The sequence below is a fragment of the Streptomyces microflavus genome, assembly GCF_014650075.1.
In the GTDB taxonomy this organism is placed as follows: Bacteria; Actinomycetota; Actinomycetes; order Streptomycetales; family Streptomycetaceae; genus Streptomyces; species Streptomyces microflavus.
This window is the reverse complement of sequence record NZ_BMUG01000015.1, coordinates 1-57263: the sequence shown is the minus strand read 5'-3', so window position 1 is coordinate 57263 and position 57263 is coordinate 1. Positions and strand designations below refer to the sequence as shown.

Sequence of the window (57263 nt, the reverse complement as noted above, 5' to 3'; positions counted from 1 at the left end):
GGTACGGCCGGAGGCTTTCGGGAATGTCTGGTCCACGGTCCTGAATGAGGCCGATCGCGTCCTGGTCGCCCGCCAGGAGGAGGAAGCCGACGGCGAGGACAAAGTGCTCCACGGCATGTTGGCGATGATGGACCTGGCCTGTCGGGCTGCTGCCGAGGACAACCTTACGCAGGCCGCCACGTCCCTCGTCCTGTGCGGGTCCCTCGCTCAGAGCCTGACCTGGAGGGTCTGCAGAAGTTTGCGGACAGCACGGCGGACGGCGCTGCACCCGCCGACCCGGGCCTCCGAGCCGGATACCGACGGCAGGCGGCACTCCGAGCACAACCCCGGCTCGCTGGGTAAGGACCCGGTGGACTGCGCGCCGTGCGAGGCCCCCGACGGGCACCCGCTCCTCAAGGGCCTGCCGCGTTTCCACGTGCGGGGCCCGGCGGAGAAGCTGTTCGAGGAGGCGTACGACTGGGCGCGGCCGATGACGGATGCCGAGTGCACCCTGCGCCATCTGGTCGGCATCGACGTGAACATGGCCTTCGCCGCCGGAGCCAACGGCCTGAACGTCGGCCTCGGCGAGCCGACCCGGGTCACGAACCCGGTGTTCGACCCGAAGCTGCCCGGCTCGTGGCTGGTCGACCTCTCCCACGTCGACCTGTCCCGCGTGAAGGCCGGCAAGGAATGGGTGGACCTGGACGGCAGCCTGCTGCCCTCCCCGTTCACACCGAAGGGCGACCGCCCGAAAGGCCCGGCCTGGTACGCGACGCCGACCGTGGCGTACGCGGTCGAGCTCGGCTACGACGTCACGCCGACCGAGGCGTACGTCCGGTACGAGAACGGCCGCTACCTGGACGGCTGGTACCAGCGGCTGCGCGACGCCTACCTTGCCACGATGGCCGGCCTCGGTGTCGGCGCAGACCTCGCCCCGGCCGACTTCCTCACCGCGATGGACGGCTACCGCAGCCGGGACCCGGAGCTGGCGATCGTCGTCTCGGCCATCAAGGCGACGGTGAAGGGCGGCCTGGGCAAGCTGCGCGAGCGGCCCCGGGGAGAGGGATGGCGGCCGGGCGAGCCGTGGCGGGCCCTGTCCCGGCCGACGTGGCGGCCCGACATCCGCGCGGCGGTCATCGCCCGTACGCGGGTCAACCTGCACCGCAAGATCGTGAAGCACGCGGCGTTCACCGGGCAGTACCCCGTCGCGGTCCTGTCCGACTGCGTCGTCTACGCCGCCAACGGAGAGAGCCCGCTGGACTTCCTGCCCTACCGGGAGGGCAAGCCGCTGCCCGGGGGTTTCAAGCTCGGCATCAACCCCGGCCTGGTCAAGCACGAGGGTACCCAGAGCCTCCTGTGGGGTGAGGAGGTCCGCGAGCGGTTCAACGCCCCGGAGCTCAACCTCGCCCGGTACATCAAGGACGGCACCGTCACCGACGTCGACAACGGAGAGTAGGAGAAGGCGACGATGAGCCTGATCGGGGACGGCCTGGACACCGCGGTGCAGAAGGCGTTCACCCGCCCCGCACCGAAAAGCGCGGGCGCGCAGATGCGGTACCTGGTCAAGCAGCTCGGCGGCACCAAGCCGGTCGCCCAGATGCTGCGGATCTCCCAGCGCACCGTCGAGCGGTACGTGAAGGACCAGATCAAGAAACCCCGCCCGGCCCTTGCCGCACGCCTGGAGCGCGAGGTGAAAAGGCGGTGGCAGCCCCTGATCCGGGCCAAGGCCAAGCAGAAGGCGGCGTCCACGGGCGGCATCATCATCGACACCCGCGCCCGCCTCGGGTACACCGCCCCCATCGGCTCCACCGACCAGGACCGCATCCGCCACCTCACCGTTGCCCTGCCGCCGGCCCACGCCGCCCGCCTCTTCGACGCCCAGGACCAGGGCGCCAGTGACGCCCGGCTCCAGGAGATCGCGGCCGAAGCGCTCAAGGAGGTCTACTTCCAGGACGGCGGCCGCCGCGCCGGCAGCCTGGACGAAGTCCGGTTCACCGACATCGAACACCTTGAGTTCGACCTGTAGCAGCCATGCCGTCCGGACAGCCCGCGAGCCCTCTGTGACTGGGCGCTTCAGTTGGCGGGTGAGCGGTCGAGACGGCGAGCTGAGCGCGTAGAGGTCTGGTCGTCGCGTCGCTGAGCTGTGGCCCGGCGTGGGCCACTCCTGGGGCGGCTCTCGGTGGCGACCTCGTCATTCCGCGCCCGGCCACTGCCATGGGAGGCTGACGCCGCGGATTCGAGGAGATATCTGGGGCAGGCAGGCACGGAAGCAGCCGTCCTCCCCTCCCGAGCGGCCTACCTGATTGCGGGCGGTAGCGCGGCCGGTTCCGTACGGCCGTGACGCAGGCCAGCAGCCGGTGGGGCGGCATGACGGAGCCCATACGTCGAGGCTCATGCCTCGGGCTTGTCCCAGCTGCACGAGCAGACCCTCCGCATCGCCCAGGTCGAGGCGCTCGTCAACACCGGCGCCGACCCGTTGGCCGCCGAGGAGATCGCGGAGGGCCTGGGGCTGCCCGTCGTCCCGTTTGCGGACATGTGGAAGTACGGCGTGGTGTTCACCTGTTCCCCGACCGAGGCCCGGGAGTTCAAGGAGCCGTGCGTGATGACGGCCGAGAAGGTCCTGAGCAGGCGCGGGTCCACCGGATCAGCATCACCTGTCGAGGAATCAGAAGCTGTCGTTTGTCCTTTCGGCAGGGCCGCTGGATGATTCCGGCGTGCCCACCACCGTCGCACCACGCCCCCCGGCCGACCCGGACCTCTCGCGCACCCGGCCCGCCCGGATCGCGCTCGTCGGCGAGCGGTCGGCGGGCGTGCCCGCGCACACCCGCCACGCGCCGATGCCGGAGGCGCTGTGGCACCGCGAACGGCTGCTGGTGGACGCCTACTGGTTGTCGACCGCGCAGCTCGACGGCCCTCGGGACCTGGCCGGCTTCGACGGCATCTGGCTGGTGCCGGACAGCCCGTACCGGGGCGAGGCCGGAGCGGTGAGCGCTGTGCGCACGGCGCGAGCGGGACATCCCCTTGCCGGCGACCTGCGGCGGCTTCCTGCACGTCCTCCTGGAATTCGCTCGCCACGTCTGCGCGCCGGACGGCGCCGCCCACGCCGAGAACTCCCCCGGCAGCCCGCTTCCGCTGTCACGCGGCCTCGCGGACCACGAGGGGACTGTCCACACCGAGCCCGACTCACTGGCCGAGGAAGCGCTCGGCGCGCGCACGACCGTGGAGCGCTACCAGTGCACGCACGCTCTGGACCCCCGGTACGCCGGCACCCTGCGCGACCACGGGTTGCGCTTCACCGCCCACGACGACGGCCACCCCCGCATCGCCGAACTGCCGGGGCACCGGTTCTTCCTGTCCACCTTGTTCCAGCCCGAACTGGCCGACGACACCTCCCGGCCCCACCCCCTGGTGCGCGCTTTCGCCTCGGCGGCGGTCGGGCGCAGCACGGAGACGTGATCGAGCGGCACAGCTCCGCCCCCGTGAAACGCACGACAAGAAACGCATGACGAAGAGCGCACGACAAGAAACGCACGGCAAATCGAAAGGACTCGAAGTGGCAAGCTCCGTAAACGCCTTATCCGCTGTACCGGCCAAGTCGTGGGTACCTCAGTTCGTCATCTGCTCGATGATCTGGGGGTCCGGGTTCGCGCTCATCAAGATCGGTGTCGAAGCCGGTATCGAACCGGGTTGGGTCGCCTTCTGGCGGTGCTTCTTCGGAGCACTGGTGCTGTGGGGCCTGGTACTGGTGCGGCGGCTGGGAATGCCGCGTGACCTGCGGGTGTGGGGGCACGCCCTGGTGGTGGGGACGGTGCTCAACGCCTTCCCCTTCACCCTGTTCGCCTGGGGCGAGCAGTACATCGACTCCGTCACGGCCGGGGTGTGGAACTCCACCATTCCCCTGTTCACCCTGGTCTGGGTATTGGTCATGCTGCCGGACGAGAAACCGAACCTGCGACGGCTGCTCGGCATCGCCACCGGCCTGTGCGGCGCCCTGGTGGTGCTCGGCGTGTGGTCGGGCGGGCAGTCCTCGCTGATGAAAGGGAGTGTGATCTGCCTGGTCGCCACCGCCTCGTACGGGCTGGGCTACACCTACACCCGCCGTTACCTGTCCGGCGGAGACATCCCCGCGATCACCCTGACCGCCATTCAGGTCAGCTGGGCAACCCTCGAACTCGCGCTGGTCGCACCACTGTTGAGTGGCGCACCACATTGGGGCGGGAAGGGGCCGATGGCCGCCATGGTGGTGCTCGGCGCCGTGGGCACCGGGCTCGCGTACATGTGGAACCTGTCGGTGATCCGCGCCGTCGGCTCGACGGTCGCCTCCACGGTTGCGTATCTGACCCCGTTGTGGGCGGCGATCGTCGGAGTGTTCTTCCTGAACGAGTCGCTGGGCTGGAACACCGTGGTGGGCGCGCTACTGATCGTCAGCGGCGTACTGCTGACCCGCACCGCGCCGTCACGTCCGGTGGCTGGGAACAAGCCCGGCGCCGGCGCCGGGGCCGGAACCGAGGCTGGGACCGGAGCCGAAGCCGTACCCCCGCCGGCCGAAGAGGGGAAGGAAGAGGGGGCCGTGCAACCGGCGCGACCCTGAGCAAGGCCGGCAAGCCCTCAATCGCCGGACGGCCCGCCCCCGCCGGGCGGCCCGTCCGGCAGCAGTACGGGGCCCAGCCGCCGCAGGCCCCCGGTCACCGTGTCGACGTCGCGGGTGAAGCCGAGCCGGAAGCCTGCGTCCGAACCCATGGTCTCCCCGGGGGCCGGCAACAGACAGGCCTCCAGCGTCCGGCGGCACAGCGCCAAGGAGGACTCACCGGTTCGCGTTGTATTCAGGCGAAGGGCGTGCCCTGTGGCGGCACCAGCCGGACAGCATCCGGGTGGCGGGCCGCCCACCTCTCGACGAGCCCCAAGCCCGTCGCCGTCGAAGAGCACGTTGGGTGTGATGTAGGGGAGGGTTGCGCATGCGGGTGAATTCCTGCCAGATGAAGATCTTGGAGGCCAGCCTCGGTCCACGGCGCAGGACTTTGTAGCAGCCGTCACCTCCGGCGCAGATCACCGCGATGTTGGTGCGCTTGTCGTCCCACCGGCTGCGCCGGAACTCGAAGCCGGTCTTCTTCATCCTCTGCGCCTCGTCGCAGACCAGCACCCGGGACTCCTCGGCCGGCGCCTCCTTGAGGAGGGTGTCGAACTCGATCGGCCGGGCGGCCGGCTCACCGGGCAGGCCAGAGCCTGGAAGAGACCGTGGCGGATGTCCCGGGGAGCCGGCCCGGGGCGCAGCTCCAGGCGGTGGGTGATGTTCGGGGCCAGTGGCACAGTGCGGATTTCACGGACATGGTCTTGCCGGACCCGGCAGGCCCGTAGACGCCCTTCATCACCTTGGCCTTGATGGCGGCCTCGATGGTGTCCCGCGTGGTCAACAGCGGCTCGGTCCCCACCAGTTGTGCCTGCTCCAGGCCCAGGAAGTGGTCTTCGCTCTCGTCGGGCAGCAGTCCGTAGTCCAGTTCGCCAGCCGGGGCGTCGTCGCGGCCCGCCCCGTCCCCGGGTAGGAACACGGCCGCCGGGCCTTTTGCCGGCGTCTTCGGCAAGCGGTCGTACCCTACGTATGCCCCTTCTCCTCTGACCGCCTGCACAGGCGGCCTGCTTCGTCACCGAGGTCTCAGGTGTCCCTGGTATCCGGCACCCAGCTGACCGGTATCGGCATACGGCTGACCCCAGTTGTCACCACCCGCTACAAGACCGCCGGCTCTGGCCGCCGCCTCGTCTGGCTCCCTGGCCGGGGATCGGGGTTGGGCGGCGGCCTGGCCCCGGTCTCGGCTACGCTCGGTGGGCGGCTGGTACCCGCCGTGCAATCGGATTGAAAGCAGCTCACTGCCGTGGCAACCGTCCCGCGTGTCACCGCCACCCCGGTCGAAGTCACCCTCAACGACGAGGCATTCGGCGCCCTGCCGGGTGTCGTGGACCTGGCCCGGCTTGGGGAGCTGGCTGCCTGTGCCGCCGTTTTCCTGCCTGCTGACCCGCCCCGGCTTGGTCGGGTGGCCTTCTGGCGTAGCGACGGTCACGCTCCGCCTGTGGTGACCGGTCGGCTGACCGTGGTGAGGCCGCATGGCGTTTCTGTGCGGCGCCGTGATGTCGACGCCATGATGGTGCCGGTCTCCCAGGCCCTGCCTGCACTTGGCCGGATGCGAGGTGTGCCGGGTGCGGATCGGGCCGCCGTGTTCTGGGGCGCGGCGAGCGTGCTTGCTTTGCAGTTGGTCGCTCGTGGCAGGCTCTTGCCCGGTGTCAGCCCCTCAGGTTTCGATGCCTGGCGTATCGGGCCGTTCGACCAGCAGGACGTGGTGCGGGTGCGGGAGTTGGCTGGTGCGATGCCGCCCGAGGCCCGGGCGGTGCCGCTGGCCGGTCCTGCGCCGGTTCGCCTGCCCGAGGCCGAGCAACTGCTGCGGGCCTTCCTCGATGCGGTGGCCGACACGTTGCCGCGTACGCCCGCCGCGCCGGCGGCCGCCGGCGCCACGGCCTGGACCGCTCAGGTGCCGCAGCCGGTGCCCCACCAGCGCGGCTGGGCGGCGGAGGTCGCCGCCGGGCTCGACGCCGGGGTGCGAGTCTCGCTGCGGCTGGAACTCCCCGGCCTGCCGGCCCGCGACCGCCACGACACCGGCGATCCCGACGCCCGGGCTGACGCATGGGAGGACGAAGACGAGGGCAGCCCCTTCCGCGCTGTCGTCCAGCTGCACAGCCTCGGCGATGCCACCGTGGTGGCCGACGCCGCGGACATCTGGTCGGGCCGGTCAGCGGCTGGCGGCGTTTTCGGTCCGCGTACGAAGATCGACACCTTGCTGACGCTGCGCCGGGGCACCAGGGCCTGGCCGCCGCTGGGCCGGCTGCTCACCGCGGTGGCTCCCGCCGAGCTGGAACTCTCCGACACCGAGGTGTCCGAGCTCCTCGGGGAAGCCGCCGCGCCTCTGGCCGCCGCGGGGATCCAGTTGCACTGGCCGAAGGAGCTGGCCCGCGAACTCCTCGCCCGCGCTGTGGTCGAGCCTGCAGACAAGGCCGGTTCCGACCTGCCGTCCATGTTCGGCGCAGACACTCTGCTCACCTTCCGCTGGCAGCTCACACTCGGCGGCCGCGAGCTGGAAGCCGCCGAGCTCGACCGGCTCGCCGAGGCGCAGCGGCCCGTGGTGCGACTGCGCGACCAGTGGGTGCTGATCGACCCCGAAGTGCTGGCCCGGGCCAGGGACCGCAAGGACCGCCAGCTCACCCCCGTCCAGGCGCTGGGCGCGGTCCTGAGCGGCAGCGTGGAGGTCGGCGGGGAGCGGGTGGAGGTCACGGCCGGCGGCTGGCTGGCCGAACTGAAAGAACGGCTCGCGGACCCCGAGGCCACCGCCCGCCGGGCACCGCTCGCGCAGCCCGCCGCGCTGAATGCGACCCTGCGCGACTACCAGCTGCGCGGTCTGGCCTGGCTGCACCAGATGACCTCGCTCGGGCTCGGCGGCTGCCTCGCCGACGACATGGGCCTCGGCAAGACCATCACGTTGATCGCCCTGCACCTGCATCGGCAGAGCCTCCCGGGCCTGTCCGGGCCGACCCTGGTGGTCTGCCCGACCTCGCTGCTCGGAAACTGGAGCCGCGAGATCGAACGGTTCGCCCCGGGTACGCCCGTGCGCCGCTTCCACGGCCCGGCCCGCAGCCTGGACGACCTAACGGCAGGCGAATTCGTCCTCACCACCTACGCCACGATGCGGCTGCACGCCGAGCAGCTGACCGCGGCGGGCGCCTGGGGCCTGGTGGTCGCGGACGAGGCCCAGCACGTGAAGAACCCCTTCTCCGCCACCGCCAAGGCTCTGCGCACCATCGGCACCCAGGCCAAGGTCGCCCTCACCGGCACACCGGTGGAGAACAATCTCTCCGAACTGTGGGCACTGCTGGACTGGACCACCCCCGGCCTGCTGGGCCCGCTCAAGGTGTTCCGCGACCGCTACGCCCGAGATGTGGAGAGCGGACAGGACCCGCAGGCGGCCGAGCGGCTCGCCGCGTTGGTGCGGCCGTTCCTGCTGCGCCGCAAGAAGTCCGACCCGGGGATCGCTCCCGAGCTGCCGCCGAAGACCGAGACGGATCGGGCGGTCGCCCTGACGAAGGAACAGATCGCACTCTACGAGGCGGTGGTCCGCGAGACCCTGGCCGAAATCGGGCGAAGCGCGGGCATCGCCCGGCGCGGCCTGGTGGTCAAGCTGCTGACCGCCCTGAAGCAGATCTGCAACCACCCCGCCCAGTACCTGAAGGAACAGGGCGGCACGATCGCGGGCCGGTCCGGAAAGATCGAACTCCTCGACGAACTCCTCGACACGATCCTCTCGGAGGACGGCGCGGTGCTGGTCTTCACCCAGTACACCGCGATGGCCCGGCTGATCGAGGCGCACCTGACAGCACGCTCGGTGCCCGCCCAGTTCCTGCACGGCGGCACCCCGGTCAGCCGGCGCGAGGAGATGGTGCGGCGCTTCCAGGACGGCGAGGCCCCCGTCTTCCTCCTCTCGCTCAAGGCCGCGGGTACCGGCCTCAACCTGACCAGGGCCGGGCACGTCATCCACTTCGACCGTTGGTGGAACCCCGCCGTGGAGGACCAGGCCACCGACCGCGCCTACCGCATCGGACAGACCCAGCCGGTACAGGTGCACCGCATGATCGCGGAGGGAACAGTAGAGGACCGTATCGCCGAGATGCTCAAACGGAAGAAGGATCTCGCCGAGTCCGTACTCAGCGGCGGTGAAGCGGCCTTCACCGAGCTGACCGACGCCGAACTGGCCGACCTGGTCCGACTTCAGGTGAGCCCCCGATGAGCCGCAGCGTCGTGAAGAAGGCCGACGACGGCCGTACCCGGACCTTCCCGCCGCTGTCCCCGGCGCGGGGGCGGCGGTCCTTCGCCGAGTCCTGGTGGGGCAACGCGTGGGTGGAAGCTCTGGAAGGCAAGCAGCGCCTGGCGACGGGGCGCCTCGCGAGGGGGCGGACCTACGCGCGCGGCGGCAACGTCGGTGAGATCACCGTCACCCCCGGCCAGGTGGCCGCCCGGGTCCAGGGCAGCCGACCCACGCCGTACCGAACCTCCATGGACATCCCCCAACTCAGCCCCCGCGAATGGGAGCTGCTGCTGGACACCGCCGCCGCCCAGGCCGGGCATATCGCGGCCCTGCTCGACCGGGACATCCCCACCACGCTGGTCGACGACGCCGCCCGGGCCGATGTCCGACTGCTGCCCCGGCAAGGCGAACTGACCCCCAGCTGCTCCTGCCCTGACTGGGGCTACCCCTGCAAGCACGCCGCCGCAGTCTTCTACCAGGTGGCCCGCCTCCTCGACGAGGACCCGTTCGTTCTGCTTCTGCTGCGCGGACGCGGCGAGCGCGAACTCATGGACGAGCTCCAGCGGCGCAACGCCGTCCGGGCGGCGGCTGATGACGCCGCGCCGCAGACACCCGCCCCGGCCGGACTGCTCGGTGTGCCCGCCCGCGACGTGTACGCCGCCGCCCGCGCAGGGATAGCGGCCCTCCCTGCCCCGCCGCCCGAGGCTGACCACCCAGGGCAGGTGGCATCGTTCGCGACCGCAGGCGACCCCACACCCGGACTGGACCCGTCGGCCCTGGAGTTCCTGGCCGCCGACACGGCCGCCCGCGCGGCACGACTGCTTCGCCAGGCCGCCCTGCCCTGCGACGTCCCGCACCGGCCCACCGGCCAGGCCAGCCTCACCGCGGCCGAGGACCTCGTACGCCTCGCGGCGGCCGCACCCCCATCGGAAGTCTTCGCCCGGCTCTGCAGGCACGCAGGCCGCACCCCACAGGCGCTCACACGAACGGTACGGGCCTGGAAGCAGGGCGGCGCCGCAGCCCTGCCGGTCCTGGACGACGCGTGGGACCCGGACCCATCGCAACTCAACCTGGTCCGCGAGGCGATCAAGCAGGCGTGGGAGGGCGAACGGCCCCCAGGACTGCGAATCACGCGAAACCGGCTGACAGTGATCGGACACGAGGTCCAGCTACGGCTGGGCACCGACGGACGTTGGTACCCGTACCGCAAGGAACAGGGCGGCTGGTGGCCGGCCGGTCCCGCAGACCGGGACGTGACAGCAGTACTGGCCGGGCTGCTCGCCAGCCTGGATGTCACGCCCCCTCCACGCCCAGCTCCGTGAGGGCGCCGCGTTGGTCGGCGGTGAGTTTGACACGGCGGCTTTTGGTGTTGGAGATCCAGACGCCCAGCTTCACGACCACCCGCGTGGTCTCGCCCTCCACCGCGATCGCTTCTGCGTGGGTTCTGGGGACGCGCTGGTGGCCTTCGAGGGCGGATGTACTGCGTGAGGGCCGCCCACGCCCCGCTCGAAGGCTGCTGACGTCTTCCCGGCGCCCTTGGCCCGCCGCTGCCGCGGCGACCCGCTGAGCGGGCTTCACGCCCAGCACGGAAAGCCGCTCCTGCTGCTCGGCGGACAGCTGCGCCCAGAAGTTCGTCTGCCGCTGCAGCCGCTTGCCCAGGTTGTCGCGCTCGAACAGCACGCCGGGCTGGATCGCGGGCAGCACGCCGTGGGCCTCGGTGTCGGCGAAGTCGCCGCGGAAGCGATAGTGGCGCTACCGATGGCGCGAGCTGCACCGCCAGGGCCGCCCCGTAGCCCGGTGCACCGTCGAGCGCCTGATGCGGGAACTCGGCATCACAGGCGCCGTCCGCGGGAGAAAGATCATCACCACGATCCCGGACAGCGCCGTCGAGCGGGCACCGGACCTACTGGACCGCAACTTCGTCGCGGCCGCCCCCAACCGCTGCTGGGTCGCCGACTTCACCCACGTCAAGACCTGGTCGGCAGTCGTCTACGTCGCCTTCGTCGTCGACACGTTCTCCCGCCGGATCGTCGGCTGGTCCGCCGCTACGTCGAAGGAGACCAGACTAGTCCTGGACGCCCTGGACATGGCCCTGTGGCAGCGCGACCGCGACGAACAGCCCCATCAGCGGGGCGAGTTGCTACATCATTCCGATGCCGGGTCGCAATATACGAGTTTCCGGCTCGCCGAGCACTTGGACGCCGCCGGCATCGCGGCCTCGATCGGCTCCGTCGGTGACGCCTACGACAATGCCCTCATGGAGTCTGCGATCGGCCTGTTCAAGACTGAGCTGATCAAACCGGGGCGGCCCTGGAGGACGCTCTCCCACGTCGAACTCGCCACCGCCGAGTGGATCGACTGGTACTGCCACCGCCGCCTCCACGGTGAAATAGGGCACATCCCACCCGCCGAACACGAGACCAACTACTACCGTGCAATCCAGAAACACCAGGTCACAACCACAATCTGAAGTCTCTACCGAACCCGGGGCGGTTCAGTCGGCCGCCGCTCTGGGCATCGGCTTGGGCGCGGCCCTGTGCCCCACCGACCTGGTGCTCGCCTCCAGCGTGGTCTCCGGCGAGCCGGCCGAGAAGAGTGTCTCCCCCCGTACCCGGAAAGCGCCGTCAGCGCGTCACGATCCCTCGTCGCCGCCTGGTCTTCAGTTGCCCGGCCGGGAACCGCAAGGTGCGGCTGGATTGTCCGAGGACGAGTAGCCGAGCACACGAGGCTTCTGGCGGACAAGGCCGTCCCATCATCGCGAAGCTGGGGAACGCTCGGTGTCGGCGCCAGTCTCTTGTGTTCAGGGCAGGTGCTGTCCGATGGCTGCTTCGAGGCGAACGAAGGGTATGCGCTGGCCGGCCTGCCGGTAGGAGTGTGGACTGCCGTCGGGTACCCGCACACCCATGAACGCGCACAGTCGGCGGGCTGCACGGGGGTGAGAGCGGGCGTATCGGGCCATGAGTTCACTGCCCTCGTCGGCGCTGGGGAAGTGTGCGGTGACGGCGTAGTGGCGGTTGCCGACCTGGATGGTGGTCTTCGGTGCTGCTTGCAGGTTCCGGTACCAGGCTGCGGCGGGGCCGAAACCGGAGGCCAGAATCCAGGTTCCCCGCGCGGGGTCGTGCGCGACGACCTCCAGAACCGCGTACCGGTCGAGACCGCTGTGCCGGCCGGTGTGGCGCAGGAGCAGCAGCCTTCGGCCGAGAGCCGGGCCGAGGCCGGCCCGGTAGAACGCTATGGGCAGCCGGGCAATGCGCCGCTTCCAGCCGCGGGGCAGGCGAGGACGGTGGGGCTCACCATGTTCCTGCGTCACGACCATGCCTCCTGCGAGTGAGGAAGGGAACCGATCGGATAACAGAGGTATGGCCCGGCCCTTAGCCTAGGGAATCTTTGCATAGTCTAAAGCTTAGGGGCAGCCCGGCTGAGCCGGGCAGAAGCCATCGCACTGCTAGGAGCGTCATGATCAGTACAAAGCGTCGGGGCGAACCGGTGGTGCTGTCCTGGCTTCCGATCGTGGTGATGGCGGTGGTGGCTGCCATGGACATCACTGCTGGCCCGCAGGCTGGATTCCTTCCCCTCGTCTCCCTCGGTCCCGCTTTCGCCGGTCTGATCGGCACCTGGCGGCGCACCGTGCTCATCGGCTGCGCCGCGCTGCTGCTGTGCGCCGGCCTGGGAATGTATGACGGCCTCTTCGACACCCGGCGGGGCTACACGGCCATGGCTTCGGTCGCCGGAGTGACACTGGCCGGCGCCCTGGCGGCGGGCACACGCATGCGGCGCGAGGCGGAGCTTGCCAGCGTCCGTTCCATCGCAGAGGTGGCCCAGCGCGTGCTGCAGCGTCCCGTACCGCGCCAGGTCGGCCCTCTGCAGGTGGCGGCCTCCTACACCTCGGCGGTCGCCGAGTCACGTATCGGCGGTGACTTGTACGAGGTCGTGGTTTCGCCGTACGGAGTTCGCGTCATCGTCGGGGATGTCCAGGGCAAAGGGCTCGCTGCCGTGGAGACGGCCGCCCTGGTCCTGGGTGTCTTCCGTGAAGCGGCGCACGACGAGCCCGACCTGACAGCCATCGCCACGCGGCTGGAGCGCACGGTGGCCCGCGAGGCGAACGGAGAAAAGTTCGTGACCGCCATCCTCGCCGAGATACACACCGACGAAGAGTCCATTGCGTTCCTGAACTGCGGCCATCCGCCCCCGATGATCATCCGCCCCGACCGCTCCGTCGACTTCCCCCTCCCACTCGCCTACGCACTGCCCATCGGAATAGGGACACTCGGAGGAGACCCGCCCCACCCCTACCGCGCCGACTTCGGCCCCGGCGAACAACTTCTCCTCTACACCGACGGCGTCACCGAAGCACGGAACGCAGAGGGAACCTTCTACCCCCTGGAGGAGCGAGCCGGGCTCCTCGACCTTTTCGACGCCGACGCCGCACTCGAAGTGCTGCGCACGGACATCGTCCTGCACGCCAGCGGCCCGCACGACGACGCGGCCATGCTCCTGCTGCGCCACCGAAGCGGGTGAACGTGAGCGGAGAAGAGAAGGATGCGCATAACCCGGAGCAAGGTAGAAAGGGTGCCATGGCCAGGGAGATAGCTCCGTCGGAGCGCACGAATGATGTGGATGCGGTAACCCAAGCAGTGCTGACCGCCTCTCGGCTGCTGGTCGCGGTATCGGCGCGCTCGCTGGCACACGTCGAAGACCGCGTCACCCTGCCGCAGTTCCGGATGCTGGTGGTGCTCTCCACACGCGGAACCACCAAACTCGTCACGCTGGCAGAACTACTGCACGTGGCACCCTCGACGGCGATGCGCATGCTCGACCGGCTGATCGCAGCAGGGCTCGCTGACCGGAAGACCAACCCCAACAACCGCCGCGAGACACTCCTGCGACTCACCGACGAAGGACACCGCACAGTCGAAAACGTCACCGCCCGCCGACGCGAGGAAATCACCTCGATCGTCCAACGGCTCGCTCCGCAGCAGCGAACGGCGCTCATCAACGCCCTCACCGACTTCAACGAAGCAGGTGGCGAGCCACTGGCACCGCTGCTGGAAGAAAGCACCGGACTGCACCCATTGGGCTGGGGTGGCTGAGTGGCGACAAAGGCGAAACTTTATACGGCCCGTGATCGCCGAGGAAACTTTCCGTCGACCATGACGAGACCTGCTACACCTGCACCGGAGCGGCCCTGGCCTATATGCGGGACCCCGTCCGGCGAGCTAGGGCCTGTGTGATGTCGTGATCACGCGGTGGTCTTGAGCAGGTCGTCGATCCAGATCATGGAGGCTCTGAGGTGGAGGCCGGCGAGGTAGCTTTCGGGGGACTTGTCGTAGCGGGTGGCGATGCCTCGCCAGGCTTTCAGCTTGTTGATCAGGCGTTCGACGGTGTTCCGTTCCTTATAGAGGTCGGCGTCGTGGCTGATGGACCGGCCGCCTTGTGAGCCCTTCTTCTTGCGGTTCGCGGCCTGGTCCTTCTTCTCCGGGATGACTGCTTTGATGTTGCGTTTTCGCAGGTAGCGGCGATTTCCGCGCGATGAGTAGGCCTTATCGCCGGCGACTGCGCCGGGCCTGGTGCGGGGACGGCCCACCGGCAGACGGACTCGCACCTTCTCCAGCACGGGGATGAACTGCGGACTGTCCGCGGCCTGCCCGGCGGTCAGGACGAACGCGAGCGAACGGCATCTGCGGTCCGCCGCGAGATGAATCTTGCTGGTGAGGCCGCCCCGGGACCGGCCGAGCCGGGCCTGCTTCAGACGGAGCTTGCGTCGGCGCCGGATACGCCGGCGCTCGTCCTGTCCGTTCTGTTCCTCCGTGCCACCCCTTTTTGCCGGGCTGTCTCCTGCTCCAGCGCGGCTTCCTCCAGGGCCGACATGAGGTGCTTGCTGACGCGGAGCCCGGCGGCGTCGTGGTGGGCGCGGACCGTAGTGGAGTCCACGCTGACCAGCGACAGGTCTGTTTGCTCCGCGCGGGCTGCCTGAGCGATCAGACCTTCCAGCAGAGCGGTGAACACACCAGCGTCCCGCCAGACGCGGAAACGTCCGTAGACGGTCGCCCACGGCCCGAACTCAGCAGGCATCTCCCGCCACTGACCGCTGGAGCGGAACCGCCAGACCACCCCCTCGAACTGTTCCCGCAAACGCTCCGGATACGGGCCGTACCTACCGATCGGCAGGAACGGCTCGATGAACTTCCACTGGGCATGAGTGAGTTGCCTACGCGTCACGACCACAGTCCTACCGGGTTCCACCCCACGAAAAGCACAGAACCCGGCAATTGATCACGACATCACACAGGCCCTAATGCTGGTCGTGGGTGGTTTCAGGGGTACGGGGTCGCTGTCCTGGAGGTGAGAAACCCACGGGGGCATCCCTGCCGTGGAGCGTTATCGCGTGAGGGGTGACGCTGTGTCAGTTTCGCGAGTCCTCAGTTGTCGCAGAGACATGCTGTTGTCACCGGGTGCGTTGTGGGCGGTCGATGAGCGCAACGTTTGTCCGGCCGTCGACGGCTTCTCAGTCCAGGCCGCCAGGACTCTCCTGTCAGCCGCGGAGTGATGAGAGGAAGGCTCTCTCGGTGAGCCTCAGTTGTTGATGTCGCGGCGGTTGAAGCGCACGAGACCGGCCGTGAGGAAGACCGCCGAGGCGATGACGAGTACAGCGGCATCACCCCACTGAAAGCCGTTCCGCAGCGGCTCTCCTTCGATGTAGTAGTGGAAGGGCGACAGGTAGGCGATCCAGTCGGCGCCGATCTGCGTGGCGAAGGTGCTGGCGGTGTACGAGAGCACCCCCACGACGGCGACGACGACCAGGACCACAGCGCGCCGGCCCACAGCGGCTCCGACTCCGACGGCAAGAGCGCCGAAAGTGATCGCCAGAAGAGCCAGGTTGAAGCACTGGGCCAGGAACTGGAGGGGGCTGACACTGGTCAGCTCGGCACTGCTGCGCACGGCGAGGACCGCGAGCCAGACCACGGTGGAGATACCGAACGCTCCGGCCACCAGAGCGCCGAACCGCTGCAGGGCCAGCTGGGTCCGTGTGATGGGGTGCGCGAGCAGCAGATCAAGCTGTCCGGACTCCTCGTCACCCGCGATGGCCCTCGCCCCCATGGTCACGCCGTAGATCATCGCAAGAAGGGGAACGATGATGCCGAAAACGGAGGCCTGCAGATAACCGGCGGCCGTGCCGTCGACGTTGAGGCTCTGGCGAAGGGCCTCGGGAATGCTGTCCACGTTCTCGCGCTGGGAGGGGTAGGTGCTGGCATACACCATTCCCACCAGTGCGGTGCCGACAGCCCAGCCGATCAGACCTCGACGGCTGTCCGACAGCGTCTTGGTGAGGATTGCGGCGGCGCTCATGGGGGTGGATCCTTTCCGTGCCGGTGTGCAGTGGAAGTGCGGGGTCAGGCGAGAGTGGTCGAGTCGGTGCGCGGTGCCGCTTCGGCCCCGTCGTAGTAGGCGTGGAAGACCTCTTCGAGGGCGGGCTCGGTGGCGCGCAGGCCGGTGACGGAGAAGTGGGCCAGGGCCTTGATGAAGGCGTCCGGCGGCCCCGAGATCTGGCAGGTGAGGCGCGTGCCCGTCTCGTCGAGGCGGAGTCGGCCGACGCCGGGCAGCCCCTCGAAGGCGCTCACCGGGACGCTCGCCTCGAAGGTGACCTCGACATCGCAGATCGCTCCGGTGCGGAGGTTCGCCACAGTGTCCAGGGCGACCAGACTGCCGTCGCGGATGATGCCGACGCGGTCGGCGATGGCCTCCACCTCGCTCATGATGTGACTGGACATGAACACCGTCTGGCCGTCGGCGGCGGCCTCCGCCACCATGTCGAGGAACGTCTGCTGGACCAGCGGGTCGAGTCCGGAGCTGGGCTCGTCGAGGACGAGCAGTTCAGGGGTGTGCATGAACGCCTGCACGAGTCCGACCTTCTGCCGGTTGCCCTTCGACAGCTTCTTGATCTTCGTCGACTGATCCAGGCCGAGCCGGTCGGCCAGGGCGTCGATACGGGTCTGCGGGACGCCTCCCCGCAGGTCCGCCAGGAACCGCAGGTGGGCCCGGACGTTCTGGCGTCCGTCACACACGAAGTCACCGGCCAGGTACCCGACACGACGGCGCAGCTGGACGCCGTCGCCCCGCGGGTCGAGGCCGAGGACGGTGGCCCGGCCGGCGGTGGGCCGGATGAGGTCCAGGAGCAGCCGGATCGTGGTGGACTTCCCCGCGCCGTTGGGGCCGAGGAAGCCGAACACCTCGCCCCGGACCACGTCGAGGTTGAGGCCGGTGAGACCGCGGCGCGTGCCGTACGCCTTGGTGAGCTCGCGGAGCTCAATCACGTTTTCCATACCCGGAACATAACTTAGTTTCAGATATCTTTGAATGTTCAGAGCGTTAAGGCCTATATGTATCCTTGGGGTCTGGCTCAGGAGGAGGCCCTGCATGCATGACGCGGAAGACGACGTGGACCATGAGTTGCGCGAACAGGCGGAGAAGCTGGCGCTGACCCTCTCCCAGGGCGGCATGCAGAAGACCACTGCACGGGTGATGACGGCACTGCTGTTCAGCCGGCGCGAGACCATGACCGCAGGCGAACTCGGCGAGTCGCTGCGCATCAGTTCGGGCGCGGTCTCCGGAGCGGTGAACCAACTGATCCCGACCGGCATGATCGAGCGCGTACCTGCTCCTGGAAGCCGCCGCGACCATTACCGCTTCCGCAAGCACGCCTGGGCCACCCTGATGGGCAACCAGAACACGCTGCTTGCCAGCATGTGGGACGCCGCCGCAGGCGGCGTCAAGATTGCAGGCAGGGAGAGCCTCGTGGGTCAGCGACTGGACGAGATGCAGGACTTTTACGGTTTCATGCAGCGGGAGATGGCGGCGCTGATCGACCGTTGGCGCGAGCAGTACGACGCCGGCCAGGCCTGAGCCCCCCCACCACACCATCGGCGGCTGCGGCAGGGTCCGCTGAACCGACCGGGAAGGCGCGCGTCGACACCGCCGGTGCCTACACCCGTGTCTTCCTGGACCTCGCGCGCGAGGTCGAATGGGCGGCCAACGGCTGCTCTCCCAGGGAGGTGCCGCGCCGGTTGTGCCGGGTGCTGACCTGCCCTGGACTGAACTTGGCTTTGATTGTTCCCCCACCCGTCCGAACGCTTGACGAGGGGCACAGTAGACGACGCAGGCGACAGACAACGAGGAGCGATATCGGTAGACGATATGTGAGGATCGGAATCCGGTTCCGTCGCAGGTTGCACGCGGGGGAACACCTTCGGATGCCTCCTATTCGGGACCAGGCGCCCCATCGGGCGGAACTCGCGGTCTGTGCCGTGGTGACAGTCCTCGCCGCGACCCTGGACGTTCGCGAGGCGATCGGCTTCTCCTCCTTCGGAGTGCTGGCCTACTACGCCGTCGCGAACGCCTCAGCCTGGACACTCATCGCCTCCGAGGGCTGCCCCGCACGGATCATTCCCGTCATCGGCCTGGCAGGGTGTCTGGTCCTGGCTTGCGCCTTGCCCGCTTCCTCGGTGGTCTCCGGTGCCGCAGTTCTAGCCGCCTACGGCGTCCGCCGCATGCTCGGTGCCCGTCGCATGTCATAGGACCGGACGGCGGGCGCTCAACGGGCGGCGAAGCGGCTCCGGCGTACCTGTGCCCGGTTTCTCCGGGGCATACATGCCCCGGAGAAACCGGGCACGCGACCTCAGACGGTTGCCTTCGTCGGCTCGTCGTCCTTGTCCCCGTCCGTTCCACCGGCTTTCCTGGTGCGGACGTATTCGAGGAAGGTGTCGAGCTCGCGCTTGACGACGGGGGCGAGGAGGTAGAGGCCGATGATGTTGACGACGGCGAGGGTGAAGAGGACCGCGTCGGCCAGGTCGATGAGGGTCTGCAGGGTGAGCAGGGATCCGGCGACGGCGAAGAGTGTGTAGAGGCTCTTGTAGACGGTTTCGCTGGTGCGGCTGCGGCCGAAGAGGTAGGTCCAGGACTTGAGGCCGTAGTAGCCCCAGGTCAGGACGGTGGAGATTGCGAAGAGCAGCACTGCGACGGTGAGGACGTACGGGAACCAGGGCAGCACGGTCTCGAAGGCGTCCGAGGTGATCGTCACGCCACCGATGGACTCTCCGTCGCGGGCTTCGCCCCAGCTGGCCGGGTTGGCGATGACGATGGTCAGCGCGGTCATGGTGCAGATGATGACGGTGTCGATGAACGGCTCCAGCAGCGCGACCAGGCCCTCACTCGCGGGGTGCTTGGTCTTGACCGCGGAGTGGGCGATCGGCGCGGAGCCGATCCCGGCCTCGTTGGAGAACGCGGCGCGCTGGAAGCCGATGATCAGTGCGCCGAGGATGCCGCCCGCGACGCCCTCGGGGTTGAACGCGCCCTCGATGATCGTGCCGATCGCGGCGGGCACGGCGGTGACGTTGACGAGGATGACGACGAGGCAGGCGGCGATGTAGATGCCGGCCATCGCGGGGATGAGCCGGCTGGTGACCGAGGCGATGGAACGGATGCCGCCGAGCAGGACGATGCCGACGAGGGCGGCGACGAGGATGCCGAAGATGAGTGCTCCGCCGGAGGAGCCCATCGCGCCGTCCTCGCCGCCGGTGACGGAGACGAGCTGGGCGTAGGACTGGTTGACCTGGAAGAGGTTGCCGCCGAAGAGCCCGAAGAACAGGATCATGATCGAGGCGAGGACGGCGAGGATCTTGCCGAGGGTCTTGCCGTTCTTGCCGAAGCGTTCGGCCAGGCCCTTGGGCAGGTAGTGCATCGGCCCGCCGGAGACGGTTCCGTCGGCGTGGACCTCGCGGTACTTCACGCCGAGGGTGACCTCGACGAACTTGGTGGCCATGCCGAGCAGACCGCACAGGATCATCCAGAACGTGGCCCCGGCCCCGCCGATCGAGACGGCGACAGCCACACCCGCGATGTTCCCGAGCCCGACCGTGCCGGAGACGGCGGCGGTCAGCGCCTGGAAGTGGTTGACCTCGCCCGCCGAGTCCTTGTCGTCGTACTTCCCGCGCACCACGTCGAGGGCGAGCCGGAACTTACGCACCTGGACGAAGCCGAACCAGCCGGTGAAGACGAGACCGGCCACTACCAGCCAGGTGACGATGAGCGGCACGTCCGCCCCGCCGATATTGACGGAGTAGAAGACGATCTCGCCCAGCCACTTGGCTATGGGCTCGAAGAACCCGCTGACGGATTCGTCGATGTTCTGCGTGATGGAGTCGAGTGACACGTTGGCTACCTCGAAGACGCGGGAGCGGCGGGTTGAGTGGGGGGCTTCGCCGGTCGATGTGCGATGGGGGGATGAGCGAACGTCGCCGTCCGGTCGGACCCGGCATGTCCCATTCGGCGGAGGACGACGCTGATGGCTCTGACCTGCTGCCGGGTGGGCCCCGGCACTCCGGTGGGACGGTGGACCCGCCTGCGAAGTTGAGCATTTGTACCACGCTCTTCACCAAGCATTTAGTGATGCAGGTCACAGCTGTAGTTATCGGGGGCATGCTTGCTGGACGTGTGACGTGATCGTTATCCGGATAGCCCGCTACGTTTATCGGGCATCTTGTTGCCGGTTCAGGTTCCATGGGCAATGCGGTGGGCCCGACTTGGGAACCGCGGTCCCACACGCCTCAGTGCTGTCTCAGACCGGCGCAGAACTCCTCCACCAAGGTGCAGACCTCATCCGGCTTCTCTTCCAACAGAAGATGCCCCGCCCCATCCATCACCCTGAGTTCCGTGCCCAGGCGACGACTCAGAGCGGGCGCGAGAGTCTCCGGAGGCAGGAAGGGGTCACCCCCTCCCACGACAGCCAGGATCGGCTGGCGACGGCGCTGGTCGAGCACAGCCGAAGGCAACGGGCTCGGGGCGAGGCTGGTACGGCAGGAGCGTGCCACCAGATCCATCCAGACGCACAAGTCGCTGGACGGCACGTGCCCTGGGTCGGACATGTGGCGCAGCAGTCTCGCCGCGCGAGGAACGGATGGGCGCAGAAGCCACGGGAGAGTAGCGGCCATGACCGGGGTGGTGACCTTCAGCCGGGTGACGCCCGCGCTGGAAAGGATCACACGGCCGATCACACGAGGGGAGTCACCGGCGAGGGCGACCGCCCCGCCCAGGGAATGCCCCACCAGCACCACCGGACCCTTCCCGATCTGAGCGAGCACCTCGCCCAGCCACCGCCCGTACCAGTCCATGCGCCGGCTGCGAGGGCGCTGCTGTGTGCTGAGTCCGGGTTGGCCCGGCAGATCGACGACCGTCACCCGGCGCACGCGGGCCAGTACCTCTGCCGCGGCCAGGCATTGCGCGGCGCCCATGTTCGTTCCCGGCAGCAGGACGACGCACGGTGACCTGCTGTCAGTTTCCGGGCCGGCGGTGAGCGTGCTGGTGCGCCCCGCGGAGGTCGCTATCTCCCTCCTGGTACAGGGAATATCCCAGCGAGCGATCCGCTCCAAGCACCCACGGCGCACATCCTGCTGAGCCTGCGGACTTTTGTAGATCGACGTCACTTGTTTCGTCCTTCGGCCGGTCAGTGAAAGAAGGCCCGTCTACCGACTCTGCGCAGGCCAGTCCAGGAGACGTGCTCCGATGACGGCGGTCTGCAGCCTGTACCGCTGCTCGGGGTCGGTCGGGTCGGATCCGGTGAGCTGGTGAATGCGTCTGAGCCGGTAGGTCAGCGCGCGGACGCTCAAAGCAAGACGACGTGCAGCCTGCGCTCCGACACAGCCCGCGTCGAAATAGGCGTTGAAGGTTTCCAGATAGGGCTGCGGGCCGCCACGTGCCTCTAGCAGCGCACCGAAGGTGGTACGGACGAGATCTGCCAAGGCCTGGCGGTCCCGGGCAAGCACCGGGTAGACCAGCAGATCCGCCCCATGCAGGACCGGCTCCGCGAAGCCGAGACGATCGGCCAGGTCCAGAACCTGCAGGGCTTCCTGGTAGGAGTGGACGATGCCGCCCGCCCCAGCGTGGGGGCGCCCGATCGCTGTTCGCCCGCCCTCGGCCGCGGCATGGGCCTGTTCGGCAAAAGACAGCAGAACCTCGTGCTGATCCCCTGGAGCGATACAGACCATCCGCCCGTTCTTAGTGGTGAGGAGGACGCTGCGCTCACCGAAACGCCCCGTCACCGCCCGCTCCACCCGGCGAGAAACAACATCACCCTCGACATACGCTCCGGTGCCTTCAGCGACAGCGACAGCGACCGCGTGAGCATAGGAGAGACGCAGCCCGAACCGCTCCGCCCGCTCCACCAGAGAACCCAGCTCACTACGGCCGTACAGAAGATCGTCGATGAATTCCCTCCGCACTGCCTCCTGTTGCCGTACCGCGAACTGCTGCGCCCGCTCATGCCCCTCACACAGCGCCTCGACACCCTGTTGCATCGCCGCCAGCACCCGGCCTGCATCCACCGCAACGTCCGGCCACGCGACACGCGCCAGAGCGAGGTGATCCACGACCAGACTCCGCAGGGTCCTCCCATCGGCAGCAGCCTGCTGTCCGAAGAACCGCAGCTCTTCCAGCCGCCTCTCGTCCGGCTCCTCTCCCGACCGCGCGGCCGCAGCGATCAACGCCTCGTACCCGGCGGAGGTCTTCGACGGACGGCATCGTTCATTCATCGCTCTCCCCTTGGCTGAACCGCTCGCCATGCTGCGCCTCCTCCGTGAGGCGATGTCAGGTATGCCTGGGCCCGGCATAGGTCACAAGGTGGTCGAGTTCAGCCTGTCGCAGAGAGCTGCGCACTGAGGGAGAGGCCCCATTGATGACTGTCAGGACGCCCTGGTGCCGCGCGGTGCGAATGAAGCTGCCCAGTTCCCGGGCGCCGTCCTCGCTCAGGCCGGTGACCGTATGGAAGTCGATACAGATCTGCTGGGTTTCCGGACCGAGCAGATCGGCCACCCGGTGGGCTGTCCTCGCCATACTGGCCCCGTTGATCTCACCTTGTACCAGGACCCTGACAACGGACTGCCCGGCAGTAACCCGCTGAGACGGCCCGCCGTACAACCGGGGATGGACGCCCGGCCAGATGTTTACCAGAGCCACCCGCAGTCCGACGGCAGCTGCGCACAGACACAGGATGCGCAGCACCTCTTCCCGCAAAAGCGTCCCGGCCCACAACGCGGCAACCACCAAAGCCAGCCCCAGTGCGACTGCCGACCGACGATCACGGAACGGCTTCACCCGCTCGCCCCTGCCCGCCACTGACACAAAGGCGATGCGGACACGTGAACGGAACGCCGATGCAGCGGATCGTCGTGCATGACCAAACTCCCCGGGGTGCGCCCAGACCGAGAGACGGCTGTCCCCCGACGCCGACCAGGCTTCCCGGCACACCAGCGCCCACCGCAGCGCGTTTCTCCATCCTAGGGGCGAGACCGCCTGAAAGACTCCGCCGGATCCAACCCCCCACATGGAGCGCGACTGTTCAGCCCCGCGAACACCGCACAAGCAGCCTCCCCAACCAGTGACCGCATGTTGTTAGGCTTGCCTAAGGAAACAGGACAGCGAGAGGGAGAGGGCACGATGCGCGACCATTCCGCCATAGAGCCTCTCTCACCACTCGATGCGCGCCTCTGTCGCGCCGAGTCGTTGGAGCGCCGACCCATCGGTACGAACGGCTATGTCAGTACCTGGGGCGCGATGATGAGCGTCTGCCCGCCGCAGACTTCCGGCTGAGCCCACCGCATCCTCTCGGCAGCACCCACCGGCAAACGCCGGCGTACTGCCATGCGCCCCTTCGCACGGTTGGAGATTCTCCCTTCATGTCTGCCGCTTCGCGCATCACCGCTGCCCTACGTCTGGACGCGGTCAGCGGATCACTCCTGATCGGCGCGGCCGTTCTGGCACTGGCCTGGGCGAACTCGCCCCTCGCCGACTCCTACGAGTCCCTGCGCTCCTTCACCTTCGGCCCCGCAGCCCTGCATCTGAACCTCTCCGTTGAAACCTGGGCCGCGGACGGGTTGTTGGCCGTCTTCTTCTTCATCGTTGGCAACGAACTCAAACAAGAGATCATCCACGGGGAGCTGCGCGACCCGCGCCGAGCCGCCCTCCCGATTGCGGCCGCGATCGGCGGCGTCGTGGTCCCCGCCTTGATCTTCCTCGCTATCACCGCCCCCTCCGGCGGGGAGGCAGCCGGCGGGTGGGGCATCCCGATGGCCACCGACATCGCCTTCGCCCTTGCCGTCCTGGCCGTCGTCGGCCGGCACTTGCCCACCCCGCTGCGCACTTTCCTCCTCACCCTGGCCACCGTCGACGACATGGTCGCCGTCTTGGTCATCGCCGTCGCCTACACCACCGGCCTCAACCTCGCCACCCTCGCCCTGGCCGCCCTGGGCCTGGCGGTGTTCGGCTACCTTCAGAACGGCTCCGGCCGGACTGTCAGAAGGGTGCGCGCCAGGGTGCCGGGATGGCTGCTGTTCGCCCCGCTCGCCGCCGTGATCTGGACGTTGGTGCATGCCTCCGGCGTCCATGCCACGATCGCCGGCGTCGCCATGGGCCTGCTGATGCGCACCCGGGCCCAAGGAGAAGAGTCCACCTCGCCATCGCACCGGGCGGAAGAGGTACTTCGCCCGTTCTCCGCCGGAATCGCACTGCCCGTCTTCGCGCTGATGGCAGCCGGAGTCTCCCTCTCCGGCGCACACGGGTTCTTCTCCTCCACCGTCACCTGGGGTGTCCTCGCCGGTCTCCTCGTCGGCAAGTTCCTCGGAATATTCGGTGCCACCTGGCTGGCCAGCCGGTTCACCAGCGCCCAACTCAACCCCCGTCTCGCCTGGCCGGACATCGCAGGGATCGGCATCCTCGCCGGCATCGGCTTCACCGTCTCCCTGCTGATCGCCGAACTCTCCTACACCAGCGACGCCCACCTCACGGACGCCAAGGGGGCAATTTTCCTCGCTTCCTTCGCCGCGTCGCTGCTGGCAGCCCTCGTCCTGGGCCGCCGCAGCCGGCACTACGGCCGTCTCACCAAGCAGCAGCCTGCCTCCGGAGAAACGGCACCCGAGAAAACCTGACGGCGCCAGTGCGCCGGGCGGCCGATCGACGGTAAGCAGGTGAATCCACCTGTCGCCATCGGGCGCACCCTTGCCCGGCGCCCGGGTTCTCCCCACAACGCGCGACGGACACGAGAGCAGCGTCTACCTAATCCCGCAGTGAGCCCTTCTCGGGTTGTAAGAAGTTTCGTGGAGCTGCGTATAGAGGAACCGACGGGTTCAGGGGCGAGTGGCGGAAGCGTTCTGCTTCAGGCGGGCGGCCAGGGTGGTGGCGGAGTCCTCTGCGCGTTCCAGCTGGATGCGCAGTTTCTCCACCTGCTCGGCGGCGGCTTGCTGGTAGGTCCGCACGCGCTCGAGCAGGGTCTCGCGCTCGCCGGTGTCGAGGGCGTCGTCGCTGTCGAGGCGGTCGGTGGCGTCCAGGAGGTCGCGCATCTGGTCCAGGGTGAAGCCGAGCGGCTTCATCCGGCGGATGACCATCAGGCGGGCGATGTCGGTCTCGGTGTAGAGGCGGAAGCCGCCCTGGGAGCGGGCGGAGGGGATGACCAGGCCGGTCTCCTCGTAGTGGCGGATGGTGCGCAGGGACAGCTCCGTCCGCGCGGCGACCTCGCCGATCTGCATGTGCTTGTCGTCCACGCCCGTGTCCCTGGCCCTTCTCCTCATGGCGGACCGCGTCCCGTGCGGCCCCACCAACCTCTACTCTAACGTTAAGGTAGAGTTGATGATGGCGAGGGCGGCCCGGCCGCCCCGTTACTGCCGTTTCCGGGGCCGATGGTGCCCCCGGCGAAGATCCGATTCTTGCAGGAGAGAGCGTGCGCGAGCCCATGACGCCGATCGCCGCCGCCTGCCCGCCGTGACCCTTCGCCCTAGGACGTGAGCTGCCCGGCCGGGCACCGCCCAGGCCCCCGGTTCGCGCCCTCCACGACTTCCCGGCCCGCCTCGGGCCGCCCGCGGGATGCCGGCCGGTCTCCCGCGCCTCCTCCCGCACGCCCCGGCCCGTCCGGCGGTGTGCCCGAGCACGACAGGTACGCATCTCCTTGTCTTCTGCTGCTGTGACTCCCCCCGCGCGGCTGCGCGGCCTCAAGCCCGACTGGCTGAACAATCCCAAGGTCTGGCGTACCGAGGTCCTCGCGGGTCTGGTCGTCGCCCTGGCGCTGATCCCTGAGGCGATCTCCTTCTCGATCATCGCCGGGGTCGACCCGGCGGTCGGCCTGTTCGCCTCGTTCACCATGGCCGTGGTCATCTCGATCGTCGGCGGCCGCCGCGCGATGATCTCCGCCGCGACCGGCGCCATCGCCCTGGTCATCGCGCCGCTCAACCGTGAGCACGGCCTGGGTTACCTGATCGCCGCCGTCATCCTGGCCGGTGTCATCCAGGTGGTCCTGGGTGCGCTCGGGGTGGCGAAGCTGATGCGGTTCGTGCCGCGTTCGGTGATGGTCGGTTTCGTCAATGCGCTCGCGATCCTGATCTTCATGGCGCAGGTGCCCGAGATGCACGACGTGCCGTGGGCGGTGTACCCGCTGATCATCGGCGGCCTGGCTCTGATGGTGTTCTTCCCGAAGGTCACCAAGGTGATCCCGGCCCCGCTCGTGGCGATCGTCATCCTGACCGTCATCACGGTCGCGGCCGGGATCGCGGTGCCGACCGTCGGCGACAAGGGCGAACTGCCCTCCTCGCTGCCGGTGCCGGGCCTGCCGGACGTGCCTTTCACCCTGGACACCCTGACCACCATCGCTCCGTACGCCTTCGCCATGGCGCTGGTCGGGCTGATGGAGTCGCTGATGACGGCGAAGCTGGTCGACGACATCACCGACACCCACTCCTCCAAGACCCGGGAGTCCATCGGTCAGGGCATCGCCAACATCGTCACCGGCTTCTTCGGCGGTATGGGCGGCTGCGCCATGATCGGCCAGACGATGATCAACGTGAAGGTCTCCGGCGCCCGCACCCGCCTCTCCACGTTCCTGGCGGGCGTGTTCCTGATGGTGCTGTGCATCGTCTTCGGGCCGGTCGTCTCCGACATCCCCATGGCTGCCTTGGTCGCTGTGATGGTGATGGTGGCCTTCGCCACGTTCGACTGGCACTCCATCGCACCAAAGACGCTGAAGCGGATGCCGGCCGGTGAGATCGCCGTCATGGGCATCACCGTGATCTGCGTGGTCGCCACCGACAACCTCGCCATCGGCGTCGTCGTCGGCTCGATCACCGCCATGGTCATCTTCGCCAAGCGCGTCGCCCACCTCGCCCGCGTGCACAGCGTCCTCGACCCCGACGGCACCACGGTCGTCTACCGGGTCACCGGCGAGCTGTTCTTCGCCTCCTCCAACGACCTCGTCGGACAGTTCGACTACGCCGGCGACCCGGACAAGATTGTCATCGACCTGTCCGCGGCCCATGTCTGGGACGCCTCCTCCGTGGCGGCCCTGGACGCGATCGAGACCAAGTACAAGCAGCGCGGCAAGACCGTGGAGATCACCGGGCTGAACGACCTGAGCGCCGATCTTCACGGCAAGCTCACCGGCGAACTCACCAGCCACTGAGATCAGCACGGTAAAACCCGAAGGACCCCGGCCCGGCCGGGGTCCTTCGCGCTTTCCCGCACCCAGCACTCCAGGGGGCCGGCCCACCCACCAGGGGGCTCACGGAACCGATCTACGGGCCGGGCGAGCGGACCTGATGAAGAGGTGCCCGGTCAGCGCTCCGGCCAGCAGGCCCCAGGCCAGGACCGCCCGGCTCCCGCGCACCAGGACAGCCGCGACTGGCACGGCGGCTGCCGCCGCCTCTAGCAGCCGTGTCGCGGACAAAGGCCCACGTCAAACGGGCAGCGCCGGGGGTGCGTAGTTCGCCGACACTCTCGCGCGCGGGATCGTTTGAATGCTGGCTGGCCGGGACCTGGACGGTATTCCGCCGTACGGACGCCACGTTCTGGCGTGCGGGCACCCGGGCCCTGCCGACGGTGGAGGGCAAGATCCGCCGCCGCCCCCGGCTTGTCTCGTTCGCACCTCCACACGCGGCTGGCCCGCTGCGCTACCTCCATCCGGCACACCACCGGCAAGCCCCGCACGCTCGACTGGGCCCACGACTAACGACGACCGCGAGGGCTTGGTCGGCATGATCATCTACGCCCGGACGGTCCGCGACTGCTCCCGACCTCCGTTGCCCACGCTGGTGCGGGCCAGGGATGGAGCCCGCCCCTCACTTCTGCACAGCGCCGTCTCTGTCCTCGTCCAGCTCGACCGCGTCCGGAGCGCGGGCCGGACACAGGGCACGAATCCGCTCGCGACACCGCGCCCCATGTTGACCGCAGGGCGGGTTCGTCGTTCCGGCTTACGGGCACTTGCTGTAGCCCAGTATTGTGCTGTGTTCGCAGGTCATGTTGGCGTTGGAAGGGGTCGGGGTGAGATCGGCGCGGGCTTTGGCGACGTTGGACGAGGTCGAGCTCGGTGACCACGTCTGCTGGCGCGTGGATCCGGGTGACGCGTTCGCTGGTGCGCGTTCCTATGTGGCCGATGGAGCTCTGTACGGGGACAAGGTCGTGGTCATCGGGTCGCTCGGCACCGTTGCAGTACGGCGAGACCGCCTCCCCACGACCTCGGTGATCCTTGATCTTCCGGACCGGGCCGATACCGATGTGATGCTGGCCGCCGTACGGCGGGAGACCCGTGCCGCGGTGCGTGAGGGCTTCCGGTCGGTGCGCGTCCTTGCCGAGCGGATACCGGTCACGGCGCCCGGTGACGCCGAGGAACTGCTGGCACGGGAGCTGAAGCTCGATGAGTTCGCTGCGGAAAGCGGCGCGATCGTGGTGTGCGTGTTCAGGACGGCCCAGTGGGAGGCGTCTACGCTGGAACACGTGGCGTGTGTGCATCCGCAGGAGACGGGCAAACGTGCGGCGCGTCCGGCTTTCCGGATGTTCAGCACAGGCACGGACAGCTGGGGTGTGGACGGAGTGGTCGACTCGGAGTGCGCGACGGCGTTCAACGCCGCAGTCCGCGCCGCCACGCGGCGCACACCCACCGTGAAGCTGAGGTTCGACGCCGTGGAGATGATCGATGCCGCCGGCATGCACGCTCTCGTCGACGCGGCCCGCCACCTGCCGGAGCGTCGAATCGTCGTGGAAGGTGCCAACGAGATTGTGCGCCTGTGCTGGGACCTCGCGGGCTATGCCACCGCGGACGTGCCGGTGGTGATGGCGGCATGACCGAGACTATGCCCCCGACACCGTCTCGTCCCCACGGCGCCCCGTTCCGCCACGAGCTGTACCCGTACCGCGGGCAGGACCAGTTCCTGTCCGGGACCCTGGACTACATCCACGAGGCACTGGAGGCCGATGAGGCTGTGGTCGTCGCGGTTCCCGAGGACAAGACCTCACTCCTGCGCGGTGAACTCGCCGACGAATCAGCCGTCACCTTCGTCGACGCCACGACGGCCGGCCCGAACCCCGGCCGGCACATCGCCGCCTGGTCCGCCTGGATGCACCAGCGCGGAGAAGGCGGCCGACCCGTACGGGGCATCGGCGAAACCGCCTGGCGCCAAGCACGCAGTGCCGCACACCTCTCCGAGCTCCGCTACCACGAGTGGCTGATGAACCGGGCCTTCGCGCGCAGCAGCACATGGTCGATGCTGTGCCCCTACGATGCTGCCGACGAGGACCAGGACGCTCTGCGTTCCCTGTCCCGCTGCCACCCGCAGATCCACCGCGACGGCCAGTACACGCTCAACGAGGTCTACCTCACCGGTGAGGAGTACGCCTTCGACGACCTGGACGCCCCGTGCGATCCGTTCCAGGAGCTGAGCTACACGCACGGCGACCTGGGCGCGATCCGCTCGAAGGTCTCCCAATGCGCCACCGACGCCGGCGTGACCGAGGACCGGCTGGCGAAGCTCGCCGTCGCCGTCACCGAGATCGCGACGAACAGCATCCGCCACGGCGGGGGCCACGGCACCCTGCGCACCTGGGCCCAGGACGAGACTTTCCTGTGCGAGCTCCGCGACTCCGGCTACATCCCCGACGCGATGACTGGCCGCACCCGCCCCGAAGCGAACCAGGTCGGCGGTCGGGGCCTGTGGCTCGCACACCAGCTCTGCGACCTCGTCGAAATCCGCTCCACCCCCGACCAGGGCACCACCATCCGCCTGCACATGGATGCCCCACAGCGGTAGAAGCCGCCTTTGGCCTGCACCGTCGGCTGACGGCGGGCGATGAGAGAGGGTACCGGGCCCGAAAGACCCCGCACAGGTCACTGGCGGCCGCTGGGGGTACCGAGGGGCCGGGCGTCTTCTACGCGGGCTTCCGTGACCAGCTCAAGGCCGCCCGGGCGACGGGCGCGGTCGACACCAGCGCCGACAACGTCGGGGGCCCACCGTTACGAGGTGACGCCCGCCGGGACGGCCGGGCGAGGGCGCCAGCCCACCGCGACCAGCCGAACGCCGCGACGGGACGGACATCTGTGCCGCCCGGCGCCGGCGTATCCGCTGGGATGCTTGGCTCTTCCCGTGTGCTGCCTGGGTTCGAAGTAGAACTCTCCGGGGACCGCCGACGCCGGGAGGGCCTGCATCCGACCGGAGGCGGACCCAGTCGGCGTCGCAACGAACGCCGACGGGGCCCGCCTGCCCCCTCCGCGAGGTTGGGGCTCGGTCACGTGACCAGCCCACCCCCCACGCCCGGGTCAACGACACCATGTACTGGGCGGTTCCCTCACTCGTCCTGGCCGTCGTCATCGTCGTCGAGGTCGACGGCTTCCGGGTCGCGCAGCGGGCGCAGGCCCTCGACCGGCTGGGAGGCGGTAAAGCTGTAGCGGCCCAGGACATTCAAATTCTTGCGCTTATAGGGCCCGTACCTGATCCGTCAGGCAGCTGTGCGTGCCGATGGGGTGAACCGCTCCAGCGCGGTGCGCGGGGCGGTTGCGCGCTGGGCGGTACGCAGGATCGTGTATCCAAGAAGGCCGCCGAGGGTGTTGGCGATGAGGTCGTTGATGTCGACGGCGCGGCCGTTGGCGAAGGCGATGTACTGGAGCATCTGGAGGGCCTCGATGCTCAGGCTGGCCATCGCTGAGACCAGGACGGTGCGGCGGAGGGTGATGCGTGGGCGCAGCAGCGGCAGCAGGAAGCCGAGGGGGAGGAACATGGCCACGTTGGGGATCATGGTGATGTCCGCCATGAGCAGGGGGATCGGCTGGATCTGTGTGTACCACTCGGCCTGGTTGCGGTACATGCCACCGTAGATCCATAGCGGGAAGACGGTCAGCGAGGCGACGGCTGCCGCGTAGAGCGCGGTGACGGCGCGCACCACGAGCGGACCGCCGCTCCAACCGGAGGCGTCGCGGCGGTAACGCGCCAGGGCGACCAAGGCAAAGGCGACAAGCGCCGGTCCGAGGATGGCGATAGTAGGAATCTTGGTCTGGAAGTCCATGAGGGGCGTCCCTGCGGATCAGGCCCCGTCGGGGCACTGGCGGATCGTTGTGGGTCGAACCTTTCCGGACGGGAATCCGCCGTGGATCTACCGAAAGGCGGAGCCAGCCCTTTGGCACTACGACTTTCGGCAGAGGGAACGCCGTATTGGCGCTCCGTAGGCTGTGGACATGCACTCCCCGCACTTCGGCCGAGCCTCATCCCGGACGCGCCGGGCCTTCTTCTGCCTCGGAGTCGCCCTCGTCGTGGCCGCTCTCGCCCTGGCGATCGCCGCCGACTACCGCACCGGTCTCCACCGATCCCCACTCGCGCTCCAGTGCGGCCTCTCGGCGCTAGCCCCCGTGCTGGCGCTGACGGTCCTGACCGCTCGTCGTCGGCACAACCGTCCGCGGACCGTGGCGGCGGCCGGTGCTCTGACGGGGGCGGCGTCACTCGGGTGCAGTGCGTGGATGCGCTTCGCGGCCACCCGGCCCGACTCGTCTGCGGGGCACGCCGACACCTACACCTTGTTCGAAATCGCTGCGCTGATCGTGGTGCTGGTCATCACCGTCCGCTACGGAGCGGCCTGGCTCGCCGTCGGGGCGGCCCTTCTGCTGTGCCTGGCCGTGGTGATGCGCCCAGTGGCCGTGCGGGTGACGGAGATCAGCCTGATTCTCGCCCTGTTCTGCACCCTGGCCGTCTGCGCCGCACTGATCTGCGCCCTGGTGGCCCGGCTTGCGGCCCTGGACCGACGGCGCCACGCGGAGCAGGTGCGGCTGGAGCAGCGGCTTACCTTCGCGCGGGACCTGCACGACTTCGTGGCCCACCATGTGACGGGCATGGTGGTGCAGGCCCAGGGCGCGCAGATCGTCGCGGAGGCCAGGCCGGAACTGACCGTCCCGGCGCTGGACCAGATCGAACGGGCAGGGGCGGAGGCGCTGCGAGCCTTGCGGCATATGATCAGTGGTCTCCGTACGGAGATCACGGCAGCACCGGCGGTGGGAGCGGAAGGGATCCGCTCACTGGTCGAGGCCTTCACACTGCCTGGTGGGGGCGGCGCCCGCCTGATCGAGGAAGGACCCGTCGACCGCTTGCCCCCGGCGGCCGGCGCAGTCCTCCACAGAGTGGCCATGGAGGCGTTGACCAATGTACGGAAGCATGCACCGGACTCCGAGCAGGTGATTATGGACCTCCGGGCCCGGGCGGGAATGGTAGAACTCGACATCGTGAGCGGTCCGCCGACGCCGGGTGAGGAGACACCCGCTCACAGGGGGTACGGTCTCACCGGCCTGGAGGAACGCGTCGTTGCCGAGGGCGGCGTCTTCCGCACTGGCCGCGACAGCACCGGCCACTGGCGGGTGAGCGCCCGTATCCCCTTGGAGAGCGCATGGGAGGCCGGCCTGTGATCCGGGTACTGCTCGCCGACGATCAGGAGATCGTCCGCACCGGCATGGCCATGATCCTCTCCGCCGAGAACGACATCGAGGTGGTCGCCCAGGCGCGCGACGGCCTCCAGGCCCTGGACATGGTGAGGTCCCACCTCCCGGACGTGGTCCTCATGGACATCCGCATGCCCCGCTTGGACGGCTTGGACGCCCTGCGCCACCTCACCCGCCCCCAAGCCGCGCACCGGCCGCAGGTGGTGATGGTGACGACCTTCGACGACGAGGATTACCTCACCCGCGCCGTGGCGTCGGGAGCCGCCGGTTTCATCCTCAAGGACTCCGGGCCCCGACTGCTTGCCGAGGCGGTGCGGGCGGCCGCAGCCGGAGACTCCTTGGTGAGCCCCTCGATCACCGTCCGGCTTCTGAGACAGCTCCGCACCGGCGGCGCCACCTCACAGTCCGCGGCCGGCCTGCTTTCCCCGCGCGAGCACGAGGTTGTCGTGCTGCTGGCCGAGGGCCTGACCAACGCCGAGATCGCCTCGGCGCTCTCCATCACCGTAGGCACGGTCAAAACCCACCTCACCAACGTGCAGGCAAAACTCGGTGCGCGAAACCGCGTGGAGATCGCGGCATGGGCCTGGCGCAACGGCCTGGCGGGGCACAGCGGATGAGGTCCCTCGCCGCACGGCCGCCGAGATCTGGAGCGATTCGAAGCCCTTGAGTCGGGCACCCGGTCGTCAGGGGTGACGATCTCGTACCTGCCGCCGGGCCTCCCGATGATGTTCCGTACGAGCCCAGGAGAGCGAGGAGGAGGCCTTGACGGCAGCCGCCGCTGCCGGTTCCCGGGCTCCGAGCATCCCGGCGCTCATGCTGTGGTCGATGCGGATGCCCCAGTGGATGACGAGCGCTCTTCCGTTGCGAACGAACTGCACCGGCCCCCGAAGGGGGTGTCGAGGTCGCCGGCTGTGAAGTGAACTTCACCACTACCTGGGCTCAGGCAAGCCTGACGATGACGAACAGATCTCGAAGAAGTCCAACTACGTGATCAGCATCGAGTTCGTTGACAAGGCCGCCACCCGCATCGGCGAAGCCGTCACGGCCAGCAACAACCTCGCACCCAGCCAATCCGCAGAAGAAGAGGCCCAGGGTCTGGACCGGGTCACCGGCACCATCACCTGCAAAATCACTGACGTCACCCGCTACGCTCCGACCGCACCGGCGCGCCCTGTACCGGCCACTGATCTCAAAGGTGACCGGGGCAGGGCTTTCTATGCCCGCCGGGCGGCCAGGGGCCGCGTGAGCAGGACGGGCTCGGGTCTGTCAAACGAGCGGCTCTGTCCCGTAGTCGGTGGTGACGGTGGGTGCCTGTCAGGCGAGCAGGATGCGGTGGCGGAGGAGGTCGAATCCTGCGCGTCCGTGCATCTGTCTCATGATCCGTTTGGTGCGGGTGTTGACGCCTTCGGTGCGGCCGTTGTGGTAGGGCAGGGTGAGGCCGGCGTTGACGGCGAGCCGGTCAATTTCGAGGCCGTTGGTGAAGCTGTGCAGGTGGGGCAGTGCTGCGGCGCGGGCAGTCGTGATCCACTCGGTGAGCTTCAGGTCGTTTCCCTCGGTCGGCTTCAGCAGGGTGGCGAAGACGTTTATGAGATCGGCGAGTTGGGTCATCTCCGGGCAGGCCGCGGTGATCTTCTCCAGCAGGGCCGTTTCCTTCGGACGCAGGTTTTCGGGGTCGGTAAGGAGGAGGCGGCCGGCGTGACGCGGCGTGGTGACGGGTCGGTCGCCTTCGGCGCGGCCTTGGCTGAGGTAGCGGACCAACAGATTGGCGCTGCCGGTGTAGCCCAGGTCCCGGATCTCGCGCAGCAGGTGGGTGACGGGGACGGCGGGGTCGGCCCGGCGTCGTTCGCGAAGGTGGTCGCGGTAGGGGTCGACGAGGGTCGGCCGGTAGGCGGGGGTAAGGCGCAGGGCCTGGGGTTCGGGCATGCGGGCGTAGCGTTTGACGGTGTTCAGGGCCAGGCTGAGGCGGCGGGCGCATTCGAGCAGGTCAACGCCCTGGCCGTGGAGATCGTGGATCTTGTTCCAGCGTTCGCGGGTGGTCTGCTCGCGTATGCCGCCGGGGCGGGACGGATTGATGGTGGCCCAGCAGCCGGCGTGTGCGCGGATTTCGAGCTGGACCTTGTCGCGGAGGTTTCGCCATAGGTGCCAGCGGTCGCTGACCTGCACCGCGTCGGGCAGAGCACGGCGGACGGCCTCAGCGTAGGTGGCCGATCCGTCCCGGCATACGGCCTCGGCACCAGGATGTTCGCGCAGCCACTTCTCCAGGGTGTCCGCGGTGCGGTCGGACAGCACGTCGATCCGCTCGCCAGTCTCGGCGTTGGTCATGATGGTGGCGTAGCGGTGACGTCGCTTGAGCGCGAGGTCATCCACTGCGATCACCCGTGGGACCTCCCGCCGGGGCAGCGGCAGGCGCTGCAGATGGCGCAGCGCGGTACTGCGGGAAACGGGCATGGCCAGCAGGCCGGCCAGGCGGGTCGCCGCCCGACCGCATAACTCCCGTGCCACCTGCGATACCTGGCCCGCCAGCCGAACCGTGCGGCGCTGATGGCGCTCCAGCAGTCCGGGAATCTGCTCGCGGAAGGTCTGTCGCCGGCAGCCCAGGATCGGGCAGGCCAGCCGTCGTACGCGCAGGTGAACGACGACCTGGCGGCCGTCGACCGGTACGTCCGCCACCGTCCGGCGGTGATATCCATGGGCCTTCGCCGTCGGCGATCCGCACACCGGACACGGCACCGCCACATCCCGAGTGCGGGCCGTGACCACTATCGCGTCACCGCCATCCGCCACATCCTCGACGACCAGCGCCGAAAGCCCGGAAAACACCGTCCCGACAAGGGAGTTGACATCCATCACAAGATCATGATCATGGACGGCTACTCGACGTCACCACCGACTACGGGACAGAGCCGCTCGTTTGACAGTCGCCTCATCGGCCATCGGTGTGGTCCCTTTTCAGCCAGGAGGAGGCGGGGATGCGGGTGAGGCTGGGTTTCCTTCCAGGCCGGGGTGGGTACCCGGTGCGCCGCATGCCCGCTCCGCACCGTGGCTGTGGGGCCTCTCGTGCGGTGCTCCCGGACCGAAGGAAGGCATCAACGTGCGCGCACAGAGCAACGGCCCGGTCCTGGTGGCCGATGCCGGATCGTCCAGTCTGCGTCTGACCGTGTTCGGTGACGGCGGCGAGATCCTTGCCGAGCACCACAGCGACTCCCCGCCCGGCGAGGACGCTTCGGGGACGCTGCGGACGTTGCTGGACGAAGCACCCCCTCCGGTGGCCGTCGGGCATCGGCTCGTCCACGGCGGGCCGGAGCTGCGCCGCCACACCCTGGTCGACGACGAGGTGCGCGCCCGGCTGGACCAGCTGGCCGATCTCGCGCCGCTGCACGTCCCGCAGGCCCTCACCGTGCTGGACGCCGCCCGAGACCTGCTGCCCGACGTCCCGCACGCCGCCTGCTTCGACACCGTCTTCCACACCGGCCTGCCCGCCGCCGCACGGGAGTACGCGGTGCCCGCCAGGTGGCGCGAGGAGTACGGGCTGCGCCGCTACGGCTTCCACGGGCTCTCCTACGCCTGGGCGCTCGAACGGGCCGCCGAACTCCTCGGCCGCCGCCCCGAACAGCTTCACGTCGTGATCGCGCACCTCGGCGGCGGCTGCTCCGCCTGCGCGGTGCGGGACGGGGACAGCGTCGACACGACGATGGGGTTCACGCCGCTGGAGGGGCTCGTGATGAGCCACCGCAGCGGCAGCGTCGACCCCGGGGCCCTCACCTGGCTGCAGACCCGGCACGGTGTGGCCGCCGACGACATCGAGGAGGCGCTGAACCACGAGTCCGGCCTGCTGGCCCTCTCCGGCACCTCGGACGACACGCGCGACCTCGTCCGCGGCCGGGCCGCGGGGACGAGCGCGCCGCACTCGCCCTGGACGTCTTCACCCACCACTGCCGTCGCGGCATCGCCGAAATGGCCGCCTCCCTCGACCGGCTCGACGCCCTGGTGCTCACCGGGGAGATCGGTGAGGACCAGCCCGAGGTGCGCGAGGAGGTGTGCGCCGGGCTGCCCGTGCTCGGCCTCACGGGCGGCCTGCGGCCGGTCGTCACCGAGCGGCCCGAGATCGTCAGCGAGCCCGGGGCGCGGGTCCCCGTCGTCGTCGTACCCACCGGAGAGGCCCAGCAGGTCGACCGGGAGACCCGGGCCCTCCTGGCAGGCCGGACCGAGGCAGCGGACGGCGGGCGTTCGGGCTGAGAACCGCGACCCGCCCGGACCAGCGGGGGCGACCCTGCGCGCGGGCCGGGCCCGGAGGAGAACGGCCGCGTTCCGCGCTCTTCAGTCCCCGTCGAGCAGGCGGCGTACGGCCTCCTCCACCGGCCCCTGCGTCGCGGGGTGGCCGAACGCTGCGCCCTCTCCCAGGCGGCCCAGCTCGTCGGCGATCGTCCTGCCCTCCTCGTACAGCTCGATGAGGCGCGGGTTGATGTAGGAGGCGCGGCACACCGCCGGGGTGTTGCCCAGGTAGTGGCTGACCTCCTTCACCACCCGGGCGACGGCCAGTTTGCGGGCGGTCGGCGACCCATGGCCCGCCGGAGTGGAGACGCCGAGTCCGACCGCGGCCAGGACGGTGGCGTGCCAGGTGCGGAAGTCCTTCGCGGTGACGTCCATCCCGGCGAACTCCTTCAGCCGCACGTTCAGGTCCGTGCTGGTGAGCCCGTGCCACCGGCGCTCGTGCCAGAACTCGAAGAGCTGCCCCTCGCCCCGCCGCCTGCGGAGCAGCGCCCGAACGGCCTCGTAGGCGGGCGGGTCCACCAGCGCCCGCACCTGCCGCACGGCTGCTTTGCCCGGGTAGGAGAAGGAGATCTCGCCACCGCGGCAGACCACGTGCTCCCGGAGCATCGTGGTGAGCCCGTACGTCTGGTTGTCGCGGGCGTAGGCGCGTGTGCCGATACGGAAGAAGCCGAGGTCGAGCAGCCGTACCGCGCACGCCGACACCCGCTCCCGCGAAAGGCCGCGCATGGCGAGATCCGCCGCCGTGCGCTCCCGCAGCAGCGGCAGGGCGGCGGCGAACTCCCGTACGTGTTCCTGCTTCGCCAGCTCCTGCCGCGCCCGGAACTCCTCGTGGTAGAGGTACTGGCGGCGGCGGGCCGTGTCCGTGCCGAGCGCCTGGACATGGCCGTTGGGCCAGGGGCAGATCCATACGTCGGTCCAGGCGGGCGGGATGGCCAGCGCGCGCACCCGCTCCAGCTGCGCCGGGTCGGTGAGGGGAGCACCGGCCGTGTCCAGGTACCGGAAGCCCCGGCCGCGCCGCTCCCGCCGCAGCCCCGGCGCTTGGAGGTCCACCATGCGCAGTCGCATCGTCGCGCCTTTCCGCCTGGGAGGCACGGTCCACCGGGGCGGGCTACTTCTCCGGGTCGTGGCCCCAGTTCATCAGTGAGTAGCGCCAGCGGGTGTCGCTGACGTCGCCCTCGGGGCGCTGCCCCAGGTGGCGCCGCACATAGCCGGTGACCTTGCGCATGTGCGCGAGGTCGGCGTCGCCGAGTTCCTCCTCGCGGGTCCGCAGCAGCTTCACGATCCGCCGCCCGGAGGCGTGGCCGGTGGACTCCCCGCCGCCGTCCTTCTGCCCCACCTCGCGGGACTGCCCGGTGCCGAGCCACTTCTCCAGCTCGCCCGCGGTCATGTTGACGGCCTCGCCGAAGGCGTCGAGCGTGCCCCGGCGGTCCTCGTCGCTCCCGCCGCTCATGACCCGCCGCTCTTCTTCCGGTCCAGAGATTCCGGCCGGTGGACGGCCCGCTTGCCCGTCCGCTCGCTCTCCACCTCGTACTGCGGCTCGTCCTTGGAGGCGTCCACCGTCCGGCCGGCCGCCTCGGTCCGCTTCTCGATCTTCCGGGTGACGGACCCCTCGACGTCCTGCCCGTGGCTCCGCCAGGTGACGTCGTCGCCCTTGGAGAGCTTCTTCCCCTTCTTGGCCATAGTGAGATTCCTTCCGCTCGCCGGCCGGCGCCGTTGCCGGGCCGCCGGGTGCGTCACTTGTTGTCGTCGGCGCTGTCGTGCTTCCCGGCCCCGGGCCGGTCGGCGCGGTGCCGACTGCCGGGCAGCATCTCCTGCACCTTCGCCTTGAGACCCTGCTTGATCATTGAACCGCGGTCGCTGTCACCTTGCAGAACGGCCGAGGCCGCCGCCGCGATCTGGTCCAGTGAGGCGTGCGGCGGGATCGGCGGAACGGCCGGGTCGGTCCGGAAGTCGATCACGAAGGGACGGTCGGCGGCGAGCGCCCTGTCCCACGCGGCTTCGACGTGCTTGGGCTTCTCCACCCGCACGCCGTCCAGCCCCATGTGCTTGGCGATCTCCGCGTAGGGCAGGTCCGGGAGGTGCTGGGACTCCTCGAACTGCGGGGCTCCGGACATGGCCCGCATCTCCCAGGTGACCTGGTTGAGGTCGCCGTTGTTCAGCACGGCGACGATCAGCCGGGGATCGGACCACTCGTGGTGGTACTTGGCCGCGGTCACCATCTCCATCATCCCGTTCATCTGCATGGCGCCGTCGCCGACCAGGGCGATGGCGGGCCGGTCGGAGTGGGCGAACTTGGCGCCGATGGCGTACGGGACACCGGGTCCCATCGTCGCCAGGGTGCCGGACAGGGAGCCGCGCATCCGGCCGCGCAGACGCAGGTGGCGGGCGTACCAGTTGGCCGCCGAACCGGAGTCCGCGGTGAGGATGACGTCGTCGGGCAGCTTGCCGTCCAGGGCGTGGACCACGTACTCCGGGTTGATCGGGTCGGCGTCCACGGCGGCGCGGCGCTGCATGACCTCCCACCAGCGCGTCACGTTCTCCTCGCCCTCGTTCCGCCAGCCGCGGTTCTCCTTGCGGTGCAGGCGCGGCAGCAGCCGCTGCAAGGTCTCGCGCGCGTCGCCTACGAGGTTCACCTCGAAGGGGTAGCGCAGACCGATCATGTGCGGGTCGATGTCGATCTGGACCGCCCGCGCCTGGTCCAACTCCGGCAGGAACTGCGAGTACGGGAAGCTGGAACCGATCACCAGCAGGGTGTCGCACCGCTGCATCAGGTCGTACGAGGGGCGGGTGCCCAGCAGCCCGATGGAGCCGGTCACATACGGCAGGTCGTCGGGGAGGGAATCCTTGCCCAGCAGGGCCTTCGCCACCCCAGCGCCGAGCACGTCCGCCAAGCGCTCCACCTCGTCCCGGGCGCCGCGGGCCCCCTGCCCGATCAGGACGGCAACCTTCTCCCCGGCGTTCAGCACGTCGGCGGCGCGCTGGAGGTCCTCGTCGCCGGGCACCGGGGCGTAGCGGCTCAGGCCCAGGCTGGAGGGGACCATCTTGAACGCGTGCGTCGGCGGGGTGTAGTCCAGCTCCTGGACGTCGGCGGGCAGGATGACCGCGGTGACGGTGCGCCTGGCGTACGCGGTGCGCATCGCCCGGTCGATCAGGTTCGGCAGCTGCTCCGGCACCGTCGCCGTCTCGCAGAAGTCCGAGGCGACGTCCTTGAAGAGGTTCTGCAGGTCCACTTCCTGCTGGTACGAGCCGCCCATGGCGCTGCGGTTGGTCTGTCCCACCAGCGCCACCACGGGCACGTGGTCCAGCTTGGCGTCGTACAGGCCGTTGAGCAGGTGGATCGCGCCCGGCCCCGACGTGGCCGCGCACACCCCCACCCGGCCGGAGAACTTGGCGTACCCCACGGCCTGGAAGGCGGCCATCTCCTCGTGGCGCGCCTGGATGAACTTCGGCTTGTTCCCGGCCCGTCCCCAGGCCGCCAGGAGGCCGTTGATGCCGTCGCCGGCGTAAGCGAAGACGTGGTCCACGTCCCACTCACGCAGCCGCTGGAGGATGTAGTCGGACACCTTCGTGCTGGCCATGAAATCTCCCACCCTGTCCTGCTCGCTCTTCTTCCGTGCTCCCCAGCTCCCGGCTGGTGTCAGCCCAGGGACGTGAGGAGGTCCTCGCACACCAGCTCGCAGCGTCGGCACACCTCGGCGCAGATCCGGCAGTGGTCGTGCGTGCCGGCGTGGGCCGCGCACTCGTCGGCACAAGCCCGGCAGGCGGCGGCGCAGGCTCGCAGGAGCGCCCGGGTGACGTCGGCGTCGTACGCCGTGCGCCGCGAGAGGACGGCGGCGGTCGTCCGGCAGATGTCGGCGCAGTCCATGTCGGTACGGATGCACCGGGCGAGGCCGGCGACCATCTCCTCCGACAGACAGGCGTCCGCGCACGCTGTACATGTCTGAGCGCAGGCGAGGCATTCCTCGATACAGCGGGCGAGCTTCTCGCGGTCCACACCGCCCAGGCCGGCGGGGTGGGTGTCGAGCATGGCCTTGATCGCGGTCGTCATGAGCATCTCCAGTGGCGTCGGTGGCGTCTACCCCGCCCATGCCACCCCCGCCGCTCAGGCTCAGGTCGCCACGCTGCAGCCGGTGCCGGAGACCTTCACCGGCCCGGCCGCGCCCGAGGCGCCCGCACCGGTGACCACAACGGTGGAGGCACCCCCCGCTGCGGCCCCGGCCGGCCAGGCGCGCGTTCCGCTCGTCCGTCGGCGTCCTCTCGCCGCCCGGCGGCGAAGAAGGCGGCGAAGCCCGCGCTGGATCCGCGCTTCCCGAACGGTCCGCTCGCCGTGCTGGACGGCGATGGCTCCGCGTACGGCGTGGACGGCATCGTGCTGGACTCTGGCCACTTTGAACGGCAACGCTGGAAGGCACTTGCATTTTCACTGACCGGGCGGACCTTGGAGGGCTATGGTGCGTATGCCTCGGGTGACGGCTGGGAATGAAGTCCAGCAGTTGGGAGCGGGGGAAGTGGGGGGACGACATCATGCTGAGCGAGGAACTGCTGGCGCTTGCTTCGGCGACGGGCGCGGCAGTCGCGACCGCCGCTGGAACTGATGCCTGGCAAGGGTTGCGTGCCCGTCTGGGCCGTTGGTTCGGCCGGGGCGACGCTGGTCGTGAGGAGGGTGTGCTGGCGGAACTCGATTCCAGTGCCTCCGAGTTGTTTGCCTCCGGTGCACCAACCGAAGCCGAGGTCGAACGGTATCGGGCAGCCTGGCGGGACCGAGTCGTTGCCACGCTGATGCGGCTCGACGAGGGCGACCTGGAGAACGCAGTACGTGATCTGCGTCGGTTGATGGCGCCGGAGGCGGCGCCCCGGTTTGGCAGTGGTGACGTGAACGCCCAGCGGGACGTGCAGATCCGTGCCGAACACGGGTCGCTCGCATCCGGCACCATCAACGGGAACGTCACCTTCAGCCCCCCTCCGCCGCCGGTTCGGCCCCAGGGCTAGCCGAACCGGCCACGGGCAATGCCCACGCAGGCAACGCCCCCGACGAACCGTCTCCCCTGTCCGCGAACACGCCCGCCCGATCACATGGCGACGTGCGCGCCTCTCATCATGGGATGGCTGTCGGCTTAGCCCACAACCTCATCGTCCACGGCGCAGCTGCTCGAACTGTCAGTCTGAGGACCACGCTGATCTGCCTGTTGACGGTCGTCGGACTTGCTGTCGGCGGCACCCTGTGGTGGCAGAGCCATGACGTCGACAATGGGCCCAAGGTGGCCCAGCCGCCGACGGATACCCGGCCTCGCCCGGCGCCTACCGGTGCACCGCCGGTCCTGGTCACATCCGTCATCGGCCCGGCCAGCGACCTGGCCGGCGGCGACTTCGCTCTGCCGGACGCGCTGCACATGTCCCCGACCGAGCTGGGGAAGTTCGGTTCCGATATGGCAGCGAACTCGGCCGCGTTTAACTCCTGGTATGCCCGCAATGGAGGGACGGCATTGGAGTCCGCCACCATCACCTTGGCGCTGCGAGGCAATGCGGCGGAACAGGTCCAGGTCACCGACGTCAACGTGCACAAGAAGTGCGGGCCACCGCTGGACGGCACCTTCTTCTCGGCATACACACAGGGCAGCGGCGATACGGTCGCGCTCGGTCTTGACCTCGATGCCGCCGATCCCCAGGCGCAGTTGCGGGCCCGTACCGGCGCGGGACTGACGTGGACAGGGCGGGACTACTTCAAGGAACGCACACTGACCCTGGAGCCGGGGGAGCGGGAGACGCTGAGTATCGGTGTTGCCAGCAAACGCTACCGCTGCTCGTTCACCCTGGAACTGGTGGTGGCCACCGCGAAGGGTGTCTTCACTGAGCAGATCGACCGGCAGGGCAAGCCCTTTACCTTGACCGCTGCCGCCATCGCGGGCAGTCAGCCACCGGCCGGATACCGGGCCGCGTACGAGGAGCGGGAGGACGGCTGGCACAGCGTCGATCCGGGGTCCGCGGCTACGAAGGGAGTAGCCCCGTGACCGGGCGGCCTGGAGGACAGGAAATTACTCTGCGCCAGCTGGTGGCCCTGGCCGCACTGGCTCTGGCCCTTGCCGTGGCGGCGACCGTCATAGTGGTCCGCGTGACAGGATCATCGCCGGATGACGATCGGGTCGCGGCCGCGGGCCCAACCGCCTCGAAGAGACAGACTCCGATCGGTGCCGTATACGCCTACACCACTGAGCGGGAATTCGTGCTGGTGCGGGGTGAGAGCCCGCCAGTCCGGGTCTCCCGGGTCTTCGATCTGAGCGACTCGGCGAAGAACGACGTCGTATGGACCCATGACGGCCGGTGGGTCACTCTCCTGTCCGACGCTGCGCTCCTCGATCAGCCCGATAGTGTCCAGCTCATCACTCTGAACGCCCAGACGGGCGAGGTACGGCGACGGCCCTGCCCTAACTGCGACGACCTTGCCCCGGTCGGCGACCACGACGTGATCGCCCTGCGGTGGGACAACGACGCCCGCGAAACCCGGGCAGTCCGCTACGACGCCGGCGACCCCGCGGATCATGGCACCCAAATCCCCCCCGCGTCCGACAGCGACGGCACCTGGCAGAACTTGCTCCTGGGCGGCACCCGCACTCATCTGCTCACCGGCGAATACGTCATGTCCGGCGGCGAGCCAGGAATGGAACTGCGCCTCCACGAGCTGAAAGGGACAGCAGGCACAGGGATCACCGCCTCATACACACGCTTCGACTCCAACGCCTACATGCCCACAGCCCTGGCAACCATCGACGGCCGCGAGCGCATCGCCGTGGGGGTGAGGCAGAATCCCGGCGAGTGCGCCACTTCCTTCCCCATAGTCCTGCTCGATCTCAACGGCGAGGTACACGGCACCGACCAGTCAGCTGCCATGCCACCCGGCTACATTCCTGCTGTCACCGGCGGCATAGAGGTGCACGATTTGTGGTGGGGTCCCGACCAGCACCTGTACGCCACCATTTCCTCTTGGACCTGCGACAACAGCGCGGACTCGGAGGACGTCAAGAGGCGTGTTCACCGCCCCTCGACACTTTGGCGACTGGACGGCGAACGGTGGGCGGCAGCGGGCACCCAACCAGCGACGGTGGCACGCCAGTTGGACCGCAGCACGACAATGATTTTGACGATCCCGGACTGCATCGGGCCCACAGACCGAGCCGATGCCGGCACCTACTGCAACAGCGGCACGCTCTCCCGGGAACATGACGGAAAGCGAACAAAGATCGCGGACGGAGTCCTCGGTCTCTCTGCCCCGCCCTCCGACCGGTGACCGGCGGATGGATCCCACCGGCACTCGACTCTGGGCTCCCCAGCGGCGAGGCCGTAGAAACGATCGGCATGATGTGCGAGCTGGCCCCTTCGGCTCAGAAGTGTCCGCCGAAGCCGCTCGGCCAAGTGGTGGCGCGCTGGGTCGACGTGCGGTCACCCGACGGCGACGGTTGCTTGGGCGGCCAGGGATCTGGGCACGACGCCGTCGCCGTCGGCCCCGGGACGTCTCGCACGCGAGACACCGACCCGGCCGCCGCGGCCGCGCTCGACTACGGCCTGTCCCAACGCACCCTGATCGCCGTCTCCGGCCGTACGGACACCGTCGCGCAGTTGATCACCCGCCGAATCGTCGCGCTCGCCCACAGCGGCCTCCAGGCCCTCGATGAGCCGACCGTGCGTGCCGTGGTCCGCCAGGCCGTCCGCACCGCACCGTCTCCGCCGCCCGCCGGTCCGCCGGCGGATCCCGCGCCGCAGCCCGGGAAGAAGCCAAAAAGAACGGCCTCTTCGGCTTCCTCCGATGATCCTCAGTACCCGCTCTTGAGCGTGTACTGGGAGCAGGGGACGGGCGTCAGCAGTGCGGAGACGCACGTTAGGTGGTCGTAGGGGCTGGATTGTGGCGCGGCAGGTCACGACCCCGCGGCTGCTGCTGTCCGTCCAGCACGGAGTGGTTGGTGGCTTTTTCGCCCCTGGGACAAGCTGCACGCCCCAACCCGCGATACCTCGGTAGTTGGCAGAACTCTCAACTTCAGCTCTGAACAGTCCTGTTCGCCGCATGCCGTGCCCACCAGAGGGACATCATGCCGGGCATGAGCGACGAGCCAGACACGGGTCAGACTGAGCCCGAGCGGAAGCGCGAACCGTGGCGCAAACGCCACCCACGATGGGCCTGGACTGCAGCCATAGCCGGGGCGGCCGCCTTCATCGTGCTGCTCGTATGGGCGCCTTGGTGGTTCGAAGGCCACCACCTGCGCGATAGAAACGGAGAGCTTGTCTCGTCAGCCGGGATCATCGTCACCGGCTTCCGCACCATGCTCGTCGCCATCGCTGCCGGCGGCTTCACTGCGGCCGGGCTCTACTACACCCGCGAGAAACACCGTCTGGAACGCGAGAATTTCCAGCATGCACAAGAGCAGTTCGCCGAAAACCAGAAACAGTTCGAGATCACGATCAAGATGTCGGCCGATCGAGAAGCAGAGCAGGCGCGGATTGCTCGAGAGGGACAAGTCACAGGCCGCTATGTCGAAGCAATTAAGCTGCTGAGTTCTCAAGACGACACACAACGACTGGGAGCCATCTACAGTCTAGAGCGCATTATGCGCGACAGTGAAGACGACCACGACACGGTGGTAACCGTCCTAGCGGCCTTCGTGCGCCAACACGCTGGAATTGGCCTTGGTGTTCCTCGGCCTGACGAACCCGTGCAGGCTGCCATCACGGTGCTCGGACGCCGCCCCATGCGCAGAGAAGCAGCACGAATAGATCTGAGACGTACGGATTTGACTGGACTCGACTTTGAGCGGGCCAACTTTCGCCGTGCCCGCTTTGGAGGCGCTGACCTAAGTGCGATGTGCCGGGTTGGTGTCGGTGTGTGGTGTCAGTGACGGGACGTCAGGACTAGCCGTTTCCGCTGGTTGGGTGTTGAGGGAGGGTGTGGTCACTGACACGGGGCGGTACCTGGTGCCTTCATGGCTGTCATGGGTCGGTACACCCCACTCCACTCCGCTGTCTCGGGAACGGCACTTCTGATCCTTTAGAGGGCTGCGCGGCTGCACGGTGGTGGGGTCGGTGTCTGCGGCGGAGGGTTTTTCGGTGGGCGAGCCGGGCGTGTGGGGTGAGATTACGGCGGGGTTGAGGGTGTCCCGGCCGGTGCTGGTGGCGCGGCTGATGGAGCTCGATGCGGCCGGGGCGTTGACGACGGCGCATGTGCGTGCGGGCGCACAGGTCGGTGGGGTGACCGCACGGACGGTGTGGCGGTGGCTGGAGGCGGCGCGGACCGAGGGGCGTGTGGAGCGCAGGCGTCGGGCCCGGTTGGAGTTGTCCGACCAGGCATGGGAGGTGCTGGCGCAGGCGGGCGGGAACGTGGCGGTGCTGCACCGGTACTTGAAGCGGGTCGGGGGCGAGGTGCCTTCGCCGGCGTCGTTGTACCGGGTGGTGCACCGGGACCTTCAGGCCGGCAGGGTATTGCCGGACCGTGCGGTGGTGCGCAGGGAGCGGGAGGAGCAGCAGACGAGGCAGGCGCTGGCTGACCTCGCTCTGGCCGGGCCGCGGGAGGGCGGCGCGGCGAAGGTGGCTGCGCGCCGGCCGCCGCACCCTGCGCCGGAGGCGGTCTCGGGCGTGCCGTCGGGGGAGAGCGGCACGCTGGAGGGTGTGGCGTTGCCGGCGGGGGCTCGGCTGGTGGAGACGTCGTCGGTGCGGGCGGTGGCCGAGGCGGTCGGGCAGGCAATGGCGGCCGAGGGCGCGGTGTGTGTGTTCGGTGACCCGGGCCGGGGCAAGACCGCGGCTGTGCGGATGGCGCTCCGCGCAGTGCCTGCGGGCTGGAAGGTGACGTGGGTGCCGGTGCCGGTGCGCCCGTCGGTGGCCGGAATGAGGCGGGCGGTGTTCGACGCTCTGGCACTGCCGGGCCGCTTCCCGCACACATCGGCGCTCGCCGACGCCGCAGTTACGGGGGCTCTGGGCGAGGCGCGGGTGATCGTGATCGATGAGGCACAGCGCCTGCCCGTGCCGTGCCTGGAGTACCTACAGAGCCTGTGGGACCACCCGGGCACACGGGTCACGCTGGTGCTGTGCGGGGCGGGCACCGAGCGGGCGCTGGCCCGGCTGCCGCAGCTGGCGTCACGCATCGGCGCGTGGCAGGAGGTTCCACGTCTGGCCGCAACGGAAGTGACAGCCGTGGTGACCGGCTTCCATCCGCTGTGGCGCACTGTCTCGGCCGAGGACCTGACATGGATCGACCAGACGTCGACACACGGCACGCTCCGGACTTGGGCCGCTTTGACCACACACCTGCAGAACGTGTTGCTCACCACCGCTGACGCGGTCGCCGACCGGGCCTTGCTGGGGCGGCTGTGCCAGCGGGTCGCGCCGCCGCTGTGAACCCAGCGCACGCTTCGGCGGCCGGCACACATAGATGTCCCAACCGCGTGAAGGAGCTGACATGGAGGACGGTGACGCGGTCCGCGCAGCCGGCGGACTGCCCGCGGCGTCAAGGACGGCAATGCGTGGCCCTGCGGTGCGGAGGCTGCTCGCCCTGCGGGACGGGGGAAACCTGACAACAGGTCATGTACGAGTGGCTGCGGACGCGCTGGGGGCGTCGGAGCGCACGGTGTGGCGCTGGCTGGCCGCTGCTCAGAGCGATGAGACTGCAGCCGCCTATCCCGGTGCGCGCTCCCGGGCCGATGCGAGGTTCACGGTCACGCCCGAGATCCGTGGACTGCTGGCGTTGTGGAAGGGGAACGTGCGGGCGGTTCATCGCGAGCTGGTCCTGCGCGCTGCCAGGCAGTCCCCGTCTGCAGACGCGCCGTCGCTGACGACGTTGCACCGGGCGATTCGCCGTGATCTGACGCCGGGGGAGCGGGCCGGGCTCGCGGGTGGAGAGCGGGCGGCGCTTAAGCATGATGTGTTCCTGGCCAGGCCGCGGGGCTGGCGGAACCAGGTGTGGGAGACCGACCACATGCAGGCACCTGTTCTGGTCGATGTCGAGGGCAGGGCTCGCAGGCCGTGGATCACGTGGTTCACCGACTGCGCCACCAACGCGATCACCGGTGTCGCGGTGACACCGGTGCATCCGTCGCGGGAGTCGGTGCTGGCCGCGCTGCGCTCCGCTGTCCTGCGCGAGGACCCCTACGGCCTGTTTGGCGGCCTGCCCGAGAAGGTGCGGGTGGACCGTGGCAAGGACTTCCTGTCCCGGACGGTGACCGCAGCGTTCGATCTCCTGGACGTGACGGTGGAGGACCTGCCCGCCTACACCCCGCACCTCAAGGGCACGGTGGAGGGCCTGAACCGGGCGGTAGAAGGCATGTTCCTGGCCGCGCTGCCCGGCTACGCCCGCCAGCCGCGCCCCGGTAAGCGTGCTTCCCGTCCGAAGGACGAGGTGCTGCTTGGCTTCGAGGACTTCACCGCCCGGCTGCTGGATTGGACGCTGTGGTGGAACACCGAGCACCGTCCGGCGCCGTTGCGGGGCAGGACGCCGCTTGATGCGTGGCAGGACGATCCCACCCCGCTGCGGGACGTACCGGCCGCAGATTTGTGGACGTTCACCCTGGAAGACGCCGGCACCCGCATGCTGACAAGCAGCGGTATCCGCTTCAAGAATCGCGACTACGTGGGGCCGTGGATGACCGGTCAGTCCGGGATCCAGGTCCGGGTCCGTTTCATGCCCCATCACGACCACCGCATCGAGGTCTACCACGCCACCACGGGCCGCTACCTCGGTCCCGCGGATCTGGCAGATCAGGCCACTGAGGAACAGGTCAGCGCCGTACGGCGGGCACGGGCCGCCCGCGCCCGCCGCCTGAAGAAGGACCTGGAGGCCTCACAGCGCGAGCGCTATGCAGCCGTGAACCAGCCGGAGGCGCCCCGGCGGCTCGGCGCGCTGACCACCGCGCAGGCCGAGGCCGAGCTCGCCCAGGCCGCTGGCACCGACCTGTCGGGTCTGGCGATGCCGGACCTCATCCCGCCCGCCGCGCCCCCGGCCGACTGGCGCACCCCTGCTTCCCTGGCTGCGCTGACCACGGCGGCCCGGCCCGCCCCGCTCCCGTCCAGCCGTGACTCCGCCCCTGTAGTCCCGGACGGCCCGGCCCCCCGGCGGGGCGCACCTCCCCCCACCGACGAAGATGGAGATGCCTGATGACTGCGGCCACCTACCAGTACGTCGACTTGCCCGACGCTTCCGTGGTCACCACCCGCGCTCTGCTCACCGCGCGGGAGAACATCGGCGATACGGTCGCTGCCCGCGCGATGATGTGTATCCACGGCGGCGCCGGCTTCGGTAAGACGCTCGCGGTCAACACCTGCCTGCGCGAGCTCGAACCGGGCGAGGATGTCCGCCGGGTCACCTTCCGGGCCCGTCCCACCGCCCGTGCGGTGCGCTACGAGCTGTTCACCGCGCTCGACTTGCCCGGCGAGCCGCCGCGCCACCCCAGCGAGTTCGACCGTCTGCTGAAGACCGCTCTGGCCGAGCGCTCCCGTACCTTCCTCGTGGATGAGGCCCAGTGGCTTAACGGGGAGGCGTTCGAGTACTTCCGCTACCTGTGGGACGAACCCTCAACCCAGCTCGCGATCATCTTCGTCGGCGGCGAGGGCTGCCACACCGTGCTGCGCCGCGAACCGATGCTCTCCTCTCGCATCTTCATCTGGCAGCACTTCACCCGCCTCACCCCCAGCGAGGTCCTCGACGTCATCCCGCTGTTCCACCCGATCTGGGCCGACGCCGACCCCGAGGACATCACGTTCGCCGACCAGCACGCCGCGCACGGCAACTTCCGCGCCTGGGCCCAGCTGACCGCGCACACCCGCACCGCCCTGGCACGCTCCGGCCGCCCCCGTGTGGATCAGGAACTGCTGCGCTGGGCCTTCAGCCGCCTTGGCTGACCACCACACCGCCATGCCTCCCGCCACGCGGCCGCCGTCCGTCACCGTGGTCATCGACCGCGATGACGACGTCATCCACACCCACACCGCCCTGGCCGCCCACCATCCGCCGTCCGGCCGGATCACGCTGCACCCCGGACCGGGCACCAGCAGCGAGACCGGCCTCGCCCACGACCTTCTCGCCGCCCTGAACAAACCGCCCCTGCTCACCGGCCGCTTTCAGGCGGTCGTCAGCCCGCCTGGGAAGCCGTCACGGCCTGGATGACCGCCCTGCCCGTCACCCGGCTGACCGTCCTGCGCGCCCACCGCCTCACCACCCACCGCACAATGCGACTCCTTGAGCTGCGTGCCCTCACAGGTATCCACTTGACCCTGGTCTGCCACCGTCCCCGCCTTCCCGCCGCCCTGTACCAGGCCCTGCGGACGGCCGACTACTCCCTCACCACCGACCTCGACGCAGCCCGCCGCCACTACTACGGCATGCCTATCGCCGAACCCCCGCTCGCAGATGAGTCCGCCGGGACGGCCGGCCGGTGGCTCACCCTGCCCGCACTGGAACGCCTCATCTCTTACGACAGCCCCCGCTCCTGCACCGATCCGTGCACCCCGCCTCCGATCATCTGGCGGCACCGCCCACCGCCCGTGCCTCTCACCGCGCTCACCGCCCAGAAAGTCGCCCACCGACTGCACGCGGCGACCGCACATCCTCGCCTGGCTGCGGCCGTTGCCGCCGCGCTTTTCACCGGCGCCTCCCTCCAACAACTCGCCACCGCACGCCCCCGCGACTACGACACCGCCGCGGCCACGCTCGCCCTCCATGACCGCGCCCGCTACACCGACGGCTGCGCCGCCCACCCCGTACCACCCTGGGCCAGCGTCTTCCTGCGAGCGGCGGCCTGCTTCACCCGGCTCGTCTCCGGCGAGGACCAGGAACTGCTCGCCGCGCCAGGTGACCGTGCGCACCTGCTGCGCGTGGCGGAGACGGCCAAGCTGCGCCCGCCTCAGCCGCCCGCAGCCCGCCGCAAAGGCATGGTCGGCCGTGTGGAGTGGGACTGGCGCGAGCGGCAGGAAGCCGAGCGGTACGAAGCGGTGCCGACAAGTCGCGTCAGGCACTCACGACCCTGAACACCCTGACACGGCCGCTCGAAGGGGCAGGCTCAGTCGATCGAGAAGTCGGCGAACTCGACGTCGCTGAAGACGATGTGTAGACCGTGGGCCCGACGGCCCCATTCGCGGAAGTAGCTGTGTCCCAGCGCGCGGGCGAGGATCACCGTCTGCTGCTGCTCGCCCGCACCGGCGTCCCGAGCGGCGAACAGCTCCCGGGCTACCTCTCCCGGCAGATCCTGGGTGATCCACCGCACCCGCGGATCGTCCGAAGAACCTGCCGCAGCAGCAAACCCGAACCGCGCCCTGGTATGGAAGACGAACCCCTCTGCCTCTGCCTGGGCACGCCGACGGGCTCGTATCCGGGGCTGCCAACGAGCCCGGACCGCTTCCTCGATCGATCGGAGATGCGGCGGACCCGGGGGACGACGAGCTCCTGGCTTCTTCGTCACCCACCGCTGCACGGTGCGCTGGGACACCCCTAGCACGGCGGCTACCCTCCGAGTGGAACCACCATGTGATGCCAGCAGAAACCGCAGGCGGGCCTCGTTGCTTGAAGGAACGGGACGGGTGCGCAATGCGCGCTCCAACCCCTGCTCGATCTGTCCCACATCTGCCTCCCGAAGCCGCCAGTCGGCAAGGCCGGCACCTGCAGTCTGTCGTGTCAGTTCTCCCAGGTCGTCTGCCACTGCCTGCCAGGTTTCTGCGTTCTTGGGACAGCGCTGGCTGACGCAAGCTACGAGCCTTGGGCGAGCACCGGCGACAAGTTGGCGGCTCAGGTGACGACGGACGTCGCCGACATCCCGGTGTTGTCGTTCTGGTATCGAGTCCCCAAGAGGGGCTAGGCGGGAGCTCCACCCAGGGCGTGTCCCTTTGAGAGCTCAGCGCGCTTTGGCCCTGCCACGCTCGCGCCGAAGATCTCCGAGACCGGGCAGCCCCAGGCCGCGCCCGGCTGGTCGGACCCGTAGGGCTTGAGCAGCTTTAGCCCGCATGCCCGGAAGAATGCCAGCCGACTGGCTGCATCGTCGCCGTCCTGTGGGACCAGGGCCAGGAAAGTATGTCCGGCTTCGTGGGCTCGGCGGGCTACCTCGGTGAGGAGCGCGCGGCCGACTCCGCTGCGACGGCAGGCATTGGCAACGGCCACGGTCAAGACGAACGCCTGCTCGCCGACATGCGTCTCCCGGCCTTCGTCGTGTCCGAAATCGCAGTGGAGATGGAACTCGGCGACCCCGACAACAGTTCCGCAGACCTCGGCCACGACGACCTCCATGCCCTCGGGGTCGTAGGGCCCGGAGATGGTGAGGCCAGTAGAGTCCAGGAGTTCTTCCACCACCGAGTGGTCGACCTCGGTGATGTCGCGGATCAAGGCCACGGTCTGAGTATCGCAGGGCCGTCGGCGCGGAATATCGCTCGTGCTGACAGTCTTTGCCTCACCGAGCCGACAGCAAAGACTGGGCGGGGTGGGTCCGCCAGGAACAAGGCGACGGTCCTTGGAGGACCGCCTGTCGGATAGGTCTCGGTGGCGTTGTAATCAGCGGCCGCTTCGGGCCTTCGCGCGCTGAGCTATGAGCCGGGCACCCGTCGCATTCATCCGCCAGCGCGCGAACTCGGTGCTGATGCCGAAGCGGTCGGCTACGGATTCGTCGGGTACGCCGTTGTAGGCCAGCCGGCGGGCTGCATCCGAGGGGAGGAGCAGCTCCCCGGAGAGCTCTGCCGCCTCGCTCTCCTGGTCGTGGTCGCTGTTGCGGCACTCACGTCCAGAGGTACGGAGCAGTGTGGTGAACGCGTGCTCAAGGAGGATGTGCGACATCTCGTGCGCGAGAGTGGATGCCCGCCGGGGACGTTCGTGCCCGGAGTTCTCCACGATCACCCGGCGGGGACCCAGGCACAGGACTGCTGCGGAGAAGACATCGGGACGGATCTCGGTGAAGTGGCGAAGAGCGGCCGTCGCTTCGGAGTGGTCTTGAGCGACGTCGTGCAAGGTGAAGACGTCGATGCCGTAGAGCTCCGCGAGTGCGTACGGGTCCATCGCCTCGTGCGCCGTGACGCCGAGCTCTTCTCTGACTTCCAGTGCCAGGCGTTTCGCCTCTGCCTTGAACCCTCTTCGCACTACGCCTCCTTGTCCCGGGGCAAGGTCTTCACACGGCGCACCGTGGCGTTGATGACGGTCTCCAGATACGCGACGTCCTCGGGTTCGAGGTCCTTACGGGCCCGGAGCAATGATCCGATTTGCGTGACCAGTTCCGGCTCCTCTCGCTGCGCGGTCGCGTCACCCCCCACCGCGAACTGCTCGGCCGGGACTCCGAGCCACTGCACCAGGGTGATGAAGGCGTCCGCGTCTGGGCGCAGTCCGTTGGCCATCCGGGAGAGCAAGGACGGGCTGACCTGGAGTTCCTTGGCCAGTTGCCGCCACGAGAGCCCGCGGGCGGTTCGTTGGGCGTCGAGCGCCGAGTAGAGCGCCTCGACGTCGATTTGGTCCTTGGCCACTTCGGTCCTTCCGATCCCAAGGGAGTCACTTTCGAAACACTGTTTGACTATCACAACAGTGCTGATCTAGTCTCGACGTATTGTTTCGACATCGAGACAGTGAGGTTAACTCGAAAGGAAGTAACTCACCATGCCCAAGAAGGCATCCACCTCCAGCAGCGGCCGCGGACGCAGCGCGATCACCGGCAAGTTCGTCAAGCAGTCCACCGTCAAGCGTCACCCCAAGACCACGGTCAACGAGACCCCCAAGAAGAAGTAGGTGTGTGGACGGAGCCCGTCCGCACATCCATCCCGAAGAGAGGGTTCACCGGGCGACGGTGAACCCTCTCTTCCGTTCAGGCAGATGCCTTCGCCCAGTCCATGCCGAGCTTGGCGAGGGCGGCGAGCTGGTCGGTGTCCAGCCGGTCCCTTCTCGATTTTGTGTTCGAGACCCATACACCGAGCTTCACCGGCACCGGCTCGGTCTCGCCGTCGACGGCGACCTCGACGACCGTGCCACGAGGCACCGGCCGGTCGGCGCCTTCCCGCTCGACCCACTGTGTGAGGGCCGCGAGACCTCGCTGGAACGCCGCCTGCGCCCTGCCCGGCCCCTTCGCCTTGACCTTCGTCGTACGGGGTGCTGCCGGGGCGGGAGAGGTGGGCTCAACGACGGGAATGCCCAGCGCGGCCAGCCGCTCGCGCTGCTGCGGCATCAGCTGCGCCTGGACGCCCGCGTTCTGCTGTTTCCACCTCCAGGCGCCGATGTCATCACCGTCCATGAGTACGCCGGGGGCGATGTAGGGGAGGGTTCCGTCGGCGTCGACGAGGTCGGCGAGCACGCGGTAGAGGCGTTGCCAGTTCAGCGACCAGGGGCAGTTCCAGTCCTCGTCGATCGCCGCCAGCTGCGCCGCCCGTTCCGCCGCGCGCTCCGGGTCTTTGCCCAGGCCGCCCTTGCGCCGGAGGTTGGCGAGGTGCTGCCCGATGGGCACCATCGCCTCGCCCTCACCCCACACCGCGTCCTGACGTGGTGCGAGGTGCCCGGTCGCCCGCCGGTAGGAGCGGAGCGCGGCGAGCTTGTTCTCCCAGGCTTCCTCGCCGGGCTCCCAGACCATCCCGGCCTCGGGTGCGTCCAGGAGTTCCTTGCGGTGCGGATCGAGTTCCCCGGCCCGCAGGGATTTCCGCTGCTGATGGACCCATCGGCCCAGCGGGAATGCCTTCGTCGCGCCGACCTCGACCTCGACGCCGTACGGGACGGCGCAGAGGCCGGTGATCTCGTTCTCGGCCCGCCATCGGATCAGGGCCTGGTAGCCCTCCAGCCAGGCCAGCGATTCGGGCCGGTAGACCCGCGTTCGGAGGAACGCGGCGATGGTGGCGGCGTCGCGCGGGGTGGAGAAGTGCAGCAGCGCGGACTCGGCGGCGGCGTCGGTCTCGTCGCCCGGCTCCTGGTCCTCGCCGTCGATTTCGCCGCCGGACCCGACGATCCGCCCGTCCTTGTCGCGTTGGACGTGGATCTTGCGCTTCCCGCTCGTGAGCGCGCGGGAAGCGAGCTGTTCGACCAGGCGTTCGTCATGCGAGCGCAGGCCCTGTAGTACGGCTACCAGGGGGCGGAACGAGGCGCTGGCGACCATGTCGGTGGGGTCCTCGTTCGGCTCCAGGAACACCGGCACGATGATGCGGGCGACCTTCGTGGAGCCGTCCTTGTTGAGGCGGAGCGCGCGGCCGATGTTCTGGACGATCTCGACCTGGGAGCCTCGGGTGTCCGCGAAGCAGATCGAGTCGACTCCCCGTTCGCCGGTGATGTCCACGCCTTCCCCCAGCACGCGAACGGACGCGAGGAAGGCGCGGTGGACCCGGCGCCCGTCCGCGTCGATGCCGTTGGCGAACTGGCGCAGGACCTCGCGGCGTTCGGATACGAGGTGGTCGCCGCACAGCCATGCCGACCACACCCGGTCCGGGGGTACGTGGCGGCCGGCCTCCAGCTCGTAGAACTCCGCGTCGATCGACGACTTCGGCAGCTTGTCCGCGGCCGCCAGGTCCTCGTTCGAGGCGTCGTTCATGTGGAGGGCGGCTGCGGTCTCGGGGAGCTTGTCCGCGAACGCGCGGGCTTCTTCGACCTTCTGGTGGAAGGTCATGACCGTACGCAGGTTGTACGCCGCCGCGTGCTCCAAAAGCGCGGTCTGCAGGAGCGCCAGGCGCCGGCCTCGCCGCGCCTCTTCCGACTCCCCGTTGACGGGGGCGGGGTCGCGGATCTCCAGGACGTCGATCTCGAACCCAGCAAGGATTTCCCGCTCGATCGCCTCTGAGAGCCCGAGCTCCGCGCCGGGGAGCCAGGCGCCGAAGAGGCCGTCTGGGTCGTCGGCCATGCTCGCGATCTCCGTCTCTTGGCCATCGGTGCCCTTCTGGGGGCGGGGTGCGGCGAGGATGCGCGGGGTCGCGGTCAGGTAGAGGCGGAAGTCCGCAGGGATGCGCTGGTTGTCGTGGATCGCCGCCCACGGCCGCCCAAGATCACCAGCGGTTCCGTGCGCCTCGTCCACGATCGCGAGCGAAAAGCCGTCCATGCGCTGTCCGTACAACCGCTCTCCGCCCGTCAGGGCGGCCTCCAGCGGCCCGCGAACCTTCCGCTGGCCCGCTGGTGCGTTGATGTCCTCGCGGTCCACGAGAGAGGCGTACGTGGCGAACACGACGACCGGCCCGGACCCGGCCCACAGGGCGAGCTGGATCGGGTTCGTCGTGGTGCGCACGCCCAGCGAGTTGAGCACCGCGTCGTTCTCCAGCGAGCACACCGCGACCATCGGGGCTCGGTGGCCCACCAGGCGCCACGCCTGTGCGGTCTGCGCGAGGAGGTCCAGGGTGGGGACGGTAACGAGGATCCGGCCGTCCGCGAAGCTCTCCAGCGCGCACGCGGAGGCCGTGATCGTCTTGCCTGAGCCGGTCGCTGACACGAGCGTGCCACGGGCACCCTGCGGGGGCACAGATGATCTTGCAGGGAATCCCACCCACTTACGAAACGCCGACTTTTGTTCCAGCTGGTGTTCCTTGAGCTGAATCACGGATTTTTCCCACCTCTACGATTTCGGCAATGAATACGCTCAAGTTAGGCGTCAGATGTGATCACGGTGCACAATTTCGCGAACAGCAGACTCGAACTCCCGCAATGCCAAACCATGTTCGTCCCTCGCCGCAGCCCAAGCCGAATCGGTACCATATGCATCCCGGAGTTGGCCGTACGCACCAATCAGACGCGACGCACGGGAGCGGAGCTGCTCACTGCCAGGAGTCATATAAAACTGGGTTACCAGCTCAAAGCGAAGAGGATCCGGGATAGCCAGATCCGTAACAGCTACACCGGCTATAGCCGCGTCAAGAATTTCTCCGCAAAGCCGGTTGTACATGGATGAGAGTCGCGAGCTTGCCTCTACAAGCCGAGTTACGTTCGCCTTCCTCCTCTCAACTCTCCGGCGAATCAGGTCACCTAAGAGAACCAAACTTCCACCGAGGACCGCCCCTAGTAACGTCAGTAGACTTTGCATGCTCATCCTCCAGATCCAGCATGTCTCACATTTTCGCCAACGATACATGCCCAATCTCGGATGCACCCGCTATGCTGGAACCCAACACGAACGAGCGGCCCTCACCCTCGTAGCCAGCCCGGCCCGCATCGCGGGCCCTCAAGGTTCTGGAGGCGCAGCCGGAAGAACCGTCAGGCGGGGGAGCGCAGCGGACCCGCCAGGAGCGCCCCGCGCTCCTCCCAACTCTCCTACTGCAGAACCAAATATCCGCACCATCACACACCGCATCCAGGGCCGCGCACCGCGCGGGCCAGCCGGGCGCGCAGCGGCCGGCCCCACTGCCCACTGGAGCGCAGCGAAGGTGGGCGCCCTCGCACCGCGAGGGCAGCGGGAGCGCAGCGACCGCCTCCGCTTGCACATCGCGCAGCGATGTGGTACCCGCTCCGCGGG

51 protein-coding genes and 5 pseudogenes are annotated in these 57263 nt (G+C 68.9%); 31 read left to right on the top strand and 25 right to left on the bottom strand.

What is annotated here, in order from left to right; translation table 11 throughout:
* Positions 1–256: 256 nt before the first annotated feature.
* The 5 genes and pseudogenes from tap to IE264_RS33505 form a co-directional block, all read left to right on the top strand.
* Positions 257–1435: pseudogene (gene tap, locus IE264_RS33525) on the top strand (telomere-associated protein Tap); the annotation flags it as partial.
* A gap of 12 nt (positions 1436–1447) precedes the next feature.
* Positions 1448–2005, top strand: coding sequence for a telomere-protecting terminal protein Tpg (tpg, locus tag IE264_RS33520; RefSeq protein ID WP_032759615.1), 558 nt, complete (start codon positions 1448–1450; stop codon positions 2003–2005).
* A gap of 378 nt (positions 2006–2383) precedes the next feature.
* Complete coding sequence (locus IE264_RS33515; RefSeq protein ID WP_032759614.1) at positions 2384–2686, top strand: type 2 periplasmic-binding domain-containing protein; 303 nt, start codon at positions 2384–2386, stop codon at positions 2684–2686.
* A 7-nt stretch (positions 2687–2693) separates the two neighbouring features.
* Positions 2694–3435, top strand: a pseudogene (locus IE264_RS38815) (CTP synthase).
* A gap of 46 nt (positions 3436–3481) precedes the next feature.
* Positions 3482–4570 (top strand): DMT family transporter, encoded by a 1089-nt coding sequence (locus IE264_RS33505; protein WP_229887894.1) that lies wholly within the window; start codon positions 3482–3484, stop codon positions 4568–4570.
* Positions 4571–4587: 17 nt separating this feature from the next.
* On the opposite strand, the gene IE264_RS38505 is transcribed toward IE264_RS33505, so the two are convergent.
* The 3 genes from IE264_RS38505 to IE264_RS33495 all read right to left on the bottom strand — a co-directional run bounded on the left by IE264_RS38505 (position 4588) and on the right by IE264_RS33495 (position 5525).
* Positions 4588–4719, bottom strand: a complete 132-nt coding sequence (locus IE264_RS38505; protein ID WP_267067000.1) for a hypothetical protein — start codon at positions 4717–4719, stop codon at positions 4588–4590.
* Positions 4720–4783: 64 nt separating this feature from the next.
* Positions 4784–5119, bottom strand: coding sequence for a TniB family NTP-binding protein (locus IE264_RS33500; protein ID WP_158706571.1), 336 nt, complete (start codon positions 5117–5119; stop codon positions 4784–4786).
* A 64-nt stretch (positions 5120–5183) separates the two neighbouring features.
* Positions 5184–5525, bottom strand: coding sequence for a TniB family NTP-binding protein (locus IE264_RS33495; protein ID WP_051821997.1), 342 nt, complete (start codon positions 5523–5525; stop codon positions 5184–5186).
* 390 nt (positions 5526–5915) lie between these two features.
* Here IE264_RS33495 and IE264_RS33490 point away from each other — a divergent pair, with 390 nt between their 5' ends.
* Positions 5916–8801, top strand: coding sequence for an SCO1167/SCO6262 family helicase (locus IE264_RS33490; protein WP_032759678.1), 2886 nt, complete (start codon positions 5916–5918; stop codon positions 8799–8801).
* Entirely contained in the window at positions 8798–10141 is a 1344-nt protein-coding gene (locus IE264_RS33485) for an SWIM zinc finger family protein (RefSeq protein WP_032759612.1), read from the top strand. The genes IE264_RS33490 and IE264_RS33485 overlap by 4 nt, the downstream gene beginning before the upstream one ends.
* On the opposite strand, the gene IE264_RS33480 is transcribed toward IE264_RS33485, so the two are convergent.
* Positions 10113–10523, bottom strand: coding sequence for a helicase associated domain-containing protein (locus IE264_RS33480; protein ID WP_032759611.1), 411 nt, complete (start codon positions 10521–10523; stop codon positions 10113–10115). The genes IE264_RS33485 and IE264_RS33480 overlap by 29 nt on opposite strands.
* 64 nt (positions 10524–10587) lie before the next feature.
* Between IE264_RS33480 and IE264_RS33475 the strand changes: the two genes are divergently transcribed.
* Complete coding sequence (locus tag IE264_RS33475; RefSeq protein ID WP_190167761.1) at positions 10588–11289, top strand: IS3 family transposase; 702 nt, start codon at positions 10588–10590, stop codon at positions 11287–11289.
* A 330-nt stretch (positions 11290–11619) separates the two neighbouring features.
* On the opposite strand, the gene IE264_RS33470 is transcribed toward IE264_RS33475, so the two are convergent.
* Positions 11620–12135, bottom strand: a complete 516-nt coding sequence (locus IE264_RS33470) for a nitroreductase family deazaflavin-dependent oxidoreductase (RefSeq protein WP_032761036.1) — start codon at positions 12133–12135, stop codon at positions 11620–11622.
* A gap of 140 nt (positions 12136–12275) precedes the next feature.
* On the opposite strand from IE264_RS33470, the gene IE264_RS33465 reads away from it, so the two are divergent.
* A complete protein-coding gene (locus tag IE264_RS33465) occupies positions 12276–13337 on the top strand; it encodes a PP2C family protein-serine/threonine phosphatase (RefSeq protein WP_032761038.1) in 1062 nt (353 codons plus the stop codon).
* 56 nt (positions 13338–13393) lie between these two features.
* Positions 13394–13909, top strand: a complete 516-nt coding sequence (locus tag IE264_RS33460; RefSeq protein WP_032761040.1) for a MarR family winged helix-turn-helix transcriptional regulator — start codon at positions 13394–13396, stop codon at positions 13907–13909.
* 149 nt (positions 13910–14058) lie between these two features.
* Here IE264_RS33460 and IE264_RS33455 read toward each other — a convergent pair.
* From IE264_RS33455 to IE264_RS33445, 3 genes and pseudogenes are all read right to left on the bottom strand, one after another.
* Positions 14059–15038 (bottom strand): annotated as a pseudogene (locus IE264_RS33455) (IS5 family transposase).
* Between the two features lie 354 nt (positions 15039–15392).
* Entirely contained in the window at positions 15393–16166 is a 774-nt protein-coding gene (locus IE264_RS33450; protein WP_032761044.1) for an ABC transporter permease subunit, read from the bottom strand.
* 44 nt (positions 16167–16210) lie between these two features.
* Entirely contained in the window at positions 16211–17140 is a 930-nt protein-coding gene (locus IE264_RS33445) for an ABC transporter ATP-binding protein (RefSeq protein ID WP_032761045.1), read from the bottom strand.
* Positions 17141–17234: 94 nt separating this feature from the next.
* Here IE264_RS33445 and IE264_RS33440 point away from each other — a divergent pair, with 94 nt between their 5' ends.
* Positions 17235–17720, top strand: a complete 486-nt coding sequence (locus IE264_RS33440) for a GbsR/MarR family transcriptional regulator (RefSeq protein ID WP_051822100.1) — start codon at positions 17235–17237, stop codon at positions 17718–17720.
* Between the two features lie 359 nt (positions 17721–18079).
* Positions 18080–18391 (top strand): annotated as a pseudogene (locus IE264_RS33435) (amino acid permease); the annotation flags it as partial.
* Positions 18392–18492: 101 nt separating this feature from the next.
* On the opposite strand, the gene IE264_RS33430 reads toward IE264_RS33435, so the two are convergent.
* The 4 genes from IE264_RS33430 to IE264_RS33415 form a co-directional block, all read right to left on the bottom strand.
* The gene (locus IE264_RS33430) at positions 18493–20025 is read right to left on the bottom strand and encodes an alanine/glycine:cation symporter family protein (RefSeq protein WP_190167754.1); all 1533 of its coding nucleotides are present in this window, start codon (positions 20023–20025) and stop codon (positions 18493–18495) included.
* A 394-nt stretch (positions 20026–20419) separates the two neighbouring features.
* On the bottom strand, positions 20420–21295 hold the full coding sequence (locus IE264_RS33425) for an alpha/beta fold hydrolase (protein ID WP_032760994.1): 876 nt from the start codon (positions 21293–21295) through the stop codon (positions 20420–20422).
* A gap of 39 nt (positions 21296–21334) precedes the next feature.
* Positions 21335–22429, bottom strand: a complete 1095-nt coding sequence (locus IE264_RS33420; protein WP_373301945.1) for a PucR family transcriptional regulator — start codon at positions 22427–22429, stop codon at positions 21335–21337.
* A gap of 25 nt (positions 22430–22454) precedes the next feature.
* On the bottom strand, positions 22455–22961 hold the full coding sequence (locus IE264_RS33415; RefSeq protein ID WP_158706611.1) for an STAS domain-containing protein: 507 nt from the start codon (positions 22959–22961) through the stop codon (positions 22455–22457).
* 581 nt (positions 22962–23542) lie between these two features.
* Between IE264_RS33415 and nhaA the strand changes: the two genes are divergently transcribed.
* Entirely contained in the window at positions 23543–24790 is a 1248-nt protein-coding gene (gene nhaA / locus IE264_RS33410; protein WP_032760996.1) for a Na+/H+ antiporter NhaA, read from the top strand.
* Positions 24791–24988: 198 nt separating this feature from the next.
* Here nhaA and IE264_RS33405 read toward each other — a convergent pair whose 3' ends face one another.
* Complete coding sequence (locus tag IE264_RS33405; RefSeq protein WP_190167753.1) at positions 24989–25402, bottom strand: MerR family transcriptional regulator; 414 nt, start codon at positions 25400–25402, stop codon at positions 24989–24991.
* 416 nt (positions 25403–25818) lie between these two features.
* Here IE264_RS33405 and IE264_RS33400 point away from each other — a divergent pair, with 416 nt between their 5' ends.
* The 3 genes from IE264_RS33400 to IE264_RS33390 all read left to right on the top strand — a co-directional run bounded on the left by IE264_RS33400 (position 25819) and on the right by IE264_RS33390 (position 29926).
* Entirely contained in the window at positions 25819–27306 is a 1488-nt protein-coding gene (locus tag IE264_RS33400) for a SulP family inorganic anion transporter (protein WP_373301944.1), read from the top strand.
* Positions 27307–28190: 884 nt separating this feature from the next.
* The gene (locus tag IE264_RS33395) at positions 28191–28964 is read left to right on the top strand and encodes an MEDS domain-containing protein (protein ID WP_308428541.1); all 774 of its coding nucleotides are present in this window, start codon (positions 28191–28193) and stop codon (positions 28962–28964) included.
* Positions 28961–29926 carry an anti-sigma factor RsbA family regulatory protein gene (locus tag IE264_RS33390; protein WP_032761002.1) on the top strand — a complete coding sequence of 322 codons (966 nt, stop codon included), beginning with the start codon at positions 28961–28963 and terminating at the stop codon, positions 29924–29926. The genes IE264_RS33395 and IE264_RS33390 overlap by 4 nt, the downstream gene beginning before the upstream one ends.
* 685 nt (positions 29927–30611) lie before the next feature.
* Here the strand turns inward: IE264_RS33390 and IE264_RS33385 are convergent.
* A complete protein-coding gene (locus IE264_RS33385) occupies positions 30612–31175 on the bottom strand; it encodes a VanZ family protein (protein WP_032761004.1) in 564 nt (187 codons plus the stop codon).
* Positions 31176–31344: 169 nt separating this feature from the next.
* Here IE264_RS33385 and IE264_RS33380 point away from each other — a divergent pair, with 169 nt between their 5' ends.
* Together IE264_RS33380 and IE264_RS33375 are read left to right on the top strand one after the other, a co-directional pair.
* Positions 31345–32559 (top strand): sensor histidine kinase, encoded by a 1215-nt coding sequence (locus tag IE264_RS33380; protein ID WP_032761009.1) that lies wholly within the window; start codon positions 31345–31347, stop codon positions 32557–32559.
* Positions 32541–33209, top strand: coding sequence for a response regulator (locus tag IE264_RS33375; RefSeq protein ID WP_190167751.1), 669 nt, complete (start codon positions 32541–32543; stop codon positions 33207–33209). The genes IE264_RS33380 and IE264_RS33375 overlap by 19 nt, the downstream gene beginning before the upstream one ends.
* Positions 33210–33906: 697 nt before the next feature.
* On the opposite strand, the gene IE264_RS33370 is transcribed toward IE264_RS33375, so the two are convergent.
* Positions 33907–35439 carry an ISL3 family transposase gene (locus tag IE264_RS33370; RefSeq protein ID WP_444545700.1) on the bottom strand — a complete coding sequence of 511 codons (1533 nt, stop codon included), beginning with the start codon at positions 35437–35439 and terminating at the stop codon, positions 33907–33909.
* A gap of 91 nt (positions 35440–35530) precedes the next feature.
* Between IE264_RS33370 and IE264_RS38605 the strand changes: the two are divergent.
* A pseudogene (locus tag IE264_RS38605) lies at positions 35531–36412 on the top strand (hypothetical protein); the annotation flags it as partial.
* Positions 36355–36828 carry an acetate and sugar kinases/Hsc70/actin family protein gene (locus IE264_RS38495; RefSeq protein ID WP_268247730.1) on the top strand — a complete coding sequence of 158 codons (474 nt, stop codon included), beginning with the start codon at positions 36355–36357 and terminating at the stop codon, positions 36826–36828. The pseudogene IE264_RS38605 and the gene IE264_RS38495, both read left to right, overlap by 58 nt.
* Positions 36829–36909: 81 nt before the next feature.
* Here the strand turns inward: IE264_RS38495 and IE264_RS33360 are convergent, their stop codons facing one another.
* From IE264_RS33360 to IE264_RS33340, 5 genes are read right to left on the bottom strand one after another with little or no spacing between them, the layout of a single operon-like run.
* Complete coding sequence (locus IE264_RS33360; protein ID WP_032760943.1) at positions 36910–37929, bottom strand: DNA topoisomerase IB; 1020 nt, start codon at positions 37927–37929, stop codon at positions 36910–36912.
* Positions 37930–37972: 43 nt separating this feature from the next.
* Positions 37973–38314, bottom strand: a complete 342-nt coding sequence (locus IE264_RS33355; protein WP_032760945.1) for a DUF3140 domain-containing protein — start codon at positions 38312–38314, stop codon at positions 37973–37975.
* Positions 38311–38544, bottom strand: coding sequence for a hypervirulence associated TUDOR domain-containing protein (locus IE264_RS33350; RefSeq protein WP_032760949.1), 234 nt, complete (start codon positions 38542–38544; stop codon positions 38311–38313). The genes IE264_RS33355 and IE264_RS33350 overlap by 4 nt, the downstream gene beginning before the upstream one ends.
* A 53-nt stretch (positions 38545–38597) precedes the next feature.
* Entirely contained in the window at positions 38598–40442 is a 1845-nt protein-coding gene (locus IE264_RS33345) for a thiamine pyrophosphate-requiring protein (RefSeq protein ID WP_032760950.1), read from the bottom strand.
* A gap of 59 nt (positions 40443–40501) precedes the next feature.
* Positions 40502–40912, bottom strand: coding sequence for a four-helix bundle copper-binding protein (locus tag IE264_RS33340; protein ID WP_032760952.1), 411 nt, complete (start codon positions 40910–40912; stop codon positions 40502–40504).
* 279 nt (positions 40913–41191) lie between these two features.
* Between IE264_RS33340 and IE264_RS33335 the strand changes: the two genes are divergently transcribed.
* The 10 genes from IE264_RS33335 to IE264_RS33295 all read left to right on the top strand — a co-directional run bounded on the left by IE264_RS33335 (position 41192) and on the right by IE264_RS33295 (position 50859).
* Complete coding sequence (locus tag IE264_RS33335) at positions 41192–41347, top strand: hypothetical protein (RefSeq protein ID WP_190167763.1); 156 nt, start codon at positions 41192–41194, stop codon at positions 41345–41347.
* A 41-nt stretch (positions 41348–41388) separates the two neighbouring features.
* Complete coding sequence (locus IE264_RS33330) at positions 41389–41853, top strand: hypothetical protein (protein ID WP_032760968.1); 465 nt, start codon at positions 41389–41391, stop codon at positions 41851–41853.
* Between the two features lie 113 nt (positions 41854–41966).
* Entirely contained in the window at positions 41967–42872 is a 906-nt protein-coding gene (locus IE264_RS33325) for a hypothetical protein (RefSeq protein ID WP_032760953.1), read from the top strand.
* Positions 42873–42913: 41 nt separating this feature from the next.
* On the top strand, positions 42914–44146 hold the full coding sequence (locus IE264_RS33320; RefSeq protein ID WP_032760954.1) for a hypothetical protein: 1233 nt from the start codon (positions 42914–42916) through the stop codon (positions 44144–44146).
* A gap of 805 nt (positions 44147–44951) precedes the next feature.
* Positions 44952–45746, top strand: a complete 795-nt coding sequence (locus IE264_RS33315; RefSeq protein WP_158706609.1) for a pentapeptide repeat-containing protein — start codon at positions 44952–44954, stop codon at positions 45744–45746.
* Between the two features lie 184 nt (positions 45747–45930).
* Positions 45931–47238, top strand: coding sequence for an AAA family ATPase (locus IE264_RS38490; protein WP_267884134.1), 1308 nt, complete (start codon positions 45931–45933; stop codon positions 47236–47238).
* Between the two features lie 136 nt (positions 47239–47374).
* Complete coding sequence (locus IE264_RS33305) at positions 47375–48991, top strand: TnsB C-terminal domain-containing protein (RefSeq protein WP_373301949.1); 1617 nt, start codon at positions 47375–47377, stop codon at positions 48989–48991.
* Positions 48991–49734 (top strand): AAA family ATPase, encoded by a 744-nt coding sequence (locus IE264_RS33300; protein ID WP_032760959.1) that lies wholly within the window; start codon positions 48991–48993, stop codon positions 49732–49734. Before IE264_RS33305 ends, IE264_RS33300 begins: the two co-directional genes overlap by 1 nt.
* A gap of 13 nt (positions 49735–49747) precedes the next feature.
* A complete protein-coding gene (locus tag IE264_RS38220; protein ID WP_229887888.1) occupies positions 49748–49999 on the top strand; it encodes a hypothetical protein in 252 nt (83 codons plus the stop codon).
* A complete protein-coding gene (locus tag IE264_RS33295) occupies positions 49996–50859 on the top strand; it encodes a hypothetical protein (RefSeq protein WP_229887887.1) in 864 nt (287 codons plus the stop codon). Before IE264_RS38220 ends, IE264_RS33295 begins: the two co-directional genes overlap by 4 nt.
* A 32-nt stretch (positions 50860–50891) precedes the next feature.
* Here IE264_RS33295 and tpg (IE264_RS38810) read toward each other — a convergent pair whose 3' ends face one another.
* From tpg (IE264_RS38810) to IE264_RS33275, 4 genes are all read right to left on the bottom strand, one after another.
* Positions 50892–51449 carry a telomere-protecting terminal protein Tpg gene (gene tpg / locus IE264_RS38810; RefSeq protein WP_078657683.1) on the bottom strand — a complete coding sequence of 186 codons (558 nt, stop codon included), beginning with the start codon at positions 51447–51449 and terminating at the stop codon, positions 50892–50894.
* A gap of 230 nt (positions 51450–51679) precedes the next feature.
* Positions 51680–52210, bottom strand: a complete 531-nt coding sequence (locus IE264_RS33285; protein WP_032760962.1) for a GNAT family N-acetyltransferase — start codon at positions 52208–52210, stop codon at positions 51680–51682.
* 159 nt (positions 52211–52369) lie between these two features.
* Complete coding sequence (locus IE264_RS33280) at positions 52370–52948, bottom strand: ImmA/IrrE family metallo-endopeptidase (RefSeq protein WP_032760964.1); 579 nt, start codon at positions 52946–52948, stop codon at positions 52370–52372.
* Entirely contained in the window at positions 52948–53325 is a 378-nt protein-coding gene (locus IE264_RS33275; protein WP_032760965.1) for a helix-turn-helix domain-containing protein, read from the bottom strand. The genes IE264_RS33280 and IE264_RS33275 overlap by 1 nt, the downstream gene beginning before the upstream one ends.
* Positions 53326–53455: 130 nt before the next feature.
* Here IE264_RS33275 and IE264_RS38485 point away from each other — a divergent pair, with 130 nt between their 5' ends.
* Positions 53456–53584 carry a hypothetical protein gene (locus IE264_RS38485; protein ID WP_267064037.1) on the top strand — a complete coding sequence of 43 codons (129 nt, stop codon included), beginning with the start codon at positions 53456–53458 and terminating at the stop codon, positions 53582–53584.
* A 76-nt stretch (positions 53585–53660) separates the two neighbouring features.
* On the opposite strand, the gene IE264_RS33270 is transcribed toward IE264_RS38485, so the two are convergent.
* Complete coding sequence (locus IE264_RS33270) at positions 53661–56354, bottom strand: DEAD/DEAH box helicase (RefSeq protein WP_078657684.1); 2694 nt, start codon at positions 56352–56354, stop codon at positions 53661–53663.
* Positions 56355–57263 lie beyond the last annotated feature (909 nt).

Coding starts and splice junctions, on each gene's coding strand:
- IE264_RS33360 (WP_032760943.1), bottom strand. CDS start 37,929: ATGCGACTGCGCATGGTGGACCTCCAAGCGCCGGGGCTGCGGCGGGAG.
- IE264_RS33440 (WP_051822100.1), top strand. CDS start 17,235: ATGCATGACGCGGAAGACGACGTGGACCATGAGTTGCGCGAACAGGCG.
- IE264_RS33445 (WP_032761045.1), bottom strand. CDS start 17,140: ATGGAAAACGTGATTGAGCTCCGCGAGCTCACCAAGGCGTACGGCACG.
- tpg (WP_032759615.1), top strand. CDS start 1,448: ATGAGCCTGATCGGGGACGGCCTGGACACCGCGGTGCAGAAGGCGTTC.
- IE264_RS33340 (WP_032760952.1), bottom strand. CDS start 40,912: ATGACGACCGCGATCAAGGCCATGCTCGACACCCACCCCGCCGGCCTG.
- IE264_RS33295 (WP_229887887.1), top strand. CDS start 49,996: ATGACCGCCCTGCCCGTCACCCGGCTGACCGTCCTGCGCGCCCACCGC.
- IE264_RS33505 (WP_229887894.1), top strand. CDS start 3,482: ATGACGAAGAGCGCACGACAAGAAACGCACGGCAAATCGAAAGGACTC.
- IE264_RS33315 (WP_158706609.1), top strand. CDS start 44,952: ATGAGCGACGAGCCAGACACGGGTCAGACTGAGCCCGAGCGGAAGCGC.
- IE264_RS33375 (WP_190167751.1), top strand. CDS start 32,541: ATGGGAGGCCGGCCTGTGATCCGGGTACTGCTCGCCGACGATCAGGAG.
- IE264_RS33370 (WP_444545700.1), bottom strand. CDS start 35,439: ATGGATGTCAACTCCCTTGTCGGGACGGTGTTTTCCGGGCTTTCGGCG.
- IE264_RS33345 (WP_032760950.1), bottom strand. CDS start 40,442: ATGGCCAGCACGAAGGTGTCCGACTACATCCTCCAGCGGCTGCGTGAG.
- IE264_RS33420 (WP_373301945.1), bottom strand. CDS start 22,429: ATGGCGAGCGGTTCAGCCAAGGGGAGAGCGATGAATGAACGATGCCGT.
- IE264_RS33470 (WP_032761036.1), bottom strand. CDS start 12,135: ATGGTCGTGACGCAGGAACATGGTGAGCCCCACCGTCCTCGCCTGCCC.
- IE264_RS33390 (WP_032761002.1), top strand. CDS start 28,961: ATGACCGAGACTATGCCCCCGACACCGTCTCGTCCCCACGGCGCCCCG.
- IE264_RS38485 (WP_267064037.1), top strand. CDS start 53,456: ATGCCCAAGAAGGCATCCACCTCCAGCAGCGGCCGCGGACGCAGCGCG.
- IE264_RS33465 (WP_032761038.1), top strand. CDS start 12,276: ATGATCAGTACAAAGCGTCGGGGCGAACCGGTGGTGCTGTCCTGGCTT.
- nhaA (WP_032760996.1), top strand. CDS start 23,543: ATGTCTGCCGCTTCGCGCATCACCGCTGCCCTACGTCTGGACGCGGTC.
- IE264_RS33385 (WP_032761004.1), bottom strand. CDS start 31,175: ATGGACTTCCAGACCAAGATTCCTACTATCGCCATCCTCGGACCGGCG.
- IE264_RS33355 (WP_032760945.1), bottom strand. CDS start 38,314: ATGAGCGGCGGGAGCGACGAGGACCGCCGGGGCACGCTCGACGCCTTC.
- IE264_RS33350 (WP_032760949.1), bottom strand. CDS start 38,544: ATGGCCAAGAAGGGGAAGAAGCTCTCCAAGGGCGACGACGTCACCTGG.
- IE264_RS33450 (WP_032761044.1), bottom strand. CDS start 16,166: ATGAGCGCCGCCGCAATCCTCACCAAGACGCTGTCGGACAGCCGTCGA.
- IE264_RS33325 (WP_032760953.1), top strand. CDS start 41,967: ATGGCTGTCGGCTTAGCCCACAACCTCATCGTCCACGGCGCAGCTGCT.
- IE264_RS33485 (WP_032759612.1), top strand. CDS start 8,798: ATGAGCCGCAGCGTCGTGAAGAAGGCCGACGACGGCCGTACCCGGACC.
- IE264_RS33380 (WP_032761009.1), top strand. CDS start 31,345: ATGCACTCCCCGCACTTCGGCCGAGCCTCATCCCGGACGCGCCGGGCC.
- IE264_RS38505 (WP_267067000.1), bottom strand. CDS start 4,719: ATGGGTTCGGACGCAGGCTTCCGGCTCGGCTTCACCCGCGACGTCGAC.
- IE264_RS33300 (WP_032760959.1), top strand. CDS start 48,991: ATGACTGCGGCCACCTACCAGTACGTCGACTTGCCCGACGCTTCCGTG.
- IE264_RS33330 (WP_032760968.1), top strand. CDS start 41,389: ATGCTGAGCGAGGAACTGCTGGCGCTTGCTTCGGCGACGGGCGCGGCA.
- IE264_RS33460 (WP_032761040.1), top strand. CDS start 13,394: ATGGCCAGGGAGATAGCTCCGTCGGAGCGCACGAATGATGTGGATGCG.
- IE264_RS38220 (WP_229887888.1), top strand. CDS start 49,748: ATGCCTCCCGCCACGCGGCCGCCGTCCGTCACCGTGGTCATCGACCGC.